Origin of the sequence: Dryocola sp. LX212 (assembly GCA_041504365.1) — a bacterium.
Classification (GTDB): Bacteria; Pseudomonadota; Gammaproteobacteria; order Enterobacterales; family Enterobacteriaceae; genus Dryocola.
This window is the reverse complement of record CP167917.1, coordinates 171633-229303: the sequence shown is the minus strand read 5'-3', so window position 1 is coordinate 229303 and position 57671 is coordinate 171633. Positions and strand designations below refer to the sequence as shown.

The 57671-nt window shown below is 54.3% G+C and carries 48 protein-coding genes (2 of these 48 cut by a window edge); 20 read left to right on the top strand and 28 right to left on the bottom strand.

Going from position 1 to position 57671, the window contains the following annotated elements:
- Window positions 1-500, bottom strand: partial view of a class I SAM-dependent methyltransferase gene (locus ACA108_01085; protein XEX96170.1) — the 5' portion only. The gene continues 244 nt to the left of window position 1, outside the view; 500 of the gene's 744 nt are visible here — the first part of the coding sequence; it begins with the start codon at window positions 498-500; its stop codon lies off the left edge, out of view.
- Between the two features lie 7 nt (window positions 501-507).
- On the bottom strand, window positions 508-1269 hold the full coding sequence (locus ACA108_01080) for a hypothetical protein (GenBank protein XEX96169.1): 762 nt from the start codon (window positions 1267-1269) through the stop codon (window positions 508-510).
- A gap of 478 nt (window positions 1270-1747) precedes the next feature.
- Here ACA108_01080 and ACA108_01075 point away from each other — a divergent pair, with 478 nt between their 5' ends.
- From ACA108_01075 to ACA108_01060, 4 genes are all read left to right on the top strand, one after another.
- Window positions 1748-2593, top strand: a complete 846-nt coding sequence (locus tag ACA108_01075; protein ID XEX96168.1) for an NAD(P)-dependent oxidoreductase — start codon at window positions 1748-1750, stop codon at window positions 2591-2593.
- Between the two features lie 100 nt (window positions 2594-2693).
- Window positions 2694-3542, top strand: a complete 849-nt coding sequence (locus ACA108_01070; protein XEX96167.1) for a transketolase — start codon at window positions 2694-2696, stop codon at window positions 3540-3542.
- Between the two features lie 5 nt (window positions 3543-3547).
- Window positions 3548-4540, top strand: coding sequence for a transketolase family protein (locus ACA108_01065; protein ID XEX97997.1), 993 nt, complete (start codon window positions 3548-3550; stop codon window positions 4538-4540).
- A gap of 61 nt (window positions 4541-4601) precedes the next feature.
- Complete coding sequence (locus ACA108_01060) at window positions 4602-5978, top strand: MFS transporter (protein ID XEX96166.1); 1377 nt, start codon at window positions 4602-4604, stop codon at window positions 5976-5978.
- A gap of 55 nt (window positions 5979-6033) precedes the next feature.
- On the opposite strand, the gene ACA108_01055 is transcribed toward ACA108_01060, so the two are convergent.
- Window positions 6034-6924: a LysR substrate-binding domain-containing protein gene (locus ACA108_01055; GenBank protein ID XEX96165.1), complete on the bottom strand. Its 891-nt coding sequence runs from the start codon at window positions 6922-6924 to the stop codon at window positions 6034-6036.
- 160 nt (window positions 6925-7084) lie between these two features.
- Here ACA108_01055 and ACA108_01050 point away from each other — a divergent pair, with 160 nt between their 5' ends.
- Window positions 7085-7807: a substrate-binding domain-containing protein gene (locus ACA108_01050; protein ID XEX96164.1), complete on the top strand. Its 723-nt coding sequence runs from the start codon at window positions 7085-7087 to the stop codon at window positions 7805-7807.
- On the opposite strand, the gene ACA108_01045 is transcribed toward ACA108_01050, so the two are convergent.
- From ACA108_01045 to ACA108_01030, 4 genes are all read right to left on the bottom strand, one after another.
- Window positions 7794-8546, bottom strand: coding sequence for an ABC transporter ATP-binding protein (locus ACA108_01045; GenBank protein ID XEX96163.1), 753 nt, complete (start codon window positions 8544-8546; stop codon window positions 7794-7796). The genes ACA108_01050 and ACA108_01045 overlap by 14 nt on opposite strands.
- The gene (locus ACA108_01040; GenBank protein XEX96162.1) at window positions 8543-9547 is read right to left on the bottom strand and encodes a FecCD family ABC transporter permease; all 1005 of its coding nucleotides are present in this window, start codon (window positions 9545-9547) and stop codon (window positions 8543-8545) included. The genes ACA108_01045 and ACA108_01040 overlap by 4 nt, the downstream gene beginning before the upstream one ends.
- Window positions 9534-10589 (bottom strand): ABC transporter substrate-binding protein, encoded by a 1056-nt coding sequence (locus ACA108_01035; GenBank protein XEX96161.1) that lies wholly within the window; start codon window positions 10587-10589, stop codon window positions 9534-9536. Before ACA108_01035 ends, ACA108_01040 begins: the two co-directional genes overlap by 14 nt.
- A 375-nt stretch (window positions 10590-10964) precedes the next feature.
- Window positions 10965-11606, bottom strand: a complete 642-nt coding sequence (locus ACA108_01030) for a helix-turn-helix domain-containing protein (GenBank protein XEX96160.1) — start codon at window positions 11604-11606, stop codon at window positions 10965-10967.
- Between the two features lie 711 nt (window positions 11607-12317).
- On the opposite strand from ACA108_01030, the gene ACA108_01025 reads away from it, so the two are divergent.
- The 5 genes from ACA108_01025 (at window position 12318) to acs (ending at window position 18414) form a co-directional block, all read left to right on the top strand.
- Entirely contained in the window at window positions 12318-13508 is a 1191-nt protein-coding gene (locus tag ACA108_01025; GenBank protein XEX96159.1) for an acetyl-CoA C-acetyltransferase, read from the top strand.
- Window positions 13509-13577: 69 nt separating this feature from the next.
- Window positions 13578-14480, top strand: a complete 903-nt coding sequence (locus ACA108_01020; GenBank protein ID XEX96158.1) for a phosphate acyltransferase — start codon at window positions 13578-13580, stop codon at window positions 14478-14480.
- Between the two features lie 16 nt (window positions 14481-14496).
- Entirely contained in the window at window positions 14497-15567 is a 1071-nt protein-coding gene (gene buk, locus ACA108_01015; protein ID XEX96157.1) for a butyrate kinase, read from the top strand.
- 52 nt (window positions 15568-15619) lie between these two features.
- Entirely contained in the window at window positions 15620-16357 is a 738-nt protein-coding gene (locus ACA108_01010; GenBank protein XEX96156.1) for an acetoacetate decarboxylase, read from the top strand.
- Between the two features lie 110 nt (window positions 16358-16467).
- The gene (gene acs / locus ACA108_01005) at window positions 16468-18414 is read left to right on the top strand and encodes an acetate--CoA ligase (GenBank protein ID XEX96155.1); all 1947 of its coding nucleotides are present in this window, start codon (window positions 16468-16470) and stop codon (window positions 18412-18414) included.
- Window positions 18415-18759: 345 nt separating this feature from the next.
- On the opposite strand, the gene ACA108_01000 is transcribed toward acs, so the two are convergent.
- Complete coding sequence (locus ACA108_01000) at window positions 18760-19959, bottom strand: NAD(P)/FAD-dependent oxidoreductase (protein ID XEX96154.1); 1200 nt, start codon at window positions 19957-19959, stop codon at window positions 18760-18762.
- A gap of 229 nt (window positions 19960-20188) precedes the next feature.
- On the opposite strand from ACA108_01000, the gene pitA reads away from it, so the two are divergent.
- Entirely contained in the window at window positions 20189-21691 is a 1503-nt protein-coding gene (gene pitA / locus ACA108_00995; protein XEX96153.1) for an inorganic phosphate transporter PitA, read from the top strand.
- A gap of 137 nt (window positions 21692-21828) precedes the next feature.
- Here pitA and uspB read toward each other — a convergent pair whose 3' ends face one another.
- The gene (uspB, locus tag ACA108_00990; GenBank protein XEX96152.1) at window positions 21829-22164 is read right to left on the bottom strand and encodes a universal stress protein UspB; all 336 of its coding nucleotides are present in this window, start codon (window positions 22162-22164) and stop codon (window positions 21829-21831) included.
- Between the two features lie 346 nt (window positions 22165-22510).
- Between uspB and uspA the strand changes: the two genes are divergently transcribed.
- Entirely contained in the window at window positions 22511-22948 is a 438-nt protein-coding gene (uspA, locus tag ACA108_00985; GenBank protein XEX96151.1) for a universal stress protein UspA, read from the top strand.
- 228 nt (window positions 22949-23176) lie between these two features.
- Here uspA and ACA108_00980 read toward each other — a convergent pair whose 3' ends face one another.
- From ACA108_00980 to prlC, 5 genes are all read right to left on the bottom strand, one after another.
- Window positions 23177-24445, bottom strand: coding sequence for an MFS transporter (locus ACA108_00980; protein XEX96150.1), 1269 nt, complete (start codon window positions 24443-24445; stop codon window positions 23177-23179).
- 60 nt (window positions 24446-24505) lie between these two features.
- The gene (locus ACA108_00975; protein XEX96149.1) at window positions 24506-24781 is read right to left on the bottom strand and encodes a cupin domain-containing protein; all 276 of its coding nucleotides are present in this window, start codon (window positions 24779-24781) and stop codon (window positions 24506-24508) included.
- A gap of 37 nt (window positions 24782-24818) precedes the next feature.
- A complete protein-coding gene (locus ACA108_00970; protein ID XEX96148.1) occupies window positions 24819-25370 on the bottom strand; it encodes a TetR/AcrR family transcriptional regulator in 552 nt (183 codons plus the stop codon).
- 440 nt (window positions 25371-25810) lie between these two features.
- Window positions 25811-26563, bottom strand: coding sequence for a 16S rRNA (guanine(1516)-N(2))-methyltransferase RsmJ (gene rsmJ, locus ACA108_00965; protein ID XEX96147.1), 753 nt, complete (start codon window positions 26561-26563; stop codon window positions 25811-25813).
- Between the two features lie 25 nt (window positions 26564-26588).
- Window positions 26589-28631 (bottom strand): oligopeptidase A, encoded by a 2043-nt coding sequence (prlC, locus tag ACA108_00960; GenBank protein ID XEX96146.1) that lies wholly within the window; start codon window positions 28629-28631, stop codon window positions 26589-26591.
- 170 nt (window positions 28632-28801) lie between these two features.
- Between prlC and ACA108_00955 the strand changes: the two genes are divergently transcribed.
- A complete protein-coding gene (locus tag ACA108_00955) occupies window positions 28802-29644 on the top strand; it encodes a 23S rRNA (adenine(2030)-N(6))-methyltransferase RlmJ (protein ID XEX96145.1) in 843 nt (280 codons plus the stop codon).
- Window positions 29645-29648: 4 nt separating this feature from the next.
- Here the strand turns inward: ACA108_00955 and ACA108_00950 are convergent, their stop codons facing one another.
- Entirely contained in the window at window positions 29649-30350 is a 702-nt protein-coding gene (locus tag ACA108_00950; protein ID XEX96144.1) for a polymer-forming cytoskeletal protein, read from the bottom strand.
- Between the two features lie 220 nt (window positions 30351-30570).
- Between ACA108_00950 and gorA the strand changes: the two genes are divergently transcribed.
- Window positions 30571-31923 (top strand): glutathione-disulfide reductase, encoded by a 1353-nt coding sequence (gene gorA, locus ACA108_00945; protein ID XEX96143.1) that lies wholly within the window; start codon window positions 30571-30573, stop codon window positions 31921-31923.
- A gap of 70 nt (window positions 31924-31993) precedes the next feature.
- Here gorA and ACA108_00940 read toward each other — a convergent pair whose 3' ends face one another.
- Complete coding sequence (locus ACA108_00940; GenBank protein XEX96142.1) at window positions 31994-33625, bottom strand: STY4199 family HEPN domain-containing protein; 1632 nt, start codon at window positions 33623-33625, stop codon at window positions 31994-31996.
- A 168-nt stretch (window positions 33626-33793) separates the two neighbouring features.
- Entirely contained in the window at window positions 33794-35212 is a 1419-nt protein-coding gene (locus tag ACA108_00935; GenBank protein XEX96141.1) for a PLP-dependent aminotransferase family protein, read from the bottom strand.
- Window positions 35213-35388: 176 nt separating this feature from the next.
- Here ACA108_00935 and ACA108_00930 point away from each other — a divergent pair, with 176 nt between their 5' ends.
- Both ACA108_00930 and ACA108_00925 read left to right on the top strand, forming a co-directional pair.
- Window positions 35389-35562, top strand: coding sequence for a DUF1127 domain-containing protein (locus ACA108_00930; GenBank protein ID XEX96140.1), 174 nt, complete (start codon window positions 35389-35391; stop codon window positions 35560-35562).
- Between the two features lie 121 nt (window positions 35563-35683).
- Window positions 35684-36082 (top strand): YdeI family stress tolerance OB fold protein, encoded by a 399-nt coding sequence (locus ACA108_00925; GenBank protein ID XEX96139.1) that lies wholly within the window; start codon window positions 35684-35686, stop codon window positions 36080-36082.
- A 315-nt stretch (window positions 36083-36397) separates the two neighbouring features.
- On the opposite strand, the gene ACA108_00920 is transcribed toward ACA108_00925, so the two are convergent.
- Window positions 36398-37156: an SDR family NAD(P)-dependent oxidoreductase gene (locus tag ACA108_00920; protein ID XEX96138.1), complete on the bottom strand. Its 759-nt coding sequence runs from the start codon at window positions 37154-37156 to the stop codon at window positions 36398-36400.
- A 119-nt stretch (window positions 37157-37275) separates the two neighbouring features.
- On the opposite strand from ACA108_00920, the gene ACA108_00915 reads away from it, so the two are divergent.
- The 3 genes from ACA108_00915 (at window position 37276) to ACA108_00905 (ending at window position 40955) form a co-directional block, all read left to right on the top strand.
- Window positions 37276-38175, top strand: coding sequence for a LysR family transcriptional regulator (locus tag ACA108_00915; GenBank protein ID XEX96137.1), 900 nt, complete (start codon window positions 37276-37278; stop codon window positions 38173-38175).
- 47 nt (window positions 38176-38222) lie between these two features.
- Window positions 38223-39287, top strand: a complete 1065-nt coding sequence (gene yhjD / locus ACA108_00910; protein ID XEX96136.1) for an inner membrane protein YhjD — start codon at window positions 38223-38225, stop codon at window positions 39285-39287.
- A gap of 342 nt (window positions 39288-39629) precedes the next feature.
- Window positions 39630-40955, top strand: coding sequence for an MFS transporter (locus ACA108_00905; GenBank protein ID XEX96135.1), 1326 nt, complete (start codon window positions 39630-39632; stop codon window positions 40953-40955).
- A gap of 178 nt (window positions 40956-41133) precedes the next feature.
- On the opposite strand, the gene ACA108_00900 is transcribed toward ACA108_00905, so the two are convergent.
- The 3 genes from ACA108_00900 to pdeH all read right to left on the bottom strand — a co-directional run bounded on the left by ACA108_00900 (window position 41134) and on the right by pdeH (window position 44283).
- Window positions 41134-41301, bottom strand: a complete 168-nt coding sequence (locus ACA108_00900) for a type II toxin-antitoxin system CcdA family antitoxin (GenBank protein XEX96134.1) — start codon at window positions 41299-41301, stop codon at window positions 41134-41136.
- Window positions 41302-41380: 79 nt separating this feature from the next.
- A complete protein-coding gene (locus ACA108_00895) occupies window positions 41381-43447 on the bottom strand; it encodes an AsmA family protein (GenBank protein ID XEX96133.1) in 2067 nt (688 codons plus the stop codon).
- A 62-nt stretch (window positions 43448-43509) separates the two neighbouring features.
- Window positions 43510-44283: a cyclic-guanylate-specific phosphodiesterase gene (gene pdeH, locus ACA108_00890; GenBank protein ID XEX96132.1), complete on the bottom strand. Its 774-nt coding sequence runs from the start codon at window positions 44281-44283 to the stop codon at window positions 43510-43512.
- Between the two features lie 234 nt (window positions 44284-44517).
- Between pdeH and ACA108_00885 the strand changes: the two genes are divergently transcribed.
- Window positions 44518-45456 (top strand): sugar kinase, encoded by a 939-nt coding sequence (locus ACA108_00885; GenBank protein ID XEX96131.1) that lies wholly within the window; start codon window positions 44518-44520, stop codon window positions 45454-45456.
- A 71-nt stretch (window positions 45457-45527) separates the two neighbouring features.
- Here ACA108_00885 and ACA108_00880 read toward each other — a convergent pair whose 3' ends face one another.
- The 7 genes from ACA108_00880 to bcsA form a co-directional block, all read right to left on the bottom strand.
- Window positions 45528-47012, bottom strand: a complete 1485-nt coding sequence (locus ACA108_00880) for a M16 family metallopeptidase (protein XEX96130.1) — start codon at window positions 47010-47012, stop codon at window positions 45528-45530.
- Window positions 47013-47216: 204 nt separating this feature from the next.
- Window positions 47217-48497: a dicarboxylate/amino acid:cation symporter gene (locus ACA108_00875; GenBank protein XEX96129.1), complete on the bottom strand. Its 1281-nt coding sequence runs from the start codon at window positions 48495-48497 to the stop codon at window positions 47217-47219.
- Window positions 48498-48667: 170 nt separating this feature from the next.
- Window positions 48668-50164, bottom strand: coding sequence for an EAL domain-containing protein (locus ACA108_00870; GenBank protein ID XEX96128.1), 1497 nt, complete (start codon window positions 50162-50164; stop codon window positions 48668-48670).
- A 201-nt stretch (window positions 50165-50365) separates the two neighbouring features.
- A complete protein-coding gene (gene bcsC / locus ACA108_00865) occupies window positions 50366-53833 on the bottom strand; it encodes a cellulose synthase complex outer membrane protein BcsC (GenBank protein XEX96127.1) in 3468 nt (1155 codons plus the stop codon).
- Window positions 53815-54924 carry a cellulose synthase complex periplasmic endoglucanase BcsZ gene (gene bcsZ, locus ACA108_00860; GenBank protein ID XEX96126.1) on the bottom strand — a complete coding sequence of 370 codons (1110 nt, stop codon included), beginning with the start codon at window positions 54922-54924 and terminating at the stop codon, window positions 53815-53817. Before bcsZ ends, bcsC begins: the two co-directional genes overlap by 19 nt.
- 3 nt (window positions 54925-54927) lie before the next feature.
- Window positions 54928-57345, bottom strand: a complete 2418-nt coding sequence (gene bcsB, locus ACA108_00855; GenBank protein XEX96125.1) for a cellulose biosynthesis cyclic di-GMP-binding regulatory protein BcsB — start codon at window positions 57343-57345, stop codon at window positions 54928-54930.
- 10 nt (window positions 57346-57355) lie between these two features.
- Window positions 57356-57671: the end of a UDP-forming cellulose synthase catalytic subunit gene (gene bcsA / locus ACA108_00850; protein XEX96124.1), read on the bottom strand. 2306 nt of this gene lie beyond the right edge of the window; the window shows 316 of its 2622 coding nt (coding positions 2307-2622); its start codon lies off the right edge, out of view — the gene reads right to left on this strand; the stop codon is at window positions 57356-57358.

Below are 57671 nucleotides of genomic sequence, written 5' to 3'. Positions count from 1 at the left end.
ATCAGACAGCCGGAGTTATCAATGCGGTTTCTGGCGCGGTCCATGTCCGCCAGCTCCATAATCAGCACGCCGCCGGGGCGCAGCGCCTTGTACCACTCGGACAGCACGGCCAGATCTTCTTCCTCCGTGTTGTAGTACCCGAAGCTGGTGTAGATGTTCAGCAGCAGGTCGTACTGGCCCGGCGGCAGCGCCCCCATGTCGGTGCGGACGTAGTCGGGGCCGGGGGAGATTTGGCGGGCAATTTCCAGCTGCTCGGCGGATAAATCAATGCCGAGGGTTTTATAGCCGCAGTTCGCAAGGGCGTGGCTCATCTTGCCGATGCCGCAGCAGATATCGACGGCGGTTGGGTAGAGCGACGGCGGGAACAGGTCGGCTATCTGCCTGGCGATATCACCGTATTCGTCGTAGCGCCCGAGGTGCTCAGACACTTTGGTAAAGAACACCGGAAAACCGGCCCGGTCGTTCATGCCGCCCGCATTTTCTCTGATAGAGGTCATCATTCTCGTCTCACAATGGTTGGGTCTGGGTGTCCTGCGGATAAATCGCTTCCATGGAGTCATGGGTCAGGCTGGCATCCGCAAGGTCAAGATCGTTGGCATAGGTGAAAACGATGACGGTGCGGCGTGACTCCTTGGTCAGCGGGGAGATGCGGTGCAGTGCATCCCTGGCCCGCAGCAGATAGCACTGCCCCTGGGCGACGTGGCGGCTATGGATGGTGTACTCCGTCAGCACGTTCCTGATCCAGTCGCGGGTATCGGTTTTTTTCCAGGGAATGTTAGGCACGAATTCGACGCGCGCGCCGGAGAAGACGTCCGGCTCATCAACCACCCACACCAGCGCGTAGGAGTAGTCATCCCAGTGCCAGCCGTGGGTATCGCCGCTGCGGTTCTGGGAATTAATAATGAACTCTTCCGGCTCGTAGGGCACCTTGTAGAGCGGCTCGCCGGTAATGCGGGAAAGCAAATTCAGGATGCTGGGGCTGTCAAAAAACGCCGAGATGTACTGGCCCTTCTCGCGGATCGCATTGCGGCCAACGCTGTCGTAGGCGCGCGGCGTGTTGCCGCTTTGGGCGATGATCACTTCTCTGCGTAAAGCTTCTTCCTGGAGGAGACGGCGGGCTTCGTCCTCCATCGCTAACCTGATCTCAAGCGGGACCAGGTCATCAATCACGACCATCAGATCGTCTTTATAATCGTTTTTAAGGTAGTTAATAAGCGATTCCGGAAACGCACGGATATGCTTTTCGATCGCCACTTCGATGCTGTCCACTGTTTTCTCCTGCCTGTTATTGTTGTTGATAACGCAGAACCACTTTTGCACAGCGAAAAGCTTTTCTCTTGTAAGCCATTTCATTAATCGCTCATAAAACGAACAACAATCAGCGGAATCCGCCTGCCGGTGCGTATATTGCGTCGCTGGGACGTCAAAAAACGAAGAGACCTTTCTCACAGATTGCGCATGCCATAGGGGACGACGGGCTTCTCCACCGTGCGGCAGTTGTGAGTGATATCAAACGAGGATCTTCACGTTTTCAGGCTTGAACGTTTTACCCCTCACTCGGCTCGCCGTTCCGCCGCGATCCTCCCTTATAGTTAATGAATAACATTCACAAGCTTATGAATAAGGTGCATTTGCCCGCTCAAGATAAAGGTTATTTAATTTAATTATTACCCCGGGCATCTGTTTTTATGTGGGAACCGCTATTTCTATTTCTGTTAGCTATATTTGCCGTAAAGGAGGGAATATCATGAATGTTACATTCGTGGGCGTTGGAGCAATAGGGCTACCAATGGCAAGACAAATTCAAAGCGTCGGGCACCATGTGACCGGCATAGATATATCGGAAGTCTCGCGGGCAAAAGCAGCGAAATATAATATTGTTGTCCAGCCGAATATAAAAATGGTTGCCGCCACTGAAGTGGTGGTCGTTATGGTAGCAACACCCGAGCAGTTAAAGCAGCTGATTATTGACGCCGGGGACACGGTCGCCGGTCAAACCTGGGTGATTATGTCTACGGTTGGTCCCGATGCCGTTCGCGAAGCATCGCAGACGCTATTACTTGCCGGTGCGAAGGTAGTGGACGCCCCCGTCACAGGTGGGACAGCGCGTGCGGCAACAGGTGAGTTAATGATATTTGCTGCCGGTAAGCCAGCGGAAATTGAAAAAGTCACTCCGGTACTTTCCGCAATGGGCACCCTTTGTCCCGTCGGGGAAAATGTCGGTGAAGGACAGGCTATTAAAGTCATCAACCAGCACCTTTGCGCCGTGCATATTGTTGCCGCCGCAGAAGCTTTAAGCCTTGCAGGAGCCCTGGGTATCGACCCGGCCAAAGTCTTACCTTTGGTTGAAAAAGGGGCCGCCGGTTCATGGATGCTTTCGGACCGGGGGCCGCGGATGCTTCAGGACAAGAGTGTTGAAGTAACAAGCACCATTAATATTTTCATTAAAGATAGCGGTCTGGTTGCCGAGGCCGCAAAAAAACATCAGGCAGAGGTTCCATTACTGAATATCGCGCATCAGCGCTATCTGAAGGCAAAAGAATTGGGTCTTGAACTTAATGATGACAGCCGGGTTATAGAAACCTGGAAATAACTAACCCTCCCGGCCCGCTCCCTATTCATCATTCTAAAAGCCACTAACAATTAATACTGGAAAATTAGCCTTTATTAATTAACCGATAGAGAATTTATTTATGTCACAAACGAAACTGCAGAAAGTCGAGGCAGCGGCCTGGCGCATCCGCCGTTACGCCCTGCGCATGGGGGAAGTACAGGGCCAGGGCTATATCGGCCAGGCGCTGGGGTACGCCGACGTGCTGGCTACGGCCTTCGCGCACATCATGAATTACCGTCCGGCCGATCCGGGCTGGGAAGCCCGCGATCGCTTTTTGCTGTCCCACGGCCATTACGCCATCGCGTATTACGCCGCGCTGATTGAAGCAGGCATTATCCCTGAAGAAGAGCTCGAGACTTACGGGTTCGATGACAGCCGTCTGCCTATGTCAGGCATGGCAACCTATACCCCGGCGATGGAGATGTCCGGCGGATCCCTCGGCCAGGGCTTAAGCATTGCGGTAGGCATGGCGCTGGGGCTACGGCAAAAAGAGAGCGCGTCGCTGGTGATCAACTCGATGTCCGACGGCGAGCTGGACGAAGGATCCACTTGGGAGGCAGCAATGTCGGCTGCGCATCATGGCCTGTCGAACCTGATCAATATTGTCGACATTAACAAACAGCAGGCCGACGGCGATTCACGAAAAATTCTCGGTTTTGAGCCGCTGGAAGATAAATGGGCCTCGTTTGGCTGGTACGTGCAACGCGTCAATGGGAACGACGTTGCGGCAGTCGTTAGCGCTTTTGAAAACGCGAAAAACCATGTCGGAGACCAACCTCGCGTCATTCTGTGCGACACGCTGATGGGCAAAGGCGTGCCTTTCCTGGAAACCCGCGACAAGAACCATTTTATCCGCGTCGATGCCGACGAATGGCAAAAGGCGCTGGCCGTACTCGATGCCAACAAACCGGAAGGAGCGCTGTCATGAGCCAGATTTCCCAAAGCAAACCCCGCTTAACCACCTCCGCCATGATCGCCTCCATCGCAGATGAGGGCCAGGAAACCCGCTCAGCGCCGTTCGGCCATGCGCTGGTTGCTCTGGCGAAAACGCGCCCGGATGTCGTCGGTATGACGGCGGATCTCTCAAAATATACCGACCTGCATATTTTTGCCCAGGCGTATCCGGAACGTTTTTTCCAGATGGGGATGGCGGAGCAGTTGCTTATGGGCGCGGCGGGAGGAATGGCAAAAGAAGGCTTCACGCCCTTCGTCACCACCTATGCGGTCTTCGCCACGCGCCGTGCCTATGATTTTATTCATCAGGTTATCGCTGAAGAAAATCTCAACGTTAAAATCTGCGCGGCCCTGCCGGGGTTAACCACAGGCTACGGGCCGAGCCACCAGGCCACGGAAGATTTAGCCATCATGCGCGGTATTCCCGGCATGATGATTATCGACCCCTGCGACGCGCTGGAAATTGAACAGGCGGTTCCCGCTCTGGCGGAACATCAGGGGCCAGTTTACATGCGCCTGCTTCGCGGTAAGGTGCCGCTTGTACTTGATAAATATGATTATAAATTTGAAATCGGCAAAGCGAAGCTGCTGGAGGAAGGTAACGACGTTCTGATTATCTCTTCAGGCCTGATGACCATGCGCGCGCTGGAAGCCGCCGAAGCGCTGCGCAGGGATAATATCAGCGCTGCGGTGCTGCACGTGCCAACAATTAAGCCGCTGGATGAAGATACCCTTCTTGCCCAGGCAGCAAAACCAGGACGACTGGTTGTTACTGCGGAAAACCATAGCTGTATTGGCGGCCTGAGCGAAGCCGTTGCCGCTCTGCTGATGCGCAAGGGCGTCAGCTGCGAGTTTGACGTCATCTCGCTGCCGGACGAGTTTCTGCATGCCGGAGCCCTGCCAACCCTGCACGATCGCTACGGCATCTCAAAAGCCTGCATGGTTGAACAAATCAAACGTCGTCTTCAATAACTTTAAGCCGCCGCAGAGGCGGCTTCTCACTTTTACCTCCGCTACGCTATTTGAGGTTGATATGTCGACTAATAACATTGAATCCGTGAACACAAAAAAGAACGTGCGAAAGAGCAGCTATCGCTGGTTCGTCATGGCGTTGATATTTATCATTTTCGTTGTCGCTCAGGCCGACAGGGCAAACATTGGCTTTGCTATCCCCTATATTCAGGATGAGTTCAGGCTGAACAATACCGATGTCGGCATCATCATTAGCCTGTTCTTCGCAGGCTATGCCTTATGCCAGATCCCCTCCGGCTATCTGGTCCGTAAAAAAGGCATCCGCTTTTCGTACGCGCTGGGCATGGCCTTAACATCACTGTTTACGTTTTTTATGGGGCGGGTAGATTCTTTCTTGCATCTTAAGATCCTGAGAACGCTGGTTGGGGTTAGCGAAGCGCCGGTAGTTATCAGCTCTACTACGACCATTAATAACTGGTTCCCCAGTAAGGAGAAAGGAACCGCAACCGGGCTATTCCTCGCGGGCTCAAAATTCGGCCCGTTCCTGGTGCCGCCGATTTGCGCCTGGATACTGATTAACTACGACTGGAGACATATTTTTTACTTCTTCTCCATTCCCGGCATTGTTCTGGCAGTGGTGTGGTACGTGCTGGTCAGAAACAAACCCTCCGAGAGTCCGTTTGTTAATCAGGAAGAAGCAGACTACATCAATGATAATACTGCACAAACGGTTGCCGCCGGAGAAGAAGAACCGGCCAGGCTACTGTATCGCCCCTTTAAATTCGGTTTAATCGACCGCCTTATCAGAACGCGAAACTTACCTCAACTGCAAAATTCCCGTGAGATCTTTACCAGCTGGGATATTTACGGTGCCGCCATCGGCTACATGTGCATGGTGGGAATTGTGGACGGTGTACTGATGTCCTGGCTACCTAAGTATCTGCTGCAGGAGCACGGCTTCAATATTATTAACTCGGCTATTCTCGCCTCGACGCCGTTTGCCGGGAACGTGCTGGGCAATCTTTTGGGCGGCTGGATGTCAGATAATCTGTTTGGCAAGCGGCGCAAGCCGTTGATGCTGTTCAGCGCCTTCTGCACGATTATCATGATGGGCGTTATGGTTTTCGCTCCGCAAAGCAAGGTGGGCCTGGGGATCATTTTGTTCAGTATCGGTTTATTGCTCTCTCTTGGCTACTCAGCCTATTCTGTTTATGCGATGGGAAGAGTTTCAAAAGAGTGCTACCCGATAGCCTATTCTATTATCAATATGGGCGGTAACAGCGGTGCGATGATCATGCCGCTTATCGTGGGCGTGCTGCTGGACAAATACGACTGGAACGCGGTGTTTATCAGCCTTTCCATCGCCGCATTTGTGTGTCTGCTGGTCGTCATGACGATCAAGGAGCCTCTGCCAGCCGGGGCTTCTATGCCTGACTAGACCGTCATGAGCGGTTAAACATTTTCAGCCGCTTCTTTTCTTCGCGCAGCCGACCTTAACGGTGGTTCGCACTATTCAGCTCGTTCAGCAGCCAGGTTTTAAACATCTCCAGGGCGGGATGCTGCTGATAGCGCGGGAAGGATAAATAGTGACAGATGTAATGCAGCTCCCGGGTCGTCTCCACCAGCGGACACACAAGATCGCCATTTTTTATCTCTTTTTCCGCAAGCAGCATGGATTCAAGCACCACGCCAAGCCCATCCACGGCCGCCTTAATGGCCATAAAGCTCCGGTCAAAGCTTAAATGGTACTGGTCAGGCGGCGCTAAATTATTCTCCTCAAACCATCCTCGCCATTGATAAAGCTGCGCATCGCACTGGATCAACGTGCAGCTGTACAAATCCTCGGGTTTTCTGATTTTTTCAGCGACCTGCGGGCTGCAAAGCGGCGTCAGCTGCTCCACCGACAGAGGAATGCTGTGATACGAGGAGGAGACTGGCTGACCGTAAAGAATATCTAAATCAAATTCGTCGTCTTCAAACCTGACGGGATCGGTATTTGCCGAGAAACGGAACTGCACCTCAGGATGACGCTGAATAAAAGATGACAGGCGTGAGAGCAGCCACTGATTGGCGAAGCTTGGAACAGTATGTATGCGCAGAGGACGCTGCTGGCTCTTCGCCAGGGAATTTACGCCCTGTTTTATTTCGCTGAACGCGTTTTGAACGTGCCTTAACAGCAGTTCACCATCGGCGGTTAACGCCATCTCGCGGGTATTTCTGAAGAACAGGCGCACGGCCAGCTGCTTTTCAAGCTTACCGATGGCATGGCTGGCCGCGCTGGCCGTTATACCCAGCTCCCCGGCAGCCAGCGTGAAAGAGCAGGTTCGCCCGGCGGCCTCGAACAATCTCAGTGAGGACAGAGGGAGCTTATTCAGGATGTCCATGGGCAACTCCGAACCGTGTTGTATTAAGGCTTACTATACAACAGGATGCCTGTTAAAACGGGTTAGCTATCGGGTTGTGTGACTAAGATAAAAACCTTTTTGCCCGCCCCTCTGTAAAAGGCGTACTCTTGCGGCAGACTTAAAAATTCAGGAATCGCCGATGACTTCTCCTTTACCCGTGCTGGCCGCCGGTAGCCTGCGCCTGGCCTTCACGCCGCTGATGCAGCACTTTACTCAGGCCACGGGCATCGCAGTAGACGTAAAGTACGGCCCGGCAGGGCTGCTGAAAGAACGCATTGAGGCAGGGGAGCCCTGTGCGCTTTTTGCCTCGGCCAACCGCGCTCACCCGCAGGCCTTACTGGCCGCGGACAAAGCGCTCAGCGCGCATACCTTTGCCTGGAATCGCCTGAGCCTGACGGCTCGTCACAAGGCTAACTGGCTGGATTTACTGCGCGACCCGACGCTGCGAATCGGTACCTCAACGCCGGGCTGCGACCCGTCCGGGGATTACACCTGGGCGCTGTTCGACGGGCTTGAACGGCTCGAGTCGGGACTGGGTGAGAAGCTTAAGAAGAGAGCGCTTCAGCTGGTCGGCGGCAGGGAGACGCTAAGCGTGCCTAAAGGCGAGCTGGCGAGCGCGTGGGTGATTCGTCAGGGGCTGGCGGACGTGTTTATCGGCTATGCCCACTACGGCCTGGCGCTGGCAGACCAGCCGGACGTGCAAAGCATCGCGATTCCCGATGAACATAATATTCTGTGCGAATACCAGCTGGCGGTATTAAGCCAGGCACCGGAAGCCCGGTCGCTGGCTGAATTTATTCTCGCCCAGGAAGGGCAAACGAGCCTGACCGCAGCGGGCTTTTTGTCCGCTACTTTTCGATAGTGAAAAGCGGCACCAGGCAGGACGCTGAAGACCCTTCCAGGCTGACCCTGCGGAGCGGCAGGCCGTAAGCGCGATGCATGTTCTCTTCGGTCAGAACGGCATCGGTTTCCCCCGCCAGCCATTTCCCTTCTGGCAGCAGGAGCAGCGTATGCGTCGCCACCTGCTGAGCGTGAACGGGATCGTGGGTGCTGAACACCACGCAGCGGTTTTGCCGGTGGGCCAGATCGCTTATCAGCTGCAAAACCACCTGCTGATTGGCTAAGTCCAGCGCCGAGCAGGGTTCATCCAGCAGCAGAGTCTGGCTGGCGGTGACCAGCGCTCTGGCAATCATCACCAGCTGCTGCTGCCCGCCGGAAAGTGAGGTAAAGACCTGCGCGGCGAGGTGGCCAATATTCAGCTGTTCCAGCGCTCCTGAGACCCGCCTGCCGTCTCTGCGCACCGGCAGGGAAAACAGCCCGACGTGGCGCGCCCGCCCCATCAGCACGACATCGCGCACGGTATAGGGAAACGGCAGATGAAAATGCTGCGCCACAATGCCCACGCCCCCTTCGCTGCTGAAACTCCCGCCCAGCGGCTTTAGCACGCCGCTCAGCGTATCCAGTAAGGTACTTTTCCCCAGCCCATTGCGCCCGAGTACGGCCCAGATTTCCCCACGCTGGCAGCGAAAGGTTAACGGCTCGAAGAGCGCTTCTTTATGCCCATATTGGAGTTGCTGAATGTTGAGCGTTGCGGATGTCATTGGCGGGCCTTACGGCTGGAGCGGATTAACAGGAAGGTGAACAGCGGCGCGCCGAGCAGCGCGGTGATGATACCCAGCGGGATCTCCGCCTGCGTCAGGGTGCGGGCAAGGTCGTCCACAACAATCATAAAGCAGCCGCCGAGCCAGAACGACGCGGGCAGCAGGCGGCGATGGTCGACCCCGACCAGCAGGCGGGCCAGATGCGGAATGACCAGCCCAACCCAGGCAATGCTGCCGCTCACGGCAACCTGGGCCGCAACCAGAATCGCGCAGCAAACCAGCACCGTCCGCCGCAGCGGCACGACACTCACGCCCAGCGCCCTGGCGTCCTTATCATTTAGCGAGAGTAAATTTATGCGCCAGCGCAGCTGGAACAGCAGCGCCGTAGCAAGCGCCACCGGGACGGCAAGCATCGCCGCTTTATGCCAGTTCGCCGTCGCAAAGCTGCCCAGCAGCCAGAAGACGATATTGGGCAGCGTCTCTTCGGTGTCGGCCTGGTACTGGATCAGGCTCACCAGCGCGGCAAAAAAGCCGCTCAGAATAATGCCGGAGAGGATAAGGATCAGTGCGTTTTCCCGCCCCTGCAGCGCGGCAATGGCGTAAACCAGAATCAGCGCGGTGAGGCCAAAAGCAAAGGTTGATCCCATCATCGCAATCGGCGGCAGGCCAAGCAGAATCGCCAGCGCGCCGCCGAAAGCCGAGCCGGAAGTGACGCCGATAATATGCGGATCCACCAGCGGATTATGCAACACCCCCTGCAACGTGGCGCCGCATAAGCCAAGCGCACCGCCCGCCAGCAGCGCAATCAGCACGCGCGGCAGCCGGACGGACCAGACAATCTGGCTGGCCATACCTTCATGATGGGAAAAATGGATAAGCTGGTGGAAAATTTCGCTCAGGGCCAGCGGATACTGCCCCAGACACAACGAGCCGATACCCAGCGCCAGCGCCGAAACAATCAGCGCGGGCTGCAGAAACAGGTCTGATTTACTGCTTAGCATCGGACTGCCAGTTCACCCGGTAGAACCGCTGGTAGTAGTCCTGCGCCAGGGCATCAACGTCGACATATTTATAGGCCTGCGGATAGAGCTTTTTCGCCATCCACAGCTCGCCAATCGCCAGCGCTTCCGGCATCGGGTAGCCCCAGGCCTTGGCGTATTCCGGCATCAGCCACACGCGATGGTTTTTCACCGCATCAACGGCCTGCCAGTTGGGATCGTTCATGATCTGCGTTACCACCTGCGGGTAGCGATCCTGCACGAAGATCACCTGCGGATCCCACTGCAGGACCTGCTCCAGCGAAACCTGTCGCGCGCCCTTAACGCTTGCGGCGGCCACGTTCAGCGCCCCGGCGTGCTTCATCATCAGGCCCGTGTATTTACCCGATCCGTAAGTATTCAGATCGGGGTTCGCCATATAAACACGAACTCTTTTGCTATCCGGGATATCGCTCACCGGCGCGTTGTATTTTGCCCGCGCGTCGAAGGCGTATTTAATCAGCGCCTCGCCCTGGGTTTTGCGGTCAACCACGTCGGCAATCAGGCGGATACCCTGCTTCAGCCCTTCGTTGTAGGACTGCTCTTCGTCCTTCATCGTGGGGTTCATTTTGTTCTGCTGCCCCGCCGCATCTTTACGCAGCGAAATCGCCACCACCGGAATGCCCGCATTTTGAATCTGCTGGATCATCTCCGCTGGCGCGTAGTTGGCAACAAACACCACCTGCGGATGGAGCGTCAGCAGGCTTTCAATGTTGACCTGAGTGAGGTCGCCGGGCATCGGCAGAGAATTTATGGCGGGCATGAAACGAGCGAAGCCAGGGCCGAGCTGTTTCTTCCAGCTCTTCAGCACGCCAACAATGTCTTTATCCGCATCGAGCTGAACCAGAAGATTTAGCGTCTGGTGCTGCAGGACAACAACCCGGTCAACCTGGTCGGGCAACGTAACCTGACGGCCCAGCTGGTCGGTGATAACGCGATCCGCATGGGCAGAAAAAGCGAGGAAAAGCGTGGCGCAAGCGAGCGCGATACTGCTAATAGTTTGCATAAGGACTCTATCGGTTAATTAAATTCGATATATAAATCATTATACATCGAACTGCCGACCAATCTCATCATTGATCTTAACGCTAGAGTTGCAGCACATAGCAGTATCCTTTTACTGGTATACCGATAAAAATGTCGTAGCACTGACCCAATGACAGCAAAGTCAGTTCGTAACAAGAATCGGAGGAGCAAATACATTTAACTGCATGCCATAAAAATAGTACAAAAACATAATCATGGTAGATAAATATCTAAATTATGATTGAAATGATAAAAGATAAAGTAGCGCCGAATTTGTATAATTCCAAATTGAGCTCATCAACCTAACATGTCTTTTCCTTTCACATTGGACAATTCGTTATGTTTTTTGTATATATCATATACTAAGAGGTAGGTCTGCGTTAACTGATATTAACCTTCCATCTTCCATCGTCAACACACCCATATTACGTAGTCTTGCTAATACCCGAAAAACATAGCCTCGGGACAAATGAGTACGATGTAAAATATAGGTTGACAGCCCTTCTAACTGTTTCGGCTCATGATGATAATGTTCTATCAAGGATTTAATCGTGCAATAAGCACTGGCGGTACAACGTTCTCGATAAGCATTAAAGAAGGAGACCAGCGTTGTTGACTTCAATACAAGCAAAATTTTAACAAAATCGATACTTTCATGCTTAAAAAGAGAGTAAAAATCACTCTCAGAAATTTGTATCAAGTTAACATCGGTTGTAGCACGGTAACGAACTTTAGTGTCGGGATATAAATTCTCAGTAATACCTATTGGCATAAGATGAAAAGCGTAATCAATAATATGTGTAGCTTCTCCCGCTCTTATTAAGGTGCACAACTGCCCATCATTGACGAAATAAATCTGCTGCGGCCGTATAATCAGAAACTCTCTCGGCTTAAGAAAAATCTCTTTACCATGCTGGCTAATAGTTTCAAGAAAATATCGACACTCAGATTTTGAAAGTGTTATTTGCTGCGTTGATAAAGAAGGAACATCACACATAATCTTCACACTCCCAACACATAATTTTCACATTCCCAATTACAAACAAAAACTTGGCACAAATGAATGACATAAGCCTAACATGAAATTATTCGCCATCACTACAAAATAAAATTTAGAATCAAATTATTCGAAAATAACTGGTGTCATATGATACCAATGGTGAATGTTGGTATATACAAACATTACCACTACTTCAATACACTTAAGCAACACTTAAATTGCCATCGCAGAGTAAAAAACAAGCCCATTAATATCAACAAATATTATGATTACATATAACACACCACACCAACGCGACTCATATGTGACCATAGATATATAATTTTATTAACTTAAGTAAACTGGTATTTTTCTTTCATTGTCTGAATGAAATAACCTTGCAACATATCACACTCGTCGATTTCATTACTGACAGTCAATTTATTCAATAGATTACAGATAGTTGAGATATCTTCACTTTGCTCCTTCTGATGCTTCTGGCTAAGCGTTATCAGCACGACTAAAAGAGACAACTCATTAACAACCTCGATTCCTGCATGTATATTTCTCATGTACCCCTCTTTGCTTGATGTTTGATATAGGGTAAATTTACATACAGCAAGATAGTTTGGCAATCACACTTTGAAATTCAGTAAAACGAAAAGAAACAAAGTCACTTAAATAACCAAAAATTTATATGTCATTTAAATTACCACGAAGGAAAATCTCATGATTAATACTGAAGATGTAGTCATCCTTGACCTGGCCAGAACACCTGTTGGTGCATTTGGAGGTTCATTAAAGGATATATCAGCAAGTGAACTAGGCTCGCTAGTTATAAAGAAAATGATTAACAACATCAGTTTAAATATAAACGAAATCGATGAGGTTATCATTGGACAAGTCCTTACATCCGGCTGTGGTCAAAATCCAGCACGTCAAACGGTCATTAAATCAGGATTACCTGAGAGTGTTTCAGCATTAACGATTAATAAAGTTTGCGGATCGGGACTCAAATCACTGCAACTTGCATGGCAGGCCATAAAAAGTGGCGAGGCCGATCTTATTATCGCCGGCGGTCAAGAAAATATGAGTCAATCTCCTCACCTGCTCCCAAACTCACGTTACGGGACTAAAATGGGAGGTTGGCAGCTCATCGACTCAATGGTTAATGATGGATTATGGGATTCATTTAATAACTTCCATATGGGTAATACAGCGGAAAACATAGCCAGAAAATGGGAAATATCTCGTGAAGATCAGGATTGCTTTGCTCTCAAATCACAGCAAAAAGTCACCGCTGCATTAAAGAAACATGGTTTTGCAGGTGAGATTGTTCCAGTAACCATTCCGCGTAAGCGCCAGGAGCCTCTGCATTTTTCCCAGGATGAATTTCATCGCCCTCAGACCACAATGGAGGGATTGAGTGCTTTACGCCCAGCCTTTATCAAAGATGGTAGCGTAACCGCTGGTAACGCCTCGGGAGTAAATGATGGTGCAGCTATGGTCATACTAGCTTCCGCACGTAAAGCGGCAGAACTGGGCATAAAGCCTCTCGCAGTATTGCGCAGCATAGCTACCGCTGGGGTAGATCCCGCCTATATGGGTATTGGACCAGTATCTGCATCCAGAAAAGCGCTTGAGAAAGCAGGCTGGAAGCTGAATGATCTTGAGCTTATCGAAGCTAACGAGGCATTTGCCGCCCAGGCAATAGCCGTTAACCGCGAAATGGGGTGGAACACCGATATCGTAAATGTTAATGGCGGAGCCATTGCGCTTGGACATCCAATTGGTGCGTCCGGTACGCGTATTTTTGTTTCATTGGTACATGAGATGAAACGCCGGGGAGTAAAGAAAGGACTGGCGACATTGTGTATTGGCGGTGGAATGGGCATTGCCGCAACGGTAGAAATGCTCTAGCAAGACAACCCTTTATTTAAAATTTAATTATACAAAGTCATAGATAATAACTTTGTTGAGGAATTTATTATGCTTAAAAAACTTGAAACTTTTGTAGATATTGCTCAAACGCGATTAGGAAAGAAAATTGCTGTCGCTGCAGCAGAAGATAAAACAACATTATCTGCACTAAAGATGCTTGTAGAACAACATATCGCCGAACCTATTTTGGTCGGCGATGAAGAAAAAATCAAACAATATTGTGAAGAAATTGATTTTGATATACGTAACATCGAAATTATTGATGTGAAAGATAAAATTAAAGCTTGCCAAAAAGCCGTATCGCTTGTGAAAGAGGGTACAGCACATGCTCTCACTCGCGGTGCTCTAGAAACCGCAGATTACTTACGACCAGTATTACATAAGGAAAATGGTCTTAAAAAATCTCGTCTGGTATCTCAGGCAGCATTCGTTGAAATCGAAAGTTATCATAAGGTCTTTGCCTTCACCGATTCAGGAATCAATATTGCGCCAGATGTAAACGATAAAGCGCAAATGATTCGTCAATGCGTTGACGTCTTCCACGCTCTGGGAATTGATAAACCGAAAGTGGCAGTCATTGCAGCTACTGAAGGCGTGAAAACGGCGATGCCATCTACAATAGATGCAGCAATTCTTACCCAAATGAATCGTCGTGGCGGTATTAAGGGATGTTATGTTGATGGGCCGCTGTCTATCGACCTGGCCTTCAGTAAAGAGTCTGTGGCCCATAAAGGCCTGGACACCGAAGTCGGTGGTGACGTAGATCTTATTGTTTTACCTGATATTAACGCCGCTAATACATTCTATAAAACGGCTACCTTCTTGGGTGGTGCTCGTGCTGCAAGTTTTATTATTGGTACCATTGCACCCGTCGATTTCCCATCACGCTCAGACTCTGTTGAAACAAAATATTATGCAATGGTCTGCGCCATTGCACAGTGCAAAAATTAATACGGACTAATTTATAATGAATATTTTGGTGATAAATCCCGGTGGAATGTCCACTAAGGTTGCAGTTTACAATGATTTTGAAAGTATCTTCTCACGGACAATTAACCATACAGTAGAAGAAATGTCTGTGTTTCCTGATATTGCTTCACAGAAAGCGTACCGTAAAGACCTGATCATCGGCGCCCTAATGGAAGTTGGGATCCAATTAAAAAATATCGATCATTTTGTAGGTCGTGGTGGCATGGTTCGTAATCTGGAGGGGGGGGTTTACAGGATTAATGAAGCTTACCTTCATGATGCAACTTTTGGGTTGAATGGGCAGCACGCTTCCAATCTAGGGGGTTTACTGGCCTATGAACTTGCACAGGAAGTTAATCCTGGCAGCGACGCCTACACCGTTGATCCAGTTATGGTGGATGAATACGCAGATATTGCACGCCTATCAGGCATGGCTGATATTTCGCGCGTACGCAGTTTTCACGCATTGAATCATAAGGCCGTTGCAAGGCGTTATGCACGTGAACAAGATGCTAACTATGAAAATATGCGACTGATTGTTGCGCATCTTGGAAGCGGAATTAGTATCGGCGCGCATAAAAATGGACGTATTATCGATGTTAACTCTGCGCTAGGAGGAGATGGGCCGATGAGCCCGGAACGTGCCGGGGGCGTGCCTCCACTGGCTCTTATCGATATGTGCTTTTCAGGAAAGTATAGTTATGATGAAATTTATAAGAAATTAATAGGTGAAGGTGGTGTATATAGCTATTTAGGTATCAAGGATATGCTTGAAGCCGAGAGTCGCGTGCTCGCTGGTGATAAAAAAGCTGCGTTTATTCTGGAAGGCATGGCCTATCAAATTGCTAAAGAGATCGGAGCCTGTGCTGCAGTTCTTTCGGGTGAAGTCGATGCAATTATCCTCACCGGTAGTATTGCCAGAAGCGAAATGCTGACCGACTGGATAATTCAACGCGTACACTTCATCACACCTAAAATTGTACTTTATCCGGGTGAGGGAGAAATGGAAGCGTTGGCAAATGGTGTCATTGACGGATTATCTGGCCGACGCCCTATCCTTACTTATTAAATAACCAAACATAATGGAAGGTTTAAATAACCTTCCATTATATGGAGAAATTATGACACATACTCATCCATTCGGAATGCCGGTGATGCAAGGCAACCCGGCTTATTCAGAAGCACCAAACCGATTTGTTGATCGTGAATATTTTATTATTACCTACGAGACCGACCCTGCGGCACTTAAACGTATCTTACCGCCCGGGTTAATCGCACCTGAACCCATTGTTAAATACGAATTCATGCATATGCCTGATGCCACCGGTTTTGGACGGTTTAGCGAATCTGGGCAGGTCATTCCTGTTGAATATAATGGTCAATCGGGAACATATGTTCACGCAATGTTTCTGGATGGACATCCACCAATCGCAGGTGGCAGAGAGATCTGGGGATTTCCTAAAACCCTTGCTTCCCCAAATATGGAAGTTGATGGGGATCATATTCTTGGCACGTTGGATTATGGAAAAACACGGGTTGCTACTGCAACAATGGAATACAAACCAAAAAAAATAGACGCATTAAGCATTCAGTCATCATTAGGGGAACCCTGCTATCTCGTAAAATCTATTCCTCATGTCGATGGGACGCCTGCAATTTGTCAGCTAGTACGATATTCCATGATAGATATTAATGTCAAATGGGCGTTTAGCGGCCAGGCAACACTTGAACTTCATCCCCATATCATGGCTCGAGTAGCTGATCTACCTGTACGCCAGGTCCTCTCCGCCTGCCATTTTATTGCTGATTTAACACTTCCCTACGGCGAAGTTGTGAAAGATTATCTCTTAGAGAGTTAAATTTGGATCTGATACTAGTGTGTTTGTCTTTAATAAAGAGACTTTTGATTTAATTCTCTGAAGTCACGTATATGTCACTACCCGCTCCCCATTGTTAATAAGGTGTGAATATGAAAAACGAACCATGTCAAAATCATATAAATGTCAACACATATTCTGAACAGTACCGGATATCGACTCTGGATCCAGAAAAATATTGGGAGGATGAGGCCAAAAAACTTGACTGGATCATTCCTTTTAAATCAGTAAAAAACATTTCATCCTCCTCGGAAAATGTTTCTATAAAATGGTTTGAAGATGGTTCGTTAAATGTTTCTCAAAATTGCCTTGACCGACACCTATATTCACGCGGAAATAAAATTGCATTGATTTGGGAAAGTGAAGATGGGAAAGAGTCTAAAAAATTCACCTATCGTGAGCTTTTTGACGAAGTTTGTCGCTTTGCGGGTGTGCTCAGAAAGCTCGGAGTAAAAAAAGGTGATGCTGTCGCTATTTATATGCCGATGCTGCCAGAAACGCTCATTGCTATGCTAGCTTGTACACGTATTGGAGCAATGCATTGTGTTGTATTTGGCGGTTTTTCTGCAGCATCGCTGGCAGAGAGAATTTCAGACGTGAAAGCATCCGTGGTCGTTACAGCCGATGAAGGTCGACGTGCCGGAAAAACCTTTCCTTTAAAGAACCAGGTCGATCAGGCTATAGCAGTGTGTTGTACCAAAGAAGGTCACACAGTGGAAAAGGTTATCGTGCTGGAAAATACAGGACAGGAGATCCAATGGAAAAAGGATAGAGATTTCTGGTGGGATGCGATGATGTCAACCGCAGAATCAGTAATGGAGCCTGTTGCCATGCAGGCGGAGGATCCTTTGTTTGTACTTTACACTTCCGGTTCAACCGGAAAACCAAAAGGAATACTCCATACTACAGGAGGATATTTGACCCAAGCGGCAACCACTTTTCGTAATCTGTTTCAGAAAAATGAAGATGACGTTTTTTGGTGCACTGCTGATGTAGGTTGGATCACAGGGCATACCTATTTGGTTTACGCTCCTTTATGTTGTGGAGTTTCTACGGTAATGCATGAGGGCGTACCTTCCTGGCCAACACCGGATATACTCGCGCGCATCATAGATAAGCATTCCGTAAACGTGCTCTATACGGCACCAACCGTTATTCGTTCCCTTATGGCCAAGGGGGACGAAGCGCTCGGGAAGACCAAGCGAACATCTTTACATACGCTGGGGTCTGTTGGTGAACCGATCAATCCTGAAGCATGGATGTGGTATTGGAAAACATTCGGCCATTCCAAGTGTTCGGTAATGGATACCTGGTGGCAAACCGAAACCGGTGGAATAATGATCGCGCCACAGTTTGAAGGTGGGCATATCAAACCTGGCTGTGCAGCAACGCCTTGTTTTGGGATTAGCCTCGCTGTGAAAAACGATGCAGGAGAAGACGTCAATTTTGGAGAAAAGGGCTATCTTGTTATCCAGGATTCCTGGCCAGGACAGGCACGAAGTATCTGGGGCAATCATCAGCGATTTGTAGATTCTTACTATAATGTCATCCCCGGGGTGTATTATACCGGAGATGGTGCTTTTCAGGACCATGAGGGCCATTTTTGGGTGACTGGACGAGTCGATGATGTAATGAATATATCGGGGCACCGTCTGGGCGCAGTAGAAATTGAATCAGCCATCTCATCGCACCCATCGGTATCAGAGGCTGCTGTAGTGGGCATTCCCCATCCAATTAAAGGGGAATGTATCTACGCCTTTGTTACATTACAACACGGGGTAACGGCACAAGATGGTCTTTCATCAGAATTGCGCGCATTGGTACGACTAACGATAGGACCAATTGCTACACCTGAGGTTATTCATTGGACCCCACACATCCCAAAAACACGTTCTGGGAAAATACTCAGGCGCGTACTACGAAAGATTGCTGTAGGTGATAGCGAAAACCTGGGTGACATCACAACATTATCCGATCCAGATGCGATTAGTAAACTTCTGCAGGAATTAAAACACCAAAATGAAACCAATCATCAATAAGGACACAATTCTTGACGTAATATTTAACGTTAACCTTCGATTGCTGGCGAAATAATTTATTTTAAATAGATAATGTTCTCGATTTTTGAGCATGAATACTTAACATCTCAAATTTTAGACGCCAAAAATTTATGTCGGTAAATTATGTATACTTATAATTTTCCTCATTTAATTTTGACTCATACCCCATGTTTCACGGCTGAGAACATTATCTAAATCCTACCAACAACGCTCGAGGTAAAGCTGTCCTAACTACAAGCGCATGAATAATGACATAGGATTTAGTGAATATAATAATATCCTGTAGATTCCGCGTTAATTATTTGTCAATAGCTCCCCCATTATTCAGCTAACAGCTGTTGAAATAGCCTCAGCGCAGGCCCACGACGAACTCCATGCCCACTGGAAGTTATAGCCTCCCAGCCAGCCTGTGACATCCATCACTTCGCCGATAAAGTACAGGCCCGGCACTTTTTTGGCTTCCATCGTGCGGGATGACAGCTCGTTGGTGTCCACACCGCCGAGGGTCACTTCCGCGGTGCGATAGCCTTCCGTGCCGTTGGGCTGCACCTGCCAGTTTTGCAGTGTCTCAATCAGCTCCTCCTGCTGGCGGACGTTAAGCTGTTTTAGCGTCACGTCCGGGATTTGGGCCAGCTGCTGCAGGCACTCCACCAGGCGTTTTGGCAGCTGCATCGCGAGGGTATTTTTCAGGCTTTGATTCGGGTGGGCGTTACGCTGCTGGTTGAGAAACGCCTCCAGATCGGTGTCGGGAAGTAAGTTAACGCTCACATACTCACCAGGTTCCCAATAACTGGACAGTTGCAGTACCGCTGGGCCAGAGAGGCCACGATGGGTGAAAAGCAGGCTTTCGCGGAAGCTGACGCCGTTCTCAGCGGTGATAACCGACGGCACGGAGACGCCGGACAGCACCTGCAGCTGTTCGAGCAGCGGCTTATGCAGCGTGAACGGCACCAGGCCCGCGCGGGTGGGCAGCACCTTCAGGCCAAACTGCTCGGCCACTTTATAGCCGAACGGCGTGGCGCCCAGGCCCGGCATCGACAGGCCGCCGGAAGCAATCACTAACCTGCTGGTCTGCACGCTGTCGCCGTTAAGCTGGAGGGTAAAGCCCTGTTCATCGCGCTCAATGCCCAGCACTTCGCTGCGCAGGCGCGTAGTGACCTTACCCTTTTCACACTCTGCCACCAGCATATCGACGATCTGCTGGGCGGAGTCATCGCAGAACAGCTGGCCGAGGGTTTTCTCGTGCCAGGCGATGCCGTGTTTGTCCACCATGCCGATGAAATCCCACTGGGTATAGCGCGCCAGGGCAGATTTGCAAAAATGGGGGTTCTGGCTCAGATAGGCCGCAGGCTCGGTATAAAGATTAGTAAAGTTGCAGCGACCCCCGCCAGACATGAGGATTTTACGGCCCGGCTTTTTACCATTATCGATGAGTAACACGCGGCTGCCCGCCTGCCCGGCCATTGCCGCACAGAACATCCCAGCTGCCCCCGCACCAATAATAATGGCATCAAACTTTTCCACGACCGACTCCCGACTATGCTTAAGGGGTGGAATTGTAAAGATCTGCGGCGGGTCGCACCAGCCTAAAGCGCATTCACAAATGCAGGTGGTTGAAAAACAAAATGTAAATCTTTTCATTGTTGCGAGCTTTCACGACAAACATCAAGAAAAGTCTATATTTCAGTTGGCGCATCAGGCTGTTGTCTTACATAATGCGCCGCGTTCATGTCCTCAAAATGGCGTAACGTCTATGCTACATTTGTTTGCTGGCCTCGATATGCATACGGGCCTTCTATTATTATTAGCTCTGGCATTTGTTCTCTTCTATGAAGCGATCAACGGCTTCCATGACACTGCGAACGCAGTGGCAACGGTCATCTATACCCGCGCAATGCGATCGCAACTTGCGGTGGCCATGGCTGCGGTATTTAACTTCCTCGGCGTTCTGCTCGGTGGGCTAAGCGTGGCGTATGCGATTGTGCATATGTTGCCAACAGACCTGCTGTTGAACGTAGGGTCCGCTCATGGCCTCGCCATGGTGTTCTCTATGTTACTGGCCGCTATTATCTGGAACCTCGGCACCTGGTACTTTGGTCTGCCGGCCTCCAGCTCCCATACGCTTATCGGTGCCATCATTGGTATCGGTTTGACCAACGCACTGATGACCGGCTCCTCGGTGGTCGATGCGCTTAATATCCCGAAAGTTATCGGGATTTTCATGTCGTTAATCCTCTCCCCGATCGTGGGTCTGGTGATTGCGGGCGGACTCATTTTCCTGCTGCGTCGCTACTGGAGCGGCACGAAGAAAAAGCGCCGTATCCACCTCACTCCGGCCGAGCGTGAGAAGCAGGACGGCAAGAAAAAACCGCCATTCTGGACGCGTATTGCCCTGATTATTTCCGCCATCGGCGTAAGTTTCTCTCACGGCGCAAACGACGGTCAGAAAGGCATTGGTCTGATCATGCTGGTCCTGATCGGCGTGGCCCCTGCGGGCTTCGTGGTCAATATGAACGCCTCTGGTTACGATATTGCCCGCACCCGCGATGCCATCACCCACCTTGAGCAGTACTACGCTCAGCACGGTGACGCCATCCAGCATGTGGTTGACCTTAACCCGGCCATTCCAACGCCTGAAGAAGCAAAGGATGCCAGCAAGCCTGCTGAATTCCACTGCGACGCAAGCCGCGCAATGATAGCCGTACAGCGTGCTAAAACGCTGCTGGGTAATATCAACAGCTATGACAATCTGAGCGTCGAGCAGCGTAGCCATATGCGCCGCCTGCTGCTGTGTATCTCTGATACCGCGGATAAAGCCGCCGCGCTGCCGGAAACCAAGCCGGAAGACAAACGCTTCCTGAAAGAGCTGAAAACTGACCTGCTGCATACCATCGAGTACGCCCCTATCTGGATTATCATGGCGGTCGCTCTGGCGCTCGGCTGTGGCACCATGATTGGCTGGCGTCGCGTAGCAACCACTATCGGTGAGAAGATTGGTAAGAAAGGCATGACGTATGCGCAGGGCATGTCCGCGCAGATGACAGCCGCCGTCTCCATCGGTATTGCGAGCTACACCGGGATGCCGGTTTCCACCACCCACGTGCTCTCTTCCTCCGTTGCGGGGACGATGCTGGTTGACGGTGGGGGTCTGCAGCGCAAAACGGTAACGAATATCCTGATGGCCTGGGTGTTCACCCTGCCGGTCTCGATTCTGCTGTCGGGTACGCTGTACTGGATTTCACTGCACTTCGTGTAGATTGTGGCGGTGTCGGATGACGCTTCGCTTATCCGACCTACTAAATCTGCACTTCGTGTAGCTTCAGGCAGAAAATAAAAAAGCGGGTCAGTTTACTGGCCCGCTTTTTTTATGTGCAGCTTAAACATGCGTTATCCTTAATGCCAAATCATTAATCCTATCAGGCTTATCACCACCAGCCCGCACAGGGCGCTGGTCAGCATAAACTGGCGACGAAGCCGTTCACAGCGGCGAATAAACTCATCATCGTGGTGATCCAGATAGCGCTGGGCGTAGATATAACGCACCAGACGAATCTGCTTACTGGGCTGGCCATGGGATGTGAAAAAGCCGCCGCCGTCGACGTACTGATAAAGCAACGGATCGCATCCACGAAGCACCACTAACAAAGCGCGCAGTGAAGAGTAATAGCGCGCCATATTCACCAGACAAACTACGCAAAGCGCCCAAAAGAGCGCAACGGTGCTGATCATGTTTCCCCCTCGGCGTAGCCACGGAGCAGCGCTCCGGGACAACCGCTCACCCCGAATACCTCGACAGACAGTTCAGCAATCAGAAAGCAGATCCGGCTCACATAACTATTCCGGAACGGCTTCTTTAATAGTGTAGGAGATCCCCTAATTTTTTCGCCATAAGGTTAACCATAATCAAGACGGTAAACGCTATTTTTGGCTTGAATGTTTAAAAGGGTGGCGGATTGACGGGTTTTATCATTCGGGATAGGGTAGAAATAGCATCTACAATTGAAGTCCTTACGCCGGAATTGGTTCTGCGTGGGTTCCAGGCAGGTCTGTGACAACTTATGGAAGGAGTATAATTATGGCTTACAAACACATTCTGATCGCGGTAGACCTCTCCCCGGAGAGCAAAGTCCTGGTGGAAAAGGCCGTGTCTATGGCTCGTCCATACAACGCGAAGGTTTCCCTGATTCATGTCGATGTAAACTACTCCGATCTCTACACCGGTTTGATCGACGTAAACCTTGGGGATATGCAAAAGCGTATTTCTGAAGAGACGCACAATGCGCTGAGCGAGCTGTCTACCGGCGCAGGCTACCCAATTACCGAGACCTTAAGCGGCAGCGGTGACCTGGGCCAGGTGCTGGTCGACGCCATCAAGAAGTACGATATGGATCTGGTGGTCTGCGGTCACCATCAGGATTTCTGGAGCAAACTGATGTCCTCTGCGCGCCAGCTTATCAACACCGTACACATCGATATGCTGATTGTACCGCTGCGTGACGAAGACGAAGACTAACCGTTCTTAACCGTAGGGCGGATAAGCGAGAGCGCCATCCGCCCCTAACCCTCTAATGACCAGACGGTATTACGTTCCCACCTTCTCCCTTTGCTGAACTCTGAGAGTTTGATTTGCGTTCAAGTTGTCACCAGCGAGGTGCCTGCATAATGGGCCGGTCTGGCCAGCTTCTTGCCGGGAAGCTAAATGCCGGAGGCGTCTGGTATTTCTCTCGCAGTGATTGTGCATTCATGCTGCCGTTTCCTTGCGGGGTTTAACTTTTGGGAAAAAAATCAGCGCGATGACGGCGCACAAAGCAGAGGCAAACCAGACCGCGCTCCAGTTGGCGTTGGTTTGTAACCATGGAATGGCAATAGGTGTAATAAACATCACGATAAACACGCTGGTATTGCCCATGGCCAACGCGGTCCCTGCCCGTTTCGCTCCGGCCATTGACGCAAGTTCGGTGTAGGCCACGCCATGCCAGGCTGACACAACGATTCCCGAAAGCATAAAGATGCCAGCCAGAAACAGTGAAGCAAACGGGTAGCCTGCCAGCTGCGACCAGAAAGCCACCACGACGCTCAGCACCACAAAAGCGACAATACTCATTGTGGTACAGGTCTTAAGGTAGCTTTTGCGGTTCTGATTTTTATCCGTCCAGCGCCCGCTCCAGATTCTTGCCACCATCGCCCCCACCTGAATCACCGCAAGACCCACCGACACCAGAACAATGTTGATATGGGCAAAATCGTGCAAAAAGATCGAGCCGAAAGTCAGCAGCGCGAACTGCGGGCCGCACAAAATGCCGATAGCGAGGACAATTTTCCAGATAGCAGCGTCATACAGCGGACTTTTCCCCGCGCAAGCCTGCACCGCAGGCGTCTCCCCGGCGGCGGCTTTCGGTCGGTCCGGCTCATGCAGCCACAGCCAGGCATAAAATCCGGCAACAATACACAGCATCGCCGAGACGATAAACATCGGTACAAACCCATAATTAGCGGCCAGAAAAGGTAATAACAATGCGCCTACGCCATAGCCCATAGGGACGGCGGTCTGACGAATGCTCATCGCAAGTCCACGCTCTCCTTCCTGGAACCATGCCATGATGGCTCTCCCACTCGAGCCATTAACACTGCTCCCCAACAGTCCGACCGCCAGAACACCTGCAATCAGCAGTCCGTAAGGTGGGATAAAATCAGCATGGGGTGCAGCGAAGCCCGCCATCAGCAGCAGCATTACCGCCGTGCTAAATAAGCCGGTAAGCAACACGGGTCTGTCCCCCCAGCGGTCGGTCAGCAGCCCCCAGGGCAGCTCACTGATGGCGATACCTAACCCTAACATCCCCAGAACGAAGCCCAGCTCGGCGTTAGTAATATGGTAACCGGAACGCATAAAGACGGCCGTGGCAGGCAGGCCGCCGACCACCATTGAGAAGCAGGCGTTAGCCGCAACGCCAATACCCAGCACTTTCCAGCGGTGGCGGCTGCCCCGCAAAACGGTTGTTGTGTCGGTCATTGTGCACACTCCTCGGTAGATGATGTCTGATGGTTCAGGCTGAACACGTCTTTTACGCGTTTAATTGCCGCGGTACTGCCGATAAACACCGTTATCATCTTCAAAGCTGCCGTCGAGGATCAGAAACGTTTCGTGTCCCGTATGGAGATGAGATTTTGCAGACGAACCCGCCGCACAATGCACCAGAGCAATACGCTGTCCGGAAACATCGTCGCGATAAATATCAAAAATTCGCGCATCCTTACGCTCAAGAGAAGTGTGCGATTCCCATGCCAGCTCATTCATATCTTTCAATACGGAAAGCAAATTCAGGGTGACGGGTAAATTGTTGCTCATGCCATTAACTCCAAAAAATACTTTGCTGAACAATCAGTCAGTCCAGCAAGTCAATGACCCCTGCAATTGCCTGTTTGTAGTACGCCTCAGACTGAGTCGCACGGGCAATGACAAAGGCTCCCTGGGTAACAGAAACGATAGTTAGCGCTGTCTGTTTCACATTGAGGTCAGCCGAAAATTCACCTGCGGCTTTACCCGCCTCAAGCACCTTCTCCAGCTCCCCAATTAACCATTCAAAATTGTTTGCTATCGGCTCGCGCAGAGAGTCATCAGCAATGATTTCGCTGTCCTGTGCCAGCCCGCCCATACGGCAGCCTGATAAAATATCGCGCTCTCGCAGCAGGTAATCTTCAATTTTTTTTCTGGCACTTTTGTTTGTGCTGAAAATCCCCACAATCTCATTTTGCAGCTCATGAGCATTCGCCAGAATGCTTTGACGGGCAAGATCCGACTTGCCTTTAAAATGGTGATACATACTGCCCTGACCCGCACCTGATATCAGTTGGATCTCTTTTGGGCTGGTGTTGGAGTAGCCTTTTTTCCAGAGTAGTTCTTGCATCGTTTTGATCAGCGTGTCTTTTGTTTTCATTTTTGTACCTATTAGTATGTAAAATTGCAATCACATTTTTGTTGAAGAGTTGTTAATGATCTTATCCAGCAACTTTTTAGATGTAGATCTTATGTGAACATTATTGTTCTGTATAAAATTACGCGAACATGTTACAGAGGTGAAACGATGGGGAGTAGACGTTCTGGGTTGAACAGCACAATCACCGATGATGCAATAGCTTCCCAATATATCTTATTGGAGCACATTACCTGGAGCAGATGAAATCTCGGTAAAATATATGTTAAAAAAGATCACAAAAAATTTTTGTGCAGATAAAAAAATTGCCTCCAGAGGAGGCAATACGGTCTGCTGACAAACCTCATCCTTTCGCCAGACGAGTATGTGTCTCTAAATAGAAAACAAGGAAGATCGATTCATTGATTTTAGGTTGCCAACCACAAAGAACTTTTTGTCAGCAATCAGAGAGGCGTTCCAGAGTAAATATCAAACCGGTGTCCCTTAGTCACCACTGCATTCTTTGTTTCAACTCCCCCGAGCGGCGGCGCGTAATCCGGGCGCTTCACCACCACGCGTTTAGTTGCTAACAGGCGCGCAGGCGCAAGCAGGCCATCGGCATCTTCGTCTGGCCCCACCAGCGACTGAAACACCCGCATCTCTTTTTTCACCAGCGCGCTTTTCTGTTTGTGCGGGAACATCGGATCCAGATAAACCACCTCCGGGCGCGGCGTGATATCGCTTAACGCCGTCAGGCTCGAAGCATGGATCAGCTGCAGTCGCTCCTGCAGCCAGCCGCCGATCTCCGTGTCCTGATAACCACGGCGCAGGCCGTCCTCCAGCAGCGCGGCAACCACCGGGTTACGTTCCAGCATCCGCACGCGGCAGCCCACGGACGCCAGCACGAAGGCATCCCGACCCAGCCCCGCCGTGGCGTCCACTACGTCTGGCAGATAGCCGCTTTTGATACCAACGGCCTTCGCAACCGCCTCACCTCTGCCACCGCCAAACTTACGGCGGTGCGCCATCGCACCAGAGACAAAATCGACGAAAATACCGCCGAGCTTTGGCTCATCGCGCTTGCGCAGTTCGAGGTGTTCCGGAGTAAGTACCAGCGCCATCGGGGCGTCTTCGTCGTGGGTAAGCCCCCAGCGCTCGCTCAAAAGAGATAAGGCGCCGGAGTCGGCGCCTGATTCAGTCAATAAACAGATTTTCACGAAATGATTCAGCCCTTGATGCCCATTATCCCTTGATACCATAGTGGTCGAGCATGGCATCCAGCTGCGGCTCGCGGCCACGGAAGCGTTTGAACAGTTCCATCGGCTCTTCGGAACCGCCGCGGGTCAGGATGTTATCGAGGAACGACTGCCCCGTTTCGCGGTTAAAGATGCCCTCTTCTTCGAAGCGGGAGAAGGCATCCGCTGCCAGCACGTCGGCCCACAGATAGCTGTAGTAGCCTGCCGCGTAACCACCGGCAAAGATGTGGCTGAAGGCGTGCGGGAAACGGCCCCACTTCGGTGATGGCACCACAGCAACCAGCTTCTTAATCTCCGCCAGGGTTTCCAGCACTTTCGCGCCGTGCTGCGGGTTAAACTCCGCGTGCAGGCGGAAGTCGAACAGGCCGAACTCCAGCTGGCGCAGGATAAACAGCGCTGCCTGATAGTTCTTGGCCGCCAGCATTTTCTCTAACAGCGCCTGCGGCAGCGGTTCGCCGGTTTCGAAGTGGCCGGAGATAAACGCCAGCGCCTCCGGCTCCCAGCACCAGTTTTCCATAAACTGGCTCGGCAGCTCGACCGCATCCCACGGCACGCCGTTGATACCGGATACGCCCGCCGTTTCGACTTTAGTCAGCATATGGTGCAGGCCGTGGCCGAACTCATGGAACAGGGTGATCACTTCGTCGTGGGTGAACAGCGCGGGCTTGCCGCTGACCGGACGGTTGAAGTTGCAGGTCAGGTAGGCGACCGGCTTTTGCAGCGAGCCGTCTGCCAGGCGCATCTGGCCAACGCAGTCGTCCATCCACGCCCCGCCGCGCTTGTTTTCACGAGCGTAAAGATCTAAATAGAAGCTGCCGCGCAGCTCGTTTTTTTCGTCATACAGCTCGAAGAAACGGACGTCTTTGTGCCAGACGTCAATGTCCTTACGCTCTTTGGCAGTGATGCCATAGATGCGCTTCACGACTTCGAACAGGCCAACTACGGCGCGGTCTTCCGGGAAGTACGGGCGTAGCTGTTCGTCGCTGATGCTGTACAGATGCTGCTTCTGCTTTTCGCTGTAGTAGGTGATATCCCACGGCTCCAGCTCATCAACATTGAACTCTTTCTTTGCAAAGGCGCGCAGCTGCGCCAGTTCGGCTTCGCCCTGCGGACGCGCGCGTTTGGCGAGATCGGTCAGGAACTCCAGCACCTGCTGCGGGTTTTCCGCCATCTTGGTCGCCAGCGATTTTTCAGCGTAGTTGCCAAAGCCCAGCAGCTCCGCCAGCTCGTGGCGCAGCGCCAGAATTTCTTCCATGACCGGGGTGTTATCCCACTTGCCCGCATTCGGCCCCTGGTCGGAGGCGCGGGTGGCATAGGCACGGTACATTTCTTCACGCAGGGCACGGTTGTCACAGTAAGTGAGCACTGGCAAATAGCTCGGAATATCCAGCGTCAGCAGCCAGCCGTCCTGTTCTTTCGCTTCCGCCTGGGCACGGGCCGCCGCCAGCGCGCTTTCCGGCATCCCGGACAGCTCGGCTTCGTCAGTAATCAGCTTCGACCAGCCCATGGTCGCATCAAGCACGTTGTTGCTGTAGGTGGAACCCAGCTCGGAAAGACGGGCGGCGATTTCGCCATAGCGCGTCTGTTTTTCCTTCGGCAGGCCGATGCCGGACAGTTCGAAATCACGCAGCGCGTTATCAACGGCTTTTTTCTCCGCCACGCTCAGTGCGGCATAATTGGCGCCATCACGCAGATCGCGATAGGCCTGATACAGCCCTTCGTGCTGACCGACCCAGGTGCTGTATTCGGACAGCAGCGGCAGCGTCTGCTCGTAGGCTTCACGCAGCTCCGGGCTGTTCTGCACGGAATTCAGATGGCTGACCGGCGAGAAAATGCGCCCCAGACGATCGTCCACTTCCGCCAGCGGCTGGCAAAGGTTCTGCCAGCTGTACGGCGCGCCCTGCGCCACCACGTTTTCCACCGCAGCACGGCAGTCGTCCAGCGCCTTTGTCACAGCCGGGACAACATGTTCAGGTTTGAGGGAAGAAAACGGAGGAAGCTCGAAAGGGGTCAACAATGGATTAGTCATAAGCGCGGTTCCTGTAATTGGGCAAGTTGAGCGCTCATCTGGCGCTCTCAAAGGCAATCTCTTTAACATGAGGCTTAGTGTAGTTAATTTCAATGCCGGGCGAAGGGCATAAGGCTGTATACTGTGCAGATTAGTTGTTCTTCTTTTGTCTTTTGGAAACCCTGCAAGCCATGCTCAGTTATCGCCACAGCTTTCACGCCGGCAACCACGCCGACGTACTGAAACACACCGTTCAAAGCCTGATTATTGAATCCTTAAAAGAGAAAGAGAAGCCGTTTCTTTATCTCGATACCCATGCAGGCGCTGGCCGGTACAAGCTGAGCAGCGAACATGCCGAACGCACCGGCGAGTATATGGAAGGCATCGCCCGTATCTGGCAGCAGGACAGCCTGCCGGAAGAGCTGGAGCCGTACATCAGCGCCGTTAAAGCGCTTAACCACAGCGGCAACTTGCGCTATTACCCTGGATCCCCGCTGATTGCGCGCCACCTGCTGCGCGAGCAGGACAGCCTGCAGCTGACCGAGCTGCACCCGTCGGATTTCCCGCTGCTGCGTTCTGAATTCCAGAAGGATAACCGTGCCCGCGTGGAGCGCGCCGATGGCTACACGCAGCTGAAGGCTAAGCTGCCGCCGGTATCCCGTCGCGGCCTGATTCTGATCGACCCGCCTTACGAAATTAAAACCGACTATCAGGACGTGGTGAAGGGCATCAGCGAAGGCTACAAACGCTTTGCGACCGGCACCTACGCGCTGTGGTATCCGGTGGTTCTGCGTCAGCAGATTAAACGTATGCTGCGCGAGCTGGAAGAGACCGGCATTCGCCGCATTCTGCAAATCGAACTGGCCGTGCGCCCGGACAGCGACCAGCGCGGCATGACCGCTTCAGGAATGATTGTGATTAACCCGCCGTGGAAGCTTGAGCAGCAGATGACAAACGTGCTGCCGTGGCTGCACAAAACCCTGGTGCCGGCGGGTACGGGCTCAACGACCCTAAGCTGGGTCGTGCCGGAGTAATCCGCTACTCGCCCAGGGCCTGGGCGACAGCCGAAGAGGGTTTTGCAGGCTTATCCTGCTGGCCCTTTTTTATTCTCACAATGCGCTCAGATTCCGTTTCCCGCTTAACCCCGGCGGACAAACGCTCGGACGTGCCGATAAAGCTGCCGCCCGGGCAAATAGAGAACTGGTCGCTGCGGCATACGCCCTCAATTTCACCGAGCTCCAGGATTTCAACCTTGTCACCAATACAGGTTCCCTTCGCGTGGCCGTTAATAATAATATTCGGCGCGGTAAATTCCCCCTCAATATAACCGTCACGCATGACATGTAATATTCCATCCACCAGAGTTATATTTCCCATGACTCTGCCATAGACATGAATATCGCCTTCGATCTTCACATCGCCGGTAAACAGGGTGTTTTGCGCCACCACGGTACAGTGCCGTGCCAATTGCGGTGTTGCGGCCGGTTCATTTTCAGCGGGAGCAGCGGCTTGCGGGTCCGCTAAGTGCGCGGCTTCTTCGGTAAAATCCTTATTTTTCTTTTTAAACATTTCCATTCCTTTTTTGATGCCTGGCTGGCGAAGCAAGAAGAGTAAAAGCAGCAATGCGAAAGCGGCAAACATCACTGCTGACCAGTGCAGAACATAACTGGCAAGCGCAGTTGCCCAGCTCAACCAGATGCCCCATAACAGCGTATCTGTTTTCGTATGGTCAATTTTCATGATGCGAGGGGAATAAAGCTTCCTTAACCTTAACTGCACAAACTGTCCAGAAATGGAGTGTATATAAAGCCGTCAGACCTTCGCCATCGCTAATCTCGCTGTTATGATAAATTTGCCATCGGCCTTGCATAGTGCAGTCATAGAAGCACCTTTTGCGGCAACGGGAAGTTAAGCGTTACAATCCGGGCAACTCTTTTTACTCATTCATGGGAACCTGCAGATGACCAAACACTATGATTACCTCGCCATCGGCGGCGGCAGCGGCGGCATCGCCTCGATTAACCGAGCGGCAATGTATGGTAAGAAATGCGCGCTGATCGAAGCAAAAGATCTGGGCGGCACCTGTGTGAACGTGGGCTGTGTACCGAAAAAAGTGATGTGGCATGCGGCGCAAATCGCCGAGGCGATCCACAACTATGGCCCAGATTACGGTTTTGACACCACCGTGAACAAGTTTGACTGGGACAAGCTGATCGCCGCCCGTACCGCTTATATCGACCGCATTCATACCTCCTACGACAACGTGCTGGGTAAAAACAACGTCGATGTAATTCGTGGCTTCGCAAAATTTGTTGATGCGCAAACCGTGGAAGTGAACGGCGAAACGATTACCGCTGACCATATCCTGATTGCCACCGGCGGTCGCCCAAGCCACACGGATATTCCGGGCGTGGAATACGGTATTGATTCAGACGGTTTCTTCGCGCTGCCAGCGCTGCCAAAACGCGTGGCGGTTGTGGGCGCGGGCTATATCGCCGTAGAAATTGCAGGCGTGGTAAACGCGTTGGGTTCTGAAACGCACCTGTTCGTGCGCAAGCACGCGCCGCTGCGCACCTTCGACCCGCTGATCGTTGAAACGCTGCTGGAAGTGATCAACACCGAAGGCCCAACGCTGCACACCCAGGCCGTGCCAAAAGCGGTTATCAAGAATGCCGACGGCAGCCTGACGCTGGAGCTTGAAGATGGCCGCAGCGAAACCGTAGACTGCCTGATCTGGGCGATTGGCCGTGAACCGGCAACGGACAACTTCAACCTGGCCGTGACCGGCGTGAAAACCAACGCCAAAGGCTACATCGAAGTCGATAAATTCCAGAACACCAGCGTGCCGGGTATTTACGCGGTAGGCGACAACACCGGTGCCGTTGAGCTGACGCCGGTTGCGGTTGCCGCAGGCCGCCGCCTGTCCGAGCGCCTGTTCAACAACAAGCCGGACGAGCATCTGGACTTTAGCAACGTGCCAACGGTGGTGTTCAGCCATCCGCCAATCGGCACCGTGGGCCTGACCGAACCGCAGGCGCGCGAGCAGTATGGCGATGACAACGTTAAGGTCTATAAATCCTCCTTCACCGCGATGTATACTGCCATCACCTCCCACCGCCAGCCGTGCCGCATGAAGCTGGTCTGCGCGGGCGCAGACGAGAAAATTGTCGGTATCCACGGCATCGGCTACGGCATGGACGAAATGCTGCAGGGCTTCGCCGTGGCGCTGAAAATGGGCGCAACGAAGAAAGACTTTGACAACACGGTTGCTATTCACCCGACCGGCTCGGAAGAGTTTGTGACTATGCGTTAATAAATCGCCAGCACATCAAAAAGCCAGGGACGCCTGGCTTTTCTGTTTCTACTCGTCCTATAACAGATTTTCACTTAATCGCATTATAAATAGCCTGCTGGATGCGGACTTCGCTGTCATCCACGGGGGCGTCCTGCCCTTTAGCTCCGACGCTGCGTTTTTGTGCCGCCGCCTGCCGCAGCAGCGCTCTTTCAAGCTCTTCCTTCTGCCGCTTTATCGTCCCGGGCGTGCTGCAAAATGCCTGTAAAAACTCCTCCCGCTTCGGCGTCAGGCTCTGCCCGTCGTTCATCGCCTGCGCGATAGTCGATATCATTCTGCGGCACGGGCGCGGCTCGTCCATCTGCGAGCGATACTGAAGCAGGGTGGTCAATGCCTCCCGGTAGTCTGCGGCAAGGGCAGGCTCTGCGAAGGAGGCTTTCCAGTTCATTCCCCCTTGCATAAACAGCTTTATGATGCGCGAATCCCCGCGCGCAATGGCTGAACGCAGGCTGTTTTCATCCCAGGTCATGCCCATATTCGCCAGCATATCCCTTGGGCTGACGTTTTCCGGGGCGTGCTCCGCCGCCATTACTGACGCGGTGACCTGAGGTGTGCGGTTATCCTGCGGCTCGCTGTTCATATCGTTCACGATAGTGAGGATAAATATCACGATGCCGATAACGCCTATCCCCACCATGGCCCACAGCGCAACGGATGCGGTATCGGCTACGTCCCGCTGCTTATCCGCATTACGCAGGTCCGGCCGTTCGATGGCGTCTTTGATCTCTTCCGTGTCGCCGCCCGTCACCTCATGCCGTCTGTGGGCGCGGGTAATATAATCGTCCAGTTCGTCTTCGTCGCAGGAGAGCAGAGCGCGAGGATTCACCGGCATACGCCCTTCGTCGCAGGCTTTCTGGATCGCACCGCTTATCTCGTAGTAATAGTTATCAAGCAGCGTGGCCTGTGCGCTGGTTAACGGGCGCTGCTCCAGAAGATCGTTACGGATCAGGCGGACGTCATCGAGGAAGGTTTGCAGCGTTTTACGCCGATCGATAAACAGGCTCAGCTGCGGCGAAGTCTGATAAAGCGCGGCGTAGTGGCGGGCGAACTCTTTTTTATCCACCAGCAGCTGGGCCAGCTCGCCAAAGCGCATGCCGCTGAGAATATCGCCCCGCTCGGCGTTTTTAAGCCAGCGCCTGACTTTTTCCGCGCCGAACTGCGTTTTCAGCTGGTTTACCAGCTGCGTCTGGCTCCCCCAGGCGCCGTTAATCACCCCGCGCAGCATCAGCTCAAGAGCGCGAATCTGCCGCTTCGCCGTATTTTGCAGGCCCGCATCCTCCCCGGCCAGCTCGGTTGAATAGCTCAGCAACGGCTGTTTACTGCGCACCAGCTCCAGAAAACCAATAAAGCGCAGGGCGGCAATCAGCTGGTTATCGCTGACCTCCTGCCCGCTTTCATACTGCGGAACAAGCTGCTGGAGGTGGCGTAGAGAAAGGGTGAACTGCGAAATTTCAGCGTCGTTCAGATTGAGCCGCCGGGCCACCGCTCCCCAGCTGCCTATCCCCTGGCGGGCCAGCTCAAGCTGCTGATAAAACCACTGTGGGTCCTTGCCTTCGGCAACGCGAATTCTTAAAAGCGGGAGGATCTGTAATGACGCCTTACGTATCACGCTCAGGCAAGTCTCAAACTTATCCCGTGTCAGCAGCTGTGCGGTGCTGGTCATGATTATCCTTTATAAGGTAAGCGGCGTGAAAACGCCTGACGCGGTCAGCCCGCGCCAATCCATCGACGATGGTATTTTTATGGTTGTAGGGTCAGGGCGCAGTTTCGCCATTAAACAGGAGTGTAGCGCGCATTAACCCGGATCTATGCCCGAATAAGCGAGGAAAAACTAAGCGTTTTCCAGCACATGGCCCAGCGCCTCACCCGTTGTGCGCAGCGCCGCTTCAAGGGCGGCATCGATCGGCAAAGCATAGTTCAGACGCAGACAATTGCGATATTTTCCGGAGGCCGACAGCAGCGATCCCGCCACCATCTGAATGCCCTGCTCGCGCAGCGCGCAGCAGATGGGAACCAGATCGATATTTTCCGGCATTTCCACCCACATGATAAACCCCCCCTGCGGACGGCTGACGCAGATGCCACACGGGAAGTATTGCCGCACCCGGCAGGTGAACTCTTCAAGGTTACGATGGTAAATCTGCCGCATGCGGCGCAGATGGCGATGGTAATGGCCGTTGCGGATAAACTCAGCTACCGCGTATTGTGCAATCGTGCCCGTGCTGCCCGTACCGATGTATTTCGTATGCAAAGCGCGGTCAAGGTAGCGCCCCGGCACAATCCAGCCTACGCGCAGCCCCGGTGAGAGCGTTTTGGAGAAAGAGCTGCACAGCAGCACGCGGCCGTCGATATCCAGATACTTGATGGTCATAGGCCGCGGATATTCGTAGGCCGTCTCGCCGTACACGTCATCTTCGATAATCGCGATATCAAAGCGCTGGGCCAGGCAGAACACCGCCTTTTTGCGCGCTTCGGGCATGATAAAACCGAGCGGGTTATTACAGGTGGGGACAAGTATCACCGCTTTGATCGGCCACTGCTCGAGCGCCAGCTCCAGCGCCTCCACGCTGATGCCGGTGACGGAGTCGGTGGGGATCTCGACCACCTTAACGCCGTAGGCGCGCAGCATCTGCATGGTGCCGTGAAACGACGGAGACTCGACGGCCACGATATCGCCCGGCTCGCACACGGCGCGAATGGCAATGGACAGCGCTTCGTGGCAGCCGTTGGTGATGAGGATATCGTCGCTGTTGACCACGCAGCCGCTGTCGAGCATCAGCCGGGAGATCTGCTGGCGCAGGGCGCGCATCCCGTAAAGGCTGTCGTAGCCGAGCAGCTCAGGGTTCTGATACTGGGCAATGCGCCCAAGCTCTCGCCATAGCGGTTTCATAGTGGGCTGGGAGACGTCAGGATTGCCGCTGCCCAACGGCACCATTTCACGCTCTTCCCTGGCCGAGAGCTGTTCGAGCACGGCATCCCACTGGGTGATTTCTACGGGGCGCTGTACCGGACGGGTCAGAGGCGGGACGGGAGGCTGGGCTTTGCGATGGGTGACGAAATAGCCGGAGCGCGGCTGGGGTGAAATAAGCTGGCGATCCTCCAGAAGATGGTAGGCCTGCTGAACGGTGCTGATACTGACGCCGTGCTCGCTGCTCAGGCTGCGCACCGAGGGCAGCCGCTCGCCGCTACGGTATAGCCCCTGTTCGATGCGTTCCGCCAGCAAAGTGGCAAGATGTTGGTAGCGCGTCATGCTGTATCCTCTTTTTAAACCATACAGAGCCGATAACCAGTACAGATTCCCGGTCAGAGCACCATTCAGTTCAAGTTTTAGCGCTTCTGTATGTTAAATAAAAGTTATATTTGAATCTGTCTGCAAATTGTATGGCGGCGCATGATTAACCTCGAACCGACCAGAGGAGAAACATCATGGGCTTTGAAGAAAACCGCGCTCGCAGACCGTTCTATGGCTTCATTATGATCTACCAGTATTTTCGGCACAAAAGGCTGCTGCGCCAGACGGAGCGCACATTACAGAAGCTGAGTAAGGAACAATTAAGAGACATTGGACTGACGCCGGATGACCTATCACGCAGGAAATAAATACGCCTGACGGCGCTAATCTCCGGCGCCGCTTTTTTAACAACCGGCCAGAGAAAGACGTTTTTCCGACCTTATGCCAGGCTTAAAGGGTGTACCCAAAGCTCAAGCTTAAGGAGAAACGATGAAGAAAGTTCTGGTTATTGCAGGATTCACCGCCTTATTCAGCTGCTCTGTACTGGCCGACGATCAGGGTGGGCTAAAAACGGACGCCGCCCCACCGTCACCGCATGCGATGGATAAAGGCTATCGCGGCATGGAAGACGCGCAGGGGATGACCGTGGTGCAGGCGAAGGCAATGCATGACGGCGCCAGCGTCTCGCTGACCGGTAACCTGATTAAGAAAACGGGGGAAGATCGGTACCAGTTCAGAGACAAGAGCGGCACCCTGGACGTCAGCATCCCGCTGGCAGTGTTTGATGGCCGCAGCATACAGCCCGACCAGCTGGTTGCTATTAACGGCACGCTGGATAAAAAGCAGAAGCCCGCCGTGATGAAAGTGGATCACCTGCAGAAGCAGTAGCGAGCTTTATTCGCTCCCCCGCAGGGCTGTCTCTTATATAGATCTTTGAAACAGTTACTGGCGAGATCGAGAAGGTGCCGTTCACTTTGCATCAGATGGCATATGTTGCTACCGAACCGGTGAACGTCCATAGGGTGTTCGCCGTCACACCCTCTGGGCTCCCGACTCCCGGCAATAAATCGCCACCTGCGGCGGTAAACCTCCTGGCACGTTCACCGTTCGCAACGGCAGCAGAGATAGCCAGACGTACGGGTGAACGAAATGCCAGCAAATTAGCATATCCCACCCTGACGCATGAAGGGGAGAGGAACAAACCTACAGCATCATCCCGCCGGATACCTCGATACGCTGCGCGTTGGCCCAGCCCATTTCATCGCTCAGAATTGCCGCAATAGCATCGCCGATATCATCCGGCTGGCCGACGCGGCCCAGGGCGGTATGTTCCGCAATTGCCTTGTGCACCTGCTCATTATCCCGCACGACGCCGCCGCCAAAATCTGTGGCAATCGCCCCCGGCGCAATGATATTTACCGAGATACCGCGTTCGCCTAGTTCTTTGGCCTGATACTTCGTCAGCACTTCCATCGCCCCTTTCATGGTGGCGTATGCAGCCTTGCCAGGGAATGCGAAGCGGGTCAGCCCCGTGGAGACGTTCAGAATGCGCCCGCCGTTTTTCATCAGCGGCAGCAGGTGCTGAGTCAGGAAGAAAGGCCCCTTCAGGTGGATGTTCATTAATTCATCGAACTGCGCCTCCGTCGTTTTTTCGTACGACGCGTCCAGCCCAATACCGGCGTTGTTTACTAAATAATCAAACGAGTCGCGCTGCCACACATCATGCAGCTGCTGTTTCACTTCCGCCGTAAAGGCCGCGAAGCTGGCGCTTTCGCCGACGTTCAGCGGAATGGCTACCGCTTTCACGCCTTTAAGCTCAAGTTCACGCACAACGTCCTGCGCTTCTTGCTGCTTGCTGTTATAGGTGAGGAGAATATTAATGCCCCTGGCCGCCAGCTTCAGCGCGGCGTTTTTCCCTAACCCACGGCTGCCGCCGGTCACTATTGCGATGGTTTGTTTCATAGTTTGCCTCGTTAGTTGCTGTATGGTGATTGAGATACAGCTTATTAGATGCTAAAAAATCAATAAAGATGGCTATATGCGCATCACTGTTTTATTTAAAACAACAATGGTGGTTTTTAGTGGATAAAATACAGGCAATGCAGCTGTTCATCAGGGTGGCTGAACTGGAGAGTTTTACCCGTGCCGCCGACACCCTCGGGCTACCTAAAGGTAGCGTATCCCGGCAGATCCAGGCGCTGGAAAGCGCGCTGGGCACACGTTTACTCTATCGCACCACCCGCCGGGTACAGTTAACCCAGGACGGTATGGTCTATTACGAACGCTGTCGGGATCTGCTCGCCAACCTTGAAGAGCTGGATGGTCTTTTTTTGCACGATCCCTCCACCATCAGCGGACGTCTGCGCGTGGACATGCCCGTGTCGCTGGCCAGAAATCTGGTGTTGAACAAACTGCCGGCTTTTTTGCAGCAGTATCCGGGGATTGAACTGGAGCTAAGTAGCAGCGACAGGCTGGTTGATGTGGTGCGGGAAGGTTTTGACTGCGTGGTACGCGTTGGACACCTGAAGGATTCAGGTCTGGTGGCACGCCCGGTTGGCAAACTGACGCAGGTTAACTGTGCCAGCCCGGACTATCTGGCGCGCTTCGGCTACCCGGATTCACTGGAGGATCTCGCCTCACATGCCGTGGTGCATTACGCCGTCAATCTCGGCACCCGCCCGCAGGGGTTTGAGGTCTGGGAGGAGAAATCAGCTCGGTGGATAAAAACCGGCGGGGTGATCACCGTCAACAGCACGGAGACGTACCAGGCCGCGTGTCTGGCCGGGCTGGGGATTATTCAGGCGCCGCGGATCGGCCTGAAAGAGCACCTCAAAAGCAAAAAACTCATTGAGATCCTGCCCCAGTATCGTGCGGCTCCCCTGCCCGTTTCGCTGCTGTATCCCCATCGCCGCAACCTGTCGCGGCGGGTACATTTGTTTATGGAATGGCTCACCGGGGCAATGAAATCCTATGTCGATTAGCGTTCGGGCTATAATTCCCTAACGTCCAGCCCAAAGATAAGGAACCATTGATGCCGGATAATCAGGAAAAACGTCCTACCGATTCGCTCGATTACGAGCCGGTCGCCCAGTTTCAGACGGACCCCAAACCCGCAGCCGCGCCTGCGGAACAGCCGGACAACGCGGACCCGCTGGTAAAAATCAAGACCAGCAACGCGACGGTTAACCACACCATTGATACCGTGAACAAAACGGTCAGACGACCGATGTTTGCCCATCTGATACGCGCAGCCGAACGTTTCAACGACCGGCTGGGCAATCAGTTCGGGGCGGCGATCACCTACTTCTCGTTCCTGTCGCTCATCCCCATCATGATGGTGGCCTTCGCCGCTGGCGGGTATGTTCTCGCCTCTCACCCGACGCTGCTGCAGGATATCTTCAACAAGATTTTCACCAACGTCAGCGACCCCACGCTTGCGGCAACGCTGAAGAATATTATTAATACCGCCGTGCAGCAGCGCACCACGGTCGGGCTGGTCGGCCTGCTGATTGCGCTTTACTCAGGCATCAACTGGATGGGAAATCTGCGCGAGGCGGTGCGCGCACAGTCGCGTGACAGGTGGGAGCGCAATCCAAAGGACGAGGAAAAATTTTGGGTGAAATATCTGCGCGATTTTATCTCGCTGATTGGCCTGCTGGTGGCGCTGGTCGTCACGCTTTCCATTACGTCGATTGCCGGTTCGGCGCAGGCGACCATCATTAGTTTCCTGCATCTGGACAGCATTGAGTGGCTGAAACCGGCCTGGCACCTGATCGGCCTCGCCATTTCTATTGCCGCCAACTACCTGCTGTTCTTCTGGATTTTCTGGCGTCTGCCGCGCCACCGCCCGCGTAAAAAGGCGCTGATACGCGGCACGTTTATTGCCGCCATCGGCTTTGAGGTGATTAAAATCATCATGACCTACAGCCTGCCAAAACTGGTCAGCTCGCCATCCGGCGCGGCCTTTGGCTCCGTGCTGGGGCTGATGGCTTTCTTCTATTTCTTCGCCCGCTTAACGCTGTTCTGCGCGGCGTGGATTGCCACGGCGGAGTACAAAGACGACCCGAGGATGCCCGGGAAAACCCATAAATAACGTATTTGAAACATATCGGTGAACGACGCCTGCGCTTATCCCCTACGAATCGCAGCATTATCCAGGGTGGATAAGCGCAGGCACAATCCACCAAAATTGTATCCAGCCCCGACAGCCACCCCAGAACATAAATCCAGCCTGTAACTTTTATTTAACCCAAAAGCAGCTTTATTATCTGCCTTATTAGTGAATATAAGAATATATGAGCTGCTTCCACCTCGGGATGAAAATTATTCGCTTTATGACCAATTTTCGAGCACGCCCGGGCCGCCTGCCGCGTTGAAATCAGGCTTTTGCTGTGCGTAATATGGCCCTTCGTCGCCATATAAATAAGAAAAAATTATGCAAGCATCTATTGCCACATCTATCGATACCGAGACTGAGAGCACGCCGGTCAACTCACGGGGAAAAGTGGTCGTTGCCTCTCTGGTCGGCACGGCCATTGAGTTCTTCGACTTCTATATCTATGCCACCGCAGCGGTGATTGTCTTCCCGCACATCTTCTTCCCACAGGGTGACCCGACGGCCGCCACGCTACAGTCGCTGGCGACCTTTGCCATCGCCTTCGTCGCCCGCCCGATTGGCTCCGCGCTGTTTGGTCACTTCGGCGACCGCGTGGGCCGCAAGGTGACGCTGGTTGCCTCGCTGCTGACCATGGGCGTCTCCACGGTAATTATTGGCCTGCTGCCGGGCTATGAAACTATCGGCGTGCTGGCCCCGATGCTGCTGGCGCTGGCGCGCTTTGGTCAGGGGCTTGGCCTGGGCGGGGAATGGGGCGGTGCCGCGTTGCTGGCAACGGAGAACGCGCCAAAGGGTAAACGTGCGCTGTATGGCTCCTTCCCGCAGCTCGGCGCGCCAATCGGCTTCTTCTTTGCCAACGGCACCTTCCTGCTGCTCTCCTGGCTGCTGACCGACGAACAGTTCATGTCATGGGGCTGGCGCGTGCCGTTTATCCTCTCTGCGGTGCTGGTGATTATCGGCCTGTACGTTCGCGTCTCGCTGCATGAAACGCCGGTATTTGCCAAAATCGCCAAAGCGGGCAAGCAGGTGAAAGTGCCGATGGGCACGCTGCTCAGCAAGCATCTGAAAGCGACGATTCTGGGCACGTTTATCATGCTCGCCACCTACACGCTGTTCTATATCATGACGGTGTATTCCATGACCTACAGCACCGCCGCTATCCCGGTGGGCCTGGGCTTCTCGCGCAACGACGTGCTGTGGATGCTGATGATGGCGGTAATTGGGTTTGGCGTGATGGTGCCGATTGCGGGCTACCTGGCGGATGCCTTTGGCCGCCGCAAGTGCATGATTGTGATTACCAGCCTGATGATTATCTTTGCGCTTTGCCTGTTCCAGCCGCTGCTGGGCTCGGGGAGCGAAGCGCTGGTGATGGCGTTCCTGCTGATTGGCCTGAGCCTGATGGGCCTGACGTTCGGCCCGATGGGCGCGCTGCTGCCGGAGCTTTTCCCGACGGAAGTGCGCTACACCGGTGCGTCGTTCTCTTATAACGTGGCGTCGATTCTGGGCGCATCCGTCGCGCCGTATATCGCCACCTGGCTGCAGTCCAACTACGGCCTGTTCTACGTCGGTGTCTATCTGGCGGGCATGTCCGTTTTGACGCTGATTGCGCTGCTGCTGACCAAAGAGACTCGTCACCAGTCGCTGTAACCTTTTGGTGGAAGGCGCCAGCGCTTTTCCACCCTATAATTTCACGTAATAAGTTAATACTTTGTGAAATTGTAGGTCGGAAAAGCCTGGCGCCTTCCGACACTATTTTTCATATTCTTGATGAAAAATACTCTATTAAATTTATTACTTTTCTATTTTGTGAGTATGTTTACTAACATCAAAATTTCCGGTGTTCATTCGCAAAGTTCCCGCTTATCTCTGTAATACGGTTTAGCTCCTGAAGCCCCTCACGGTTATGTTCCTTCCAATGTTGCTGTTTTATGTATTTACTTTTCAATTCGACAAATGGTTTTATGCAACGATCTGGTTTCTTTCCTTGCTCCATGGCCTTTCCTTTTCCCTTAAACACATGACGAGTCCATGTGTTTAAGGGAATCTAGATCGTAAAAATTATTTAAGCAATATCACTTCTTCATCTGCCCCAGAATATTACGGCACTGGTTTTCATCCCCTTCAGACGGCGAGACTAGCGCCAGCAGCGCGGCGGCCGGGGTGACCAGCGTTGCCAGCGCGGCGGCGACTGCGCCACGGGCAATCAGCGGCCCGGGCTTCACGCCCGCATCCGGATTTTTGAACGTGCCGCGCACGTAGAGCGGCGAGCGCAGGGTCATGATGCGGATCCCTTTGCTCTCCGGGTCGATGGTCAGATCAAGCCGCTCGCTGGCGAAGTTAGTCGTTCCCGTCACGTTGATCAGCGCGTTTTCGGTATCAAAGGCGAAGATGCGCGGCGTTGCCACCCCGTTGCGTAAATCAAGGTTCGCGGCGGCGCAGTTGATGCGCACCTCGTCATCGCCAAAGATTGCCCCGACGATGTAGTTCCCGACGTTAAGGCCAACAATTTCCATCAGGTTACGGCTGATCAGCCCGTCGTTCATCAGCAGCTTGAGGTTCCCGTCACTGCTGCCAAGCAGCGCTGCAATGGAGTTGCCCTGGCCGCGAAGATCCGCATCGCCGTTCAGCTCGCCGAGGGTTTTCTGCATGGATTCTACTTTTGGCATCAGCTGCTTAAGCTGCAGACGGCGCGCCTGAATGTCCGCCCGCCCCTGCATCGGCTTCTTATCCCCTTCCAGATGAATATTGGCGCTGATGGTCCCCCCCGCCATGCCAAATTTCAGCGGCTGGAGGCGCAGGTCGGCATTCTTCAGGATCACGTGCGTAGAGAGATCGCTCAGCGGCAGGGTGCCGCTGTGTTCGATGCGGCCGCCTTTGAAGCGCACGTCCGCGTCCATCACGTCCCATTTATCCGTTTCGAAACGGTCGTACGGCAGAACTTTGTCCGCAGGCTGAACCGTTTTCTCGCCCTTCTTCTCTTCGGATTTCTTGCTCTGCTGCGCGCCCTTGCCGGAATCCACGCCAATCAGCGGCCCTAAATCTGCCAGCCGCAGCTGTTTCGACTCCAGGTCGCCTTCAAGCTTCGGACGCGGCTTGCCCTGCGAATAGGTCAGCGAGCCGTGGATATCGCTGTCGCCAATGCGGCCGTTGAAGTTCAGATAGCGGAAGACCGAACCCTTTTCGGTATCGATTTTCGCCAGCAGGTGGCCGTCCGTTTCAAACGGCGGCGTATCCGGCAGCAGCACGCCGGTCAGATCGTAGAGGTTGCCCAGCGAGTCGCCGGAGAACTTCAGCCTCAGGTCCACGCCGCCCATTTTCATCGGGTCGTTCACGGTCCCGATAAGCACGACGCGGGAATTGCCGGAGCGAACGTCAGCCTGCACCGGGAAGGCCGTGTCGCCTTCGCTGCGCAGCGCCAGCATGCCGCCGATTTTCCCCGTCCCTTCGATTGGCTCGCCGTTGTAGCGCCCGTTTACCTTCAGGCCAAACACGTAGTCGCCCGCTTTCGCGGCGTCTTTTCCGGTTGGCTTCGCCCCGGAGACTTCATTAAACGGCAGAGGTTTGCCTAGCGGGTCGACCAGGATCACCATATCCGCCTTGCTGACCTTATCGTCAACGGAGATGCGCCCTTTATCGAACAGGATATTGTCCATGCGGAAAGACCAGGCGGACGGCTGCGCGTTCGGGTCTTTTTTGTCATCCCCCGCCAGCTTAAACGTCCAGTTATTGGTCTTTTCGGAAAGACGGATGATCCGCGCATCAGGCTGCACCAGCTTGATCCACGGGATATAGACGGTTTTAGTGAGCAGCGCCAGCGGCGCAAGAGTGGCATCTACGCGGGGCAGGTGCACCATGGTGACTTCAGGAATTTCCGGGGGATTACCCAGAATAATATCTTCGGCATGAACGTGCGGCCAGGGCACCCAGCTGCGCCAGCCGGTTTCCTCTTTATTACGCTCCCACGCGACCCCTAAATCCCCGCGTATGGCGAAGGGGCGGTTGAGCTCCGTCGAGACTTTTTGGTTGATGGTCGGTTTGAGCCGGTTCCAGTCAAACGTCGCAATCACGATGATTGCCACCACAACCAACAACAATAAAACCCCGACGACTGCACTGATAATTTTGCCGGTTCTTGTCATGTGTTTCACCTTCCTGTGTGACTTGCCTTAACTAAAGATAGTTTAGGGTCACCAAAACGGCATCAGGGAAGGCGAATCAAAACGTTTTCAAGGTGTTCAAAAGGCACGGGTCGTGACAGAAAATAGCCCTGGGCGGCCACCGCTGGCGAAGCCTGTACGTCACGCCATTCGTCGATTGTTTCCACACCCTCGACAATCACACCTTTGCAGTAGCGGTTCATCAGCTGCAGCAGCATGGTAAACAACGTGCGGCCCTCTTCACTTTTTCGCAGCATGATAAACAGGTCGCGGGCAACTTTGATGTAGTCATAGCGCACTTCGCTTAGGGCCGAGAAGTTCGCCATGCCGGTGCCGAAATCATCCAGCCACAGCGGGCCAAACTCATGCATCCGCGCAAGGGTAGCGGCCTGCGGCTGGGTGATGTGTTCTACCAGTTCAAAGCGTACCCACGGCAGCTTATCGATCAGCGCCAGAATCGGCTGGTGATATTTCATCGCCATCAGCGTTGGGCCGTCCACGTTCACCGAGGCGAGAATACCGTGGCCGAGGAACACCGCCTGCCACTCCCCCAGCAGATGCAGCTGCTCCTCAATCACCTTCAGGCGGCTGGAGGTGGAGATGGACGCGAAATAGCGATCCGGTGGAATGCGCATGCCTTCCTCGCCCGGATGCGTCACCACCGTCAGCAGCTCTACCGCCATCAGCGTTCCGTCGATTTTATAGATCGGCTGAAAGGTATATTTCCGCTGACACTGCAACCAAAACCGCCGTTCCTGCAAACTTTCGATACTCGCTTCAGCCGTATTAAGCCGGTGAGTGATCTGCTTCAACTTCATCCTGTACGTCCTGTTTGACTTGATAACTCAGATGGCCCGTCGAAAGGTTATCGGCGTGACGATTGATAACTTTATGTTCATCGTCAGTGGTTCGTCCTGTTGGCAGAATTTACCGGTGAAGAGAGAAAATTGGCCTGGCTCAAAGTTTTTCGAAACGTCGTTTTAAATTGTTTGACTCATTTTTAGTCGCCCCCCAAACTAGCCGCAATTCTAAAAAAATCAGGTTACCTACTTATGCCAACCCGGAAAATTGCCGTTATCGGCGAATGCATGATTGAACTGTCGCAAAAGGGTGCGGAAGTCAGCCGCGGCTTTGGCGGCGATACCCTTAATACCTCCGTTTATATCGCCCGTCAGGTTCCCGAAGAGGAGCTGGAAGTGCATTACGTGACGGCGCTGGGCGAAGATAGCTTCAGCCAGCAGATGCTGGATGCCTGGCACGACGAACACGTTCGCACCGATCTCACCCAGCGGCTGGAGCACCGCCTGCCGGGCCTCTATTACATCGAAACGGACGCCAGCGGCGAGCGCACCTTCTACTACTGGCGCAACGAAGCGGCGGCCCGTTTCTGGCTCGAGAGCGAGCAGGCTGAAGCGATCTGCACGGAGCTTGCTCAGTTTGACTATCTCTACCTGAGCGGTATCAGCCTCGCGATCCTTAATTCAGCCAGCCGTGAGAAGCTGATGGCGCTGCTGGAAAAAGCCCGTGCGAACGGCTGTAAAGTGATCTTCGATAACAACTATCGTCCGCGCCTGTGGGGCAGCAAAGAAGAGACGCAGAAGGTCTATCAGCAGATGCTGAGCCGCACCGATATTGCCTTCCTGACGCTGGACGACGAAGATTTGCTGTGGGGCGAGAAGCCAGCGGAAGAAGTGATTGCCCGCACTCAGGCCGCAGGCGTGCAGGAAGTGGTCATCAAGCGCGGCGCAGAGTCCTGCCTGGTGGCCATTCAGGGTGAAGCAACGCTGGAGGTTCCGGCGGTGAAATTACCGAAAGAGAAAGTGGTTGATACGACGGCCGCCGGGGATTCGTTCAGCGCGGGCTATTTGTCCGTACGCCTGACCGGGGGCAGCGCCGAAGAGGCAGCCAAACGCGGGCATTTAACCGCCAGCACCGTGATTCAGTACCGCGGGGCTATTATTCCTAAAAGTGCAATGCCATACGGCGGATGACACTGCGTTTATCCGCCCTACGATCGCAAAACCGTAGGGTGGATAAGCATTAGCGTCATCCACCGCAGTGGCTACTGGGCCGGAGGTATATCCGACACGTCCTGCTTAGGATTGTCCGTCAGCGGCTGCACCGCGACAGGCGTCATCACCTTATCCCACGTCGCCTGCAGCTCCTTCATGTTGAACTCCGGCTCGCCTTTCGGCTGCAGCAGCACCAGGGTCATCTCCTGGGACAGCTGCTGGCGCACGTCCTGGTTGAGCATATTCAGCGTCAGGCTGCTCAGGAAGTCCTGGCGCAGCTTCTGGTACTGCTCCGGCGCGATGTCCACCACCTGATTCTGCAGCGAACGCAAACGCTGGTTGATCAGCACGTCGGTATCGGTGCGGGCATAGGTGGCAAACAGCTTGGTCAGCTCGTCGTTTTTCTGGGCTATCAGCGCATCAAACTCCTGCTGGGAAAGCCCTTTATCGCGCACGCGCACCAGTTCACGGCCCACGGTGGAGAGGTTAGCATTCAGGTTTTCGTTCGGTGAACCAATGTTAATCCCGCACTGGGCGCGCTGGTAGAGCACGCGGCAGTCGAAGCTGAGATTCAGATCCTTAGGATTATTTTTGCTGAGGTTCTGCTGCACGTGCCAGAACAGCGCCTCGCGGGCAAGATCGGCACGCCAGTAGCGCAGGAGCGCCGCGGAATCACGAATCGGCTGCCATGGGTTGTCCCACATCAGCGACAGGCGGTCTTCGCGCACGCTGTTGGTCATCAGGCTGACCGGCTCAAGTTTGAGCGGAGAGAGCGTTGGCACCGGGGCCGGGGTTTGGCGCTTGCCCTTGAGCGTGCCGAAAGTCTTGTTAATCTGTTCCGCTACGCTGCGGCTGTCGACGTTGCCCACCACGATGAGGGTCATCGCGTCCGGGGTGTACCATTTCTCATAAAAGGCCTTGAGCTGTTCGACATCCACCGGCTGCTTTAAATCCTGCGCCGGGTCGTGGCCCAGCAGCGTGGAGCCTTTCAGGCGGTAGCGCCACCAGCTGTCCTGGGTGTCCATTGGCCAGCTGGCGACCCTATCCTGGGTTTGCAGCGCGGCGTTCACGGTCTCAGGCGTTACCGCCATATTGCCGCTGCTGTCCGCCAGAAACGTCAACGCTTCTTTGAGTAAATCATTGCGGTTATTCGGCAGGCTGAGGTTAAACAGCGTGAAGTCATAGGAGACAACCACCGGCGGCAGCGGACGCGCCGGATCGGTGCTTTGCTGCCATAAAGAGCGCACCTGCAGCGGCTGCAGGCTGCCGTGCTGGGTCAAAGCCAGGCGCGGCATGAAGTGGCTGTAGCCGCTCTGCTGGGTACTCTCGGTTAAGGAGCCGGTATTCACCAGCAGTCGGACTTCTACACGATCGCTTGGGCGCTGCGGTGTGGCGAGCACCTGCCACTGAAAACCATTGGCCAGCTGGCCGGACTGCCATGCCGGGTCGGGCTGTAGCGCTTCTGCCTGCACGTTACCGGCGGCGGCGACCAACAGCAATCCGCCAGCTAAGAGTCGAATTTTGGTGCCCTGCATGTGAACCCCTGAAAACATTCCTGGTTAAAAAGTGTAACGATGGCGCAGTGTTAGCAAAACTGACCTTCGCTGGCGACAAAGCACCACTCCGTTTGACCGCGGATACGCGCAAACGTCACTTTTAAAGAATAAAAAAGATAAGTATGAGGGGATTATGCCGAGTCGCCCGCAGCAAGGGCAAGTCGCTGCGGGCAATTGAAGAGGTTATGAAGAGACTTCGGTCACTTTTTTGGCAGAATGTTTGTTATCCAGCATCTCTTTGAGCTGTTTCTCATCGAGCTGCTTGACCCATTTCGCCACCACCACCGTCGCTACGCCGTTGCCGACCAGGTTGGTCAGCGCGCGCGCTTCGGACATAAAGCGGTCGATGCCGAGGATCAGCGCCAGCCCGGCCACCGGCAAATGGCCTACGGCGGAGATGGTGGCCGCCAGCACGATAAACCCGCTGCCCGTTACGCCCGCCGCCCCTTTTGAGGAAAGCAACAGCACGACCAGCAGCGTGATCTGGTGGAAAATATCCATGTGGCTGTTGGTGGCCTGGGCAATAAATACCGCCGCCATCGTCAGGTAGATGGAGGTGCCGTCCAGGTTGAACGAATAGCCCGTTGGAATAACCAGCCCCACCACCGACTTGCGGCAGCCCAGCTTTTCCATCTTATCGAGCATACGCGGCAGCGCGGACTCGGAAGAAGAGGTTCCCAGCACGATCAGCAGCTCTTCTTTAATGTAGCGGATGAACTTGAAGATGCTGAAGCCGGTCGCGCGGGCAATCGAGCCCAGCACCACCACCACGAACAGAATACAGGTGATATAGAAGCAGATAATCAGCTGGCCGAGTTGCACCAGCGAACCGACGCCGTATTTGCCGATGGTAAAGGCCATCGCGCCGAACGCGCCAATCGGGGCCAGGCGCATGATCATGTTGATGATGCCGAAGATGACCTGCGAGAAGCTCTCAATCACGTTGAAGATCAGCTGGCCCTTGTTCCCCAGACGGTGCAGGGCAAAGCCAAACAGCACGGCGAACAGCAGCACCTGCAAAATGTTGCCGCTGGCAAAGGCGCCGATGACGCTGCCGGGGATCACATCAAGCAGGAAAGCGACAACCCCCTGCTGCTGCGCCTGCTCGGCATACATTGCCACCGCTTTCGCATCCAGCGTCGCGGGGTCTACATTCATCCCCGCTCCCGGCTGCAGCACATTGACCACGATGAGGCCGATAATCAGGGCAATGGTACTCACCACTTCGAAATAGAGCAGTGCCACGGCGCCGGTGCGCCCCACCGCCTTCATACTTTCCATCCCCGCAATGCCGGTGACGACGGTACAGAAGATGACGGGAGCGATAATCATTTTGATAAGCTTAACGAAGGCATCGCCCAGCGGTTTCATCTGCGCGCCGATTTCCGGGTAGAAATGACCAAGCAGAATACCGACGGCGATAGCGGTCAGTACCTGGAAATAGAGGCTTTTGAAGAGTTTCATAGGGTGTCCTTGAGAGGTAAATTCCGCAGCACCGCGACCAGCCGTGCGGCCTGCGGGGAAAAATTACCACTCATGAACGTGCAGATACGTGATACAGCGCTAATTTGTAAACAATATTGTTAAATTATTGAGCTGACTCGCGCCAGCCCATAACATTTGCAACAATGCCGTTACGCTGTCGGTGACGAGAAATAGCGCGATTCAAATTCATCCGGCGAGAGCGCCTTCGAGAATAAAAAGCCCTGCGCTATGGTCACATCCCGCGCCAGCAGCCAGTCCCGCTGCGCCGCCTTTTCAACCCCTTCCGCCACCAGCTTCAGGCCGAGGGTTTTCGCCATCGACACGATCACGCTGACCATCTCGCCGTCTTCCGGCAGGCCGTCAACAAAACTCTTGTCGATTTTCAGCACGTCGATGGGCAACGCCTTCATATGGTGCAGATGGCGCAGGCTGGCGTAGCCCATTCCAAAATCGTCCAGCGCAATACGCACCCCGGCTTTGCGCAGGGGGCGAAGAATGGTGACCGCCGCGTCGGGGTCTTCGATCCGGCGGCTCTCGGTGACTTCCAGGATCAGCGTGCCCGGCTGGATACGGTAGCGCACCAGCATCTCCAGCAGCGACGGCACCATCTCTTTATGCAGCAGCTGGAGGGCCGACAGATTGACGGAAAGCGGCATCGCAATGCCCCGCTTCTGCCACGCCGAAAGCGTACGGCAGGACTCTTCAAGGATCCAGGTGCCGATGTTCACCATCAGCCCACAGGCTTCAATCCGCTCGATAAGCCCCTCCGGCAGGCCCCATTCACCGTCCGGCTGCCGCACCCGCAGCAGCGCTTCAGCGCTAACCGTTTCGCCACTGCGCATATTGACCTGCGGCTGGAGCCAGAGCGCCAGCCGGTGATTCTCCAACATGGACAGAATATCGTACTCTTCCGTCTGGCGGCGCTGCTCCTGGCCAGTCTGGTACCTGCGGAACGTCATCTGCTGGTTGCGGTTGTAGCTGCGAACCAGCATGCCAATTTCGTCATCGTGGTGCAGCGGTGGCAGCTTCAGCTGATGGCCACCGGCCTCCTGCGGGGTGAGGTCGTCCAGCTCGCGGGCGATTTTGCGCAGCGGATGGATAATCAGCCGGTTAATCGACCAGCTGATCGCCACCGACAGGATCAGCGCCAGCAGCAGATAGGTGGTCAGCAGCGTGGAAATGGTGCTGATAATAAATTTGTACATCCGCCAGGAGTCGGCCTGCAGCACCAGATAGGCCAGCGGCTGCGGGTTCGCCGGGCGCTCAAGGGAATAGAGTGGCAGGGAGATCTGCACCGGCAGCTCGAACAGGCGGGCAATCCACATCGGGATCTGCCGCTCCGGGAGGAAACTTTTGCGCAGCGCCTGGAACTGGTTTGGCAGCACCACGTCCGCCCGGCTGATGATGCCGGAAGGTTGGATCTGGCTGAGAATGGCCTCCGCCTGCGGAATATCCGCCTTCAGAATGGCTTCGGACAAGGGTAAACGCACCGAATGGGCGATTTTTTCCATCTGGCTTGCGGTGTCGTAGCGGCTTTGCTGCACGAAGTGGAAGAGCTGCACGACGATAAAAATGAAAATAAAGACCACGGCGACGGCAGACACCATCGCCATTTGTTTTATCGTGAGGGAACGACTGACTCGCAAGCTTACTCTCCGCTGATTCCATGACCGTCTAAGCATTATCTTATGCGGCCTGAGTATACTGCATTGTTAGCACATTTAGGCGATGACAGCGGAGAATCGGTTCAATCTGTTAATCTACTTTCGGCGGATGACGCTGCGCTTAACTGCCCTACTTAACTCCCATTCCGTGGTTCGGTTAAGCGCAGCACCATCCGACAAAAATTAATAATCCGCGTAAGGCACCAGCGGCTGCGGCGGCATATCCATATCGCCCTGCCAGCCAGCCATGGAGTAGCGCACATAGATCAGCGCGTGGCTTGGGGTGTAGTCCTTCGCCTGCTGAATGTCTATCCCCGCGCCAATCGACCAGTGGGAGTCAATCCTGCGCTCCACCAGCGCCCGCGCGGTATAGCCGAAGCCGTTGCTGCTGCCGCCGGCGGACGGGTCGTCGCGATCGGGGTACAGGCTGTTATTCGGCACCAGGCTTGAGATCGGGTAGCGCTTGCCATCCTTCGATTTCGAGTAGGACCATGACGCGGAGCCGCCCAGCTCCCAGGACCAGTTTTCCGTGCGCTGGCGCCAGATAACCGGCACCGCGAACGAAACGTACTGCTGCGGGCTGTAGTAGCCGCCCTGGCCCAGGAAGTATTCGCTGAGATCTTTGTCGTAGTGCCACAGCATGTTGGTCAGGCCAACGGTCAGGCGGCGGTTATTCTCGTTGATTAGCTTGTGGTAGTAGCCCGTCATGAAGCGTGCCCGCCAGTTGTCCTCAACGTTTTTCCCGGTCAGCGTGTCCGCGCTCAGGCTCGCCCAGACGCCGTTAGCTTCGCCTTTGTCGTAGCTGGTGCTGATGCCCACGCCCGTGGCGCGCACGCCGCCCCAGACCGTGTCGGTATTCGGATCGCGCTGGCCTGCAAACGACAGCATTGAGCTGGAGATAGGGCGACGGTGCGCGTTCAGCGTGTAGCCCACCGGGCCGAGATCGTTGCTGTAGCTGACGCCACCCACCACATCGACCACGTCAAACCCCAGCGGCGTGGTGCCGATATCCGCTTCCCAGGTTTTATTTTTCCAGCCGACGGCCAGGCTTGCGCCGTTCGCCGTCTGGCTGTTGCTGCCGGTACAGCCGTGGTCGTCACAGGTGCCCCAGCGCTCGTTGTAGCCGCCGTTGCTGAACGACCCGGCGTCCATACTCACGATGTCGGTACGGAACCACATCCGCCCGTCACTGAGCGGTGCATCGAGCTGCAGCATGGTGGTATGGGCCTGAAGGTCAGAATACCCCGGCGTGCCGCTCGACCCCCAGTAGTCGTGGTCCAGCGTGACGTTCACATCCTGCTGGCGATAGAGGTCGGCGGCGTCGCTTTTCACGCCGCGTTTCAGCCAGTCGTCCTTCGCATCGTTACGCGTCAGGCGGGTGTAGGTGTCATTGTCCGTCGGGCGCTTATCGGTCACGCCTGCGGAAACCATCGCGTCTTTATAGGTTTCAAACGCCTGCTTCGGCTGGCCGCTGTCCGCCTGGAAGCGGGCGGCGTCACGCAGCACCAGCGCGCTCTCCATGGAAGGCGGCTGGCTTTTGGCTTCCGGGATAATTCGGGCGAAGGTCTGCTGCGCCTGAGCGTTGTCGCCCGTTGCGGCCTGCACGTTAGCCACACGACGTTCAGTATTCAGCGTCGGCGGCTCGCTGGCCGGTGCTTTTTGCATCTGTGATAGCTGGTCGCGCGCCTGCTGCTTATTGCCCAGGGAGACATATTCCTCGGCAAGGCCTAAGCGCGCATCGGTGTTATTCGCATCCCGCTTAAGAATTTGTTCGTACTGGAGCACGGCGGTAGCGCTGTCTCCCCGCTGGGTCGCCCAGTCGGCAAGCGTGAGATCGATACGATCCGACTGCGGCTGCTGTTGCAACAGCGCAATGGCCTCGTCTTCTTTGCCGCTTTCGCGCAGGGCGTTGGCGGTCTCCAGCACGCGATTGCTTTGCAGGCGGTCCGCCAGCTCGTTGATATTGTCATTCCACTGGCTGCGCGGCAGCGTGTTCAGGTGGCTCAGCGCGGCCTCTTCCTGGTTGTTGCCAGACAGATAAAGCCCGTTGGCGTAGACCTGCTCCGGGTCCGTCGGACGGCGCTGGGCCAGGCCGCGCATCAGGGAGTCCGCCTCGCTGCGGCTGCCCGCCGCGCTCAAATCTTTGCTCAGACGATAGGTTATCCACACGCTTTCAGGGTCCAGCTTCAGGCGCTGGCGCTGAACTTCTGCGGCCCGCGCCCACTGCGCCTGGCTTTCCAGCGCGGTGGCTTCCTGCTCCAGACGATCGCCTTCAAGGCTGCGCTCAATATCGTCTATGCTGCGGCGCTGGCTGGCGGAAAGCCCCTGAATAAATGCCGTGGCACGTTCAGGAGACTGGCGGCGATAGATGTTAGCCAGCCCGCGCACCGCGTTGGTATTGCCGCTGTCCATGCGTAAAGCCTGCTGGTAATAGCGTTCGGCGGTGGCGTCGTCTTTCTTCGCAACCGCGGCATCCCCAAGGCCAAGCACCGCATAGCTGTCCGTGTTATCCACGCTGCGCGCCTGCTGGTACTTCAGCTGTGCGCCGTCAGGGTTGTTAGCCTTAAGCTGGGCATCACCCTGTTCAATGAGCAGCCAGTAGCGGTTGGTTTTCAGCAGGCTGTCCCATTTACCCCGGTTGTCGCTCTCGGGATCCATCTTGATCGCTTTTTCAAACTGCTGCACGGCCTTCGCGCGGTTGCCCTGCTGCGAATAAGCCTGGCCCAGCGCGCCAACGGCTTCGCTGTCGCTGTGATCGGCCGCCACGGCCTCCTGCAGTTGAGGAATGGCTTTGCCCGCCGTTCCGGCGCTAAGGGCAGCAAGGCCCTCAGCACGGGCTTTAAACGCAGGATCAGCGAGTTTGTTTTGCTGTTCGACCAGCGCCGCACGGGCGGTATCGGCTTTTTCGCCTTCGCTAAAGACGCTGAGGAAGCGCTGCAGCGCGGCGACGCTCGCCTCGCTTACTGGCATAGCGCTGATTTGCGCATACCAAAGATCGGCGGCGTCCTGGCGGCTGTTGCTCGCCTTCGCCATCTGTTCAAGTACCGCATACCCTTCTTCCCTGCGACCGTCAGCAAACAGCAGGCGCGCAAGGTTGCCGCGCAGCTGAGCGTTGCCAGGGCTTGAGATATTCAGCGCTTTAAGTTTGTCGATGGCCTGCCCGCGGCGGGCGGGTTCTTTCGCCATCAGCGTCCAGTACTCTACTGCCATATCGCCTGCCGGAGGATTACCGTTAAAAATTTTCTCGTAGGCGGCTGCGGCTTCGGCTGTGTGACCCGTTGTGGCAAGCAGCCGTGCCTGCTGCAGCTGCTGACGCCCTTCCGGCGTGGAAAGCGACATCGTGGTCGTCGCCTGCTGGTAGGCAGAAGAGGACGGGGCCAGCTCAGCCAGCCGCTCCAGCTGTTTCTTCGCGCCAGCATGATCGCCCTGACGCAGCAGATAACGCATGCGCGCTGCGATGACATCCGGGTTATTCGGGTCCATCAGCTCAAGACGGTACAGGGACTGGCGTACCAAATCCTCACGTTTGCTGGCTTCCCCCAGCCGCACCTGCTCCAGCAGCTGCTGCTGGGGCGTGACGGCAGATGCGGTCAGGGGCAACAGCACCAGGCCAAGCGATAAGCTAAGAATATTTATTGAGAATTTGCGCATGCCTTGCCCCAGTTCGGGAGTAGCTCACCCTGAGCGTTAAATCGAAAATGTTTCTGGTCCCATCCCTGACCAAAGAGCGTTAATACAGAGTTAAAATAGGCGTCGCTCTGCGGCTGGTTGTCCACAACCCGCTTGCGCTGGACGTCGAGCGCGGCTTTATCGCCCTGTAAGAACGGCAGCAGCGAAGCGGAAAATCCGACCGGGCCATCGCCCTTGCGCTCGCCGGTCACGACGGCAACGTGCTCCGGCGGCAGGCCGCTGTCAGCGGTCATCTGCGCCATTGGCTGCCAGCGCCTGAGCAGCACGGTTTTGTCAGGATCGCTGTCCGCCATCATGCCTGCCCACAGATAAACGCGGATCGCGTCATAGCTGCCCACCAGCGGCTCGCCGGGCTTCATCTGCCAGCCCTTACCTTCTACCCAGTTCACCCAGTCCGGTGCGAAGCCTTTCGGGGAAGTTTCCAGCAGCAGGCGCCGGTTGGTTTTGACCATTGATTTCCACGGGCCTTTGTAGCGCTTGACGCGGCTTAACACCTGGGGCGGCAGATAGCTTGGGTTGAAGCGCCATTCGGGAGCATGGTTAAAGCCGTATTTGCCCGGCAGCAGCATATTGCCGAGGCCCGGCACTTTCGCCACTTCCTCTTTCGCCACCCGCTTTAACAGGCTCTGGCCCAGCCGCGTGTAGTCCGGCTTGTTCCACAGCCGCCCTGCTTCAAGCAGGCTCCAGACAATCCACATATCTGCGTCGCTGGCGGAGTTGCTGTCCAGCACGGTCCAGGTGTTGTCGTCTTTGCGGCCCCACTCCCAGGCCGGGAGGTGGTCTTTCAGGGAGCCCTGGGCAAGATTGTTTTCCGTCCAGCCCAGCAGCTTTGCAAAGGCAGGCTTGTCGTTGGCGGCCAGCGCGAAGAACATGCCGTAGCTTTGCCCTTCGGAGGTGGTTATCTTCCGCTCGCTGCTCGGATCGATAACCCGCCCTTCGTCACTGACGTACGCTTGTTTAAAGCCTTGCCAGGCGGGCCATTCACAGGCGGCCCGCCCGGTGACGGATGCTAATAACAGGCCTGTCATCAGCATCCCCATCCGCAGTTTCATAATTTACTCGTCATCCGGGTCGATACGACGACGGCTCAGAATACGCAGAATTCTCCACAGCACCCACGCCAGCAGCACGACGCTCACTGCGGCCAGGAAGGCCAGCAGCACCGGGTGGGTAGAAAGCGCATACCACAGGCGCTCATACCACGGCAGATGCCCGACGTAGTAGATATCACCAACGCGGATGCCGTTGACGCCGGACTCACGAATAACCGCAACCGAACCGGACATGGCCGCCCGTTTGCCGCTGTCGTTCATCGCAGTGCTCAGCAGCTCATAGCCACGCGGGCTGTCCGCCAGCAGGGCCACCACGCTACGCTGGTCGTTATACGGCGACTGGAAGCCGACGATGGCCGCCATCGGGCCGCTGGAAGAGACGGTGGTTTGCGCATCCGCAGCCCGGTCGATCTTATCTGTCATTACGCTTTGCAGAGCGGACTCGCGCATTGGCGTTTTCACCCAGCTCTTCGCCGCGTCCACCAGCAGGTCAATGCGCTTATCGTCCTTCAGCTTGTCGGGAATAGTGCCGATAATCATCAAATCCGCGTCTTTGCCCTGCACGGTGCTGGCATCGTCGGTCAGCGTGACGTTAATGCCTGGGAAGCCTGTCTGGGAGCCAATAGAGCCCAGCGCATCCAGCATCGCGGTCACCTGCGCTGGCTTCGGCACTTTATTCACCAGCACGATGGTCTGAGACAGGTCAGCCATGCGGCTGAACGGGAAGCCCGCGTTGGCAAATGAACGCAGATCCGGCATGGCGATAAAGTGGTAGTAGCTAGAGAAGTCGATGGTTGACGAGTCATCCACCACCACATGGTTTTGCACCGGCTGATAGGAAATACAGTTTTCCAGCGTCCCGCCCGGCATTGGGTTGGTGTACGAGAAATCAAAGCGCAGCTGGTTTGCCGCCCCCAGGCGCAGGGCCGGAATAGACACGTCAGTTTTGCCGTCCAGCAGGCCCTGCAACACCGGCAGGTGCAGCATCAGCTTGTTACCGGCATCTTTCGGCGCAAGGCTGAAGGATTGCAGGAACTGGTTGTTCAGGCTGATATCCATGCGCGAGCTGTCTTTCATTGGCGGTGCGGTATAGCGATATTTCAGGTTCATATCGATACCGTTGCTGCGCAGCAGATAAAGGTCCGGCGGCAGGTTCATGGTGATGTTAATTGCCGTTGGCTCGAGGCCGCTGGACTGCAGCTGCTCCTCGTAGTTTTTCAGCTCGCCAAGGGTAATCGGACGGTCGGTACGCACCCAATTAGGCGCATCGTAAGGCTTGCGGGGCAGTAGCGGCTTCACCTCATCGATAGTGACGCTGCTGCCGCGGAACAGCACGTTACCCTGTGCGATGCCTTTTGCCGCCTGAACCAGATCTTTATCGTCACGGCCAAAGATCACCAGCAGCTTCACGTACGGATTATCCGGGTGCGACATCATCTCGATGGTAGGCGCTTTGACCGGCGGATGGTCACGCAGGAAGTCAGGGCGCTTATCGTTGGTGGCAAACACAATGCCGTTACGCTCTGGCAGCTGGTTGTAGAGCACCGGGAACTGCTGCCCACGCCAGACGGAGCGGGAGCCGAACCAGGAGGCGATAATCCCGGCTGCACGCTGTTGTTCGACATCCGGCGTGCCGGAAAACACCATCGGCAGCATCAACGCACGGTTATCATTGCTATCAAAGAACGGCACCGGGAAGTGCGACAGATCGTTCTGCACAGGCAGCTTCATGTACGTCAGATCCAGGGAGCTTCCACGACCGACGTCCATCCACAGCGTGGAGCTGCCCGGGTTTTCGCAAACGTCGCGGTAGTGACCGACAAACTGCAGGCGTACGCGGTTAAAATCGGTGACATACAGCGGATCGATAGGCAAATGGGCGGTAATTTTCTTACCCAGCTGCTCTTTGGTCACCGGCAGCACGCCCATCAGCTCATCGTTAAGATAAACCTTCAGGTGTGATTCAACGGGCAGCAGGGACGGGGATGGCGTGTACTCCAGGTTCAGCATCGCCTTAGAGACAACTTCGTCACTGCGCATGCCGAACTCAACGGAACCGTTAGGGTTCATGCCGCGCAGCACCATGTTGCCCGGCGCTGGCGCAATCTGCGCGAAGCTCAGCTTCACGTCGCGAGAAGGGGTGTTTTCAGCGACGACCGGAGCATTCGCCCCCGCAACCCCAGGCATCACCTGGCCCACGACAGAAGACGCCTCCGGCGGTGTTGCAGGCGTCATGGCTTCCGCCGTGCCAGGCGCAGGCGTAACAACGGCCTGCGTAGCAGGCGCAACGGCCGGAACCGTCGGCGCCGCGGTGGCAGCAGGGTCGGCTGGCGTTGCCGGATCGGCAGCGTTTGCCATCATCATCGGCAGGGCATTAAGCCCTATTGCCGCCGCACATAACCAGGATAGTTTTCTTTTCATCGCGTTTTCATCAAAGTTGGGCCAATGCAGACACTGTCCGCTGTTCTGCTCGGGTTTCCGCCGGGCTACGCGGAATAAATGACACAATCCAGTCCACCAGCAGGGTGAAGGTGTGGAAGATAAATTTCAGTAATGGCGGAGCGAACTCTGCCAGATGTCGGTAACCCCTGAAGCCCAGCTTGAAGATGTCCAGCAGACTCTCCAGCGGCTTGTCTTCCGGGAAACTGTCCTGCCATAGCGCCCATGTATCCGCGCGGGCAAACGTACATTGAATAAAATCAATATGCTGTCGGGTCGTCATATCGACGAGCTTCAGGCCAACTTCA

Bases quoted from the DNA above. Each gene is read 5' to 3' on its own strand.
- ACA108_01075 (XEX96168.1), top strand. From the start codon at position 1,748: ATGAATGTTACATTCGTGGGCGTTGGAGCAATAGGGCTACCAATGGCA.
- ACA108_01070 (XEX96167.1), top strand. From the start codon at position 2,694: ATGTCACAAACGAAACTGCAGAAAGTCGAGGCAGCGGCCTGGCGCATC.
- ACA108_01060 (XEX96166.1), top strand. From the start codon at position 4,602: ATGTCGACTAATAACATTGAATCCGTGAACACAAAAAAGAACGTGCGA.
- ACA108_01055 (XEX96165.1), bottom strand. From the start codon at position 6,924: ATGGACATCCTGAATAAGCTCCCTCTGTCCTCACTGAGATTGTTCGAG.
- ACA108_01050 (XEX96164.1), top strand. From the start codon at position 7,085: ATGACTTCTCCTTTACCCGTGCTGGCCGCCGGTAGCCTGCGCCTGGCC.
- ACA108_01045 (XEX96163.1), bottom strand. From the start codon at position 8,546: ATGACATCCGCAACGCTCAACATTCAGCAACTCCAATATGGGCATAAA.
- ACA108_01040 (XEX96162.1), bottom strand. From the start codon at position 9,547: ATGCTAAGCAGTAAATCAGACCTGTTTCTGCAGCCCGCGCTGATTGTT.
- ACA108_01035 (XEX96161.1), bottom strand. From the start codon at position 10,589: ATGCAAACTATTAGCAGTATCGCGCTCGCTTGCGCCACGCTTTTCCTC.
- ACA108_01030 (XEX96160.1), bottom strand. From the start codon at position 11,606: ATGTGTGATGTTCCTTCTTTATCAACGCAGCAAATAACACTTTCAAAA.
- ACA108_01025 (XEX96159.1), top strand. From the start codon at position 12,318: ATGATTAATACTGAAGATGTAGTCATCCTTGACCTGGCCAGAACACCT.
- ACA108_01020 (XEX96158.1), top strand. From the start codon at position 13,578: ATGCTTAAAAAACTTGAAACTTTTGTAGATATTGCTCAAACGCGATTA.
- buk (XEX96157.1), top strand. From the start codon at position 14,497: ATGAATATTTTGGTGATAAATCCCGGTGGAATGTCCACTAAGGTTGCA.
- ACA108_01010 (XEX96156.1), top strand. From the start codon at position 15,620: ATGACACATACTCATCCATTCGGAATGCCGGTGATGCAAGGCAACCCG.
- acs (XEX96155.1), top strand. From the start codon at position 16,468: ATGAAAAACGAACCATGTCAAAATCATATAAATGTCAACACATATTCT.
- pitA (XEX96153.1), top strand. From the start codon at position 20,189: ATGCTACATTTGTTTGCTGGCCTCGATATGCATACGGGCCTTCTATTA.
- uspB (XEX96152.1), bottom strand. From the start codon at position 22,164: ATGATCAGCACCGTTGCGCTCTTTTGGGCGCTTTGCGTAGTTTGTCTG.
- uspA (XEX96151.1), top strand. From the start codon at position 22,511: ATGGCTTACAAACACATTCTGATCGCGGTAGACCTCTCCCCGGAGAGC.
- ACA108_00980 (XEX96150.1), bottom strand. From the start codon at position 24,445: ATGACCGACACAACAACCGTTTTGCGGGGCAGCCGCCACCGCTGGAAA.
- ACA108_00975 (XEX96149.1), bottom strand. From the start codon at position 24,781: ATGAGCAACAATTTACCCGTCACCCTGAATTTGCTTTCCGTATTGAAA.
- ACA108_00970 (XEX96148.1), bottom strand. From the start codon at position 25,370: ATGAAAACAAAAGACACGCTGATCAAAACGATGCAAGAACTACTCTGG.
- prlC (XEX96146.1), bottom strand. From the start codon at position 28,631: ATGACTAATCCATTGTTGACCCCTTTCGAGCTTCCTCCGTTTTCTTCC.
- ACA108_00955 (XEX96145.1), top strand. From the start codon at position 28,802: ATGCTCAGTTATCGCCACAGCTTTCACGCCGGCAACCACGCCGACGTA.
- ACA108_00950 (XEX96144.1), bottom strand. From the start codon at position 30,350: ATGAAAATTGACCATACGAAAACAGATACGCTGTTATGGGGCATCTGG.
- gorA (XEX96143.1), top strand. From the start codon at position 30,571: ATGACCAAACACTATGATTACCTCGCCATCGGCGGCGGCAGCGGCGGC.
- ACA108_00940 (XEX96142.1), bottom strand. From the start codon at position 33,625: ATGACCAGCACCGCACAGCTGCTGACACGGGATAAGTTTGAGACTTGC.
- ACA108_00935 (XEX96141.1), bottom strand. From the start codon at position 35,212: ATGACGCGCTACCAACATCTTGCCACTTTGCTGGCGGAACGCATCGAA.
- ACA108_00930 (XEX96140.1), top strand. From the start codon at position 35,389: ATGGGCTTTGAAGAAAACCGCGCTCGCAGACCGTTCTATGGCTTCATT.
- ACA108_00925 (XEX96139.1), top strand. From the start codon at position 35,684: ATGAAGAAAGTTCTGGTTATTGCAGGATTCACCGCCTTATTCAGCTGC.
- ACA108_00920 (XEX96138.1), bottom strand. From the start codon at position 37,156: ATGAAACAAACCATCGCAATAGTGACCGGCGGCAGCCGTGGGTTAGGG.
- ACA108_00905 (XEX96135.1), top strand. From the start codon at position 39,630: ATGCAAGCATCTATTGCCACATCTATCGATACCGAGACTGAGAGCACG.
- ACA108_00900 (XEX96134.1), bottom strand. From the start codon at position 41,301: ATGGAGCAAGGAAAGAAACCAGATCGTTGCATAAAACCATTTGTCGAA.
- ACA108_00895 (XEX96133.1), bottom strand. From the start codon at position 43,447: ATGACAAGAACCGGCAAAATTATCAGTGCAGTCGTCGGGGTTTTATTG.
- pdeH (XEX96132.1), bottom strand. From the start codon at position 44,283: ATGAAGTTGAAGCAGATCACTCACCGGCTTAATACGGCTGAAGCGAGT.
- ACA108_00885 (XEX96131.1), top strand. From the start codon at position 44,518: ATGCCAACCCGGAAAATTGCCGTTATCGGCGAATGCATGATTGAACTG.
- ACA108_00880 (XEX96130.1), bottom strand. From the start codon at position 47,012: ATGCAGGGCACCAAAATTCGACTCTTAGCTGGCGGATTGCTGTTGGTC.
- ACA108_00875 (XEX96129.1), bottom strand. From the start codon at position 48,497: ATGAAACTCTTCAAAAGCCTCTATTTCCAGGTACTGACCGCTATCGCC.
- bcsC (XEX96127.1), bottom strand. From the start codon at position 53,833: ATGCGCAAATTCTCAATAAATATTCTTAGCTTATCGCTTGGCCTGGTG.
- bcsZ (XEX96126.1), bottom strand. From the start codon at position 54,924: ATGAAACTGCGGATGGGGATGCTGATGACAGGCCTGTTATTAGCATCC.
- bcsB (XEX96125.1), bottom strand. From the start codon at position 57,345: ATGAAAAGAAAACTATCCTGGTTATGTGCGGCGGCAATAGGGCTTAAT.